This window comes from Arenibacterium sp. CAU 1754, assembly GCF_054482635.1.
On record NZ_JBTLRG010000005.1, the window covers coordinates 230,039 to 287,373 of the forward strand.

The window sequence follows — 57,335 nt, forward strand, 5'->3', positions numbered from 1 at the left end:
CGGGCGGTGATAAAGCCTGTAAAGCGACGAATGCATCCCGTGATGCGTCAAGGCTGGCGTTGGACGGAAAGGTATGATTGTTTCGGAACCACATGTGCAGTACCGGAAACCTTTGGAATGACCTTGAAAATCGCGTTTTTGGCCAGCGACGCGCCCGTGGCGCAGACTGCGCGCGCCGCGCTGATCGGACGCTATGGTAACTGCGCCGCTGAAGACGCTGACGTGATCGTGGCCCTTGGGGGCGACGGGTTCATGTTGCGAACGCTGCACGCCACACAGGATCTGCCCGCGCCGGTCTATGGGATGAATCGGGGCACCATCGGGTTCCTGATGAACACCTATAGTGAATCCGATCTTCTGGAGCGGCTCGAAGAGGCCGAGGAAGAGGTCATCAACCCGCTCTCCATGCGGGCGATGGACCAATCGGGAAAACTGCACAAGGCGCTGGCCATCAACGAGGTATCGCTGCTGCGCGCCGGTCCACAGGCGGCCAAACTGCGCATCACCGTGGACGGGCGCCTGCGCCTGGCTGAACTGGTCTGTGACGGGGCGTTGGTGGCGACCCCGGCGGGGTCGACCGCCTATAACTATTCCGCCCATGGCCCCATCCTGCCGATCGGTGCGGATGTTCTGGCCCTGACGGCGATTGCCGCGTTTCGTCCGCGTCGCTGGCGCGGGGCGCTGCTGCCCAAGACCGCACAGGTCCGGTTCGACGTGGTCGAACCTGAAAAACGCCCGGTGATGGCCGATGCGGATTCGATTTCGATCGACGATATCGCCTGGGTGGAAATCCAGTCCGAACCAAGTATCCAGCACCGAATCCTGTTCGATCCCGGCCACGGACTGGAAGAGCGTTTGATCTCGGAACAGTTCACCTGAGCCGGCCATTTTCCCACAAAAACTGGAAAATTCGGAGAAATTCGTGATTTCTTTACAGGTACTGTGAAGAAGTTCACTTACACCGCCACGTGCTTATCGCAGGCTTGGGGTGGCTGCATTTTCAGCCCTTCGGTAATTCGTGAGTGGTGCCGATGTGTAGTGAACGATTGGCCAAATTTGCTGTGGGCGCGGGATTCATTACCCGCGTCCACACCTTCTTTTCCCTTACGAAATCTGGCGGTCGCGCCCTTCCCAATAGGGTTTGCGCAATTCCGTTTTCAGGACCTTGTTCGCTCCCGACAGGGGGAAAGGCCCGGTGCGGAATTCGACACTTCGGGGGCATTTGTACCCGGCAATCAGCGTGTGACAATGCGCCTTGATCTCGTCTTCGGTCGCTTCGGCGCCGGGGTGCAGGATTACGATGGCATGCACGGCTTCGCCCCATTCGTCGCTGGGGATGCCGATCACGGCGCTTGTGGCCACGGCAGAGTGCTGGCCGATGGCATTCTCAACCTCGGCAGAATACACGTTTTCGCCGCCTGACACGACCATATCCTTGATCCGGTCCATCAGGAAAATGAACCCTTCCTCGTCCATGTATCCCGCATCGCCAGTATAGACCCAGCCGTCTTTCAGGGTGTCTGCGGTCACATCGGGCTTGTTCCAATAGCCCAGCATCGTGATCGGGCCCTTCACGGTGATATGCCCCACGGTTCCGTGCGGGACCTCTTTGCCCGCCTCATCGACGACCCGGATTTCAACAACCCGCGTTGCCCGCCCGGCCGAGCGCAGCTTGCCGGCCTTGGGCCCTTCCAGCACGTGGTAATCCGTGCCCAGAATCGTGGCAACCGGAGCCAGTTCCGTCTGACCAAAGGCTTGCAGGAATTGCACTTTGGGGAATCTGACAAAGGCGTCTTTCAGAACGGCCTCGGTGATCGGCGAGGCGCCATAGGCGATCATCTCAAGCGATGAAATATCCGTATCGGCCAGTTTCGGGCTGGTCAGCACCATCTGCAACATTACCGGCACCAGCAACAGATGCGAGGGGCGATGGGTTTCGACGGCTGCCAGCGTATCGTCGGGCGTGAACATCGGGATCACCACATGCGTACCCGCCACAAAGCTTACCGCCGTGAACCACAGCATATCGGCAATGTGAAACATCGGCGCGGCATGCAGATAGACGGACCCGTCGCGCAGCTCCAGTTCCTGCGCATTGGAAATGCCGCCCACATAGAAATTCTGGTGCGACAGCATCACCCCTTTGGGAAAGCCGGTCGTGCCGCCGGTATAGAAAATACCGGCCAGATCATCGCCGCCCCGCCCGGCATCCTCGACCGGTTCGGCCGAGTTCAGGATATCCTCATAGTTGACCATGCCCTCGGGCGTGTCGCCATCGCCGCAGAACACCAGCGTCCTGACCACAGGGGCCTGTTCCTGAATGACCTTCGCCGCCTCGGCAAAGGCTTCGTCCACAAGCAGGATCTCGGCCCCTGCATCGTTCAGCGCATAGGCACATTCCGCGGGGGACCAGCGGATATTCATCGGCATCATCGCCCCGCCGCCCCAGACGCTGGCAAAGAAATATTCGATATAGCGGTCGGAATTCAGCGACAGCAGCGCGACCCGATCACCGGGTTTCATGCCCAATTTCTGAAAGGCTCCGGCCAGATGCGCGACGCGGTCCATCAGCTGCAGCCAGTTGTGTTGCCGATCTTTGAAGATCGTTGCGGTGCCGGTTGGGTTGACTTGCGCCGCGCGGCGCAGAATGGCTGTAATCTGCATGGTAAAATGCGTCTCCCTGATATGTGTCTTGCTCCGGTTGGCGGTGCCCGGATGTTATGTCATGCGATCCCACAGCGCCTCGTGCATAAAGCCGACACGCGCCTGAACCGCGGCGCAGGCATCGACGATCAAATCCTCACGCCAGCGGCGTCCGACGATCTGTACGTTGATTGGCTGCGGACCGGCCGGTAGCTGCGCCAGCCGGGCCGGCACGTTGCCCGCAGGCAGGCCGATAAAGTTCATGGAATAGGAATAAAGCGCCGAGCCCAAAGCCTCGCGCACGCCATCGGCGCCTTCGGCATCGCGGTCCGGGCCAAAGAACGGCTGAGGGAGGAACGGGGTGAGGACCAGCGGATAGTCCTGCAGGAACAGCGACCATTCGCGCGCGTAATGGGTGCGCCGGGCCATCATGGCCAACAGGGCATCGCCCTCGAAAGGCGGGAACTGATCGAAATATTCGTCAAAGATCGCGTTGATGGTTTCTGACCCGGCCGCCCGGATATCGGGGCCCATCAGCGCCTGCACCTCGCCCAGCAGGGCGCGATAGCCATCCAGTGCGGTTTCGCGCAGAAGGGGCGGTTCGACCTCGTCCACCTGATACCCGGCATCGGTCAGCGCATCGCGCGCCGCGTCCAGTGCGAGCGACACCTCGGGGTGCATGTCAAATTCAAAGGTGGTCTTGGTAAAGGCCACCTTGATCGACCCCTCGATCGCCTCGCCGCGCCAGGGCAGGGGCACATGGAACGGATCGCGCGGATCGGGCGCGATGGCCGATGGCATCGACAGGTGAAGGTCCTCGGCCGTGCGGGTGATCAGACCCTGCACCGACATCGATTGCGCCAGCATGCCGCGTTCAGCGGTTTGCCCCGGGTTCCATGCCGCGACACGGCCCAGTCCGGGTTTGACGGTGACCGCACCGTTGGCGGCGGCAGGAAAGCGCAGCGATCCGCCGATGTCATTGCCATGGGCCAGGGACCCGATCCCGGCCATCACCGCAGATCCGGCCCCACCCGATGACCCGCCGGGCGAGATATGTTTGCCCCACGGGTTATGGGTGCGCCCGAACAACGGGTTGTCGGTGTCGGCACGAAACGAAAATTCGGGCGTGTTGGTGCGCCCGATCACGATGGCGCCGGCGTTATGCAGGCTGGCCACAATCGGCGCATCATCGGGTGCAATGAAATCCCTGAGCGCGGGAAGGCCATTGCTGGTGGCATGACCTTTCTGATCGACGTTGATCTTTATGGTGACCGGAACGCCGTGCAGCGGTCCGGTTTCAGCGCCCTGGGCGCGGGCCGTGTCCAGCGCGCGGGCGCGGTCCAGCGCCTCGCCGCTCAGATCCTCGACCACGGCATTCAAGCCCGGGTTGACCGCATTCATCCTGTTGATGGCCGATGTGACCGTGTCCTCGGCGGAAACATCGCCCGCGTGGGTCAAGGCGGCTGTTTCAGTGGCGCTGAGGCGCCACAGCGTATCCTGTGTCATGCAAATTCTCCCAAGCGTGACCCTAGGCGGCATGACAGGACATTGCCAAGAAAAATTGGCCGCCCCTCCTGTCCGAGGGGGCGGCCAATTCAAAGCGCGTATCGTGAAGGGCGATCAGGCCCCGGCGTAACCGACAGTTTTCAGCGCATCGCGGATTTCGTCCAGAATGGCCGGATCGTCGATGGTCGCAGGCATTTTGAAGTCCTGATTGTCGGCGATCTTGACCATGGTCGCGCGCAAAATCTTGCCCGACCGGGTCTTGGGCAGGCGATCGACCACCACGGCCAGCTTGAACGCCGCAACGGGCCCGATCTTTTCGCGCACCAGCTTGACGCATTCCGCGGTGATCTCTTCATGCGGACGGTTCACACCCGCGCTCAGGATCAGGAAACCGACGGGCATCTGCCCTTTCAACTGGTCGCTGACTCCGATCACGGCGCATTCGGCCACATCTGGATGGGCGGCCAGAACCTCTTCCATCGCGCCGGTAGACAGGCGGTGCCCAGCGACGTTGATCACGTCATCGGTACGCGCCATGATGTAAAGATACCCGTCCTCGTCGATCATGCCCGCATCGCCGGTTTCGTAATAGCCGGGAAAGGTGGTCAGGTAGGATTTGACGAACCGGTCCTCGGCGTTCCAGAGGTTGGGAAGAGTACCCGGCGGCAACGGCAGCTTGATCGCGATTGCCCCCAGTTCCCTAGTCTGCATCGGGCTGCCGCCCTCGTCGAGGATTTGCACGTCATAGCCCGGCATCGCGACCGAGGGCGAGCCGATCTTGACCGGCAGTTCCTCGATCCCCATCGGGTTGGCGGCAATGGCAAAACCGGTTTCGGTCTGCCACCAGTGGTCGATCACCGGAACGTTCAGGATTTTCTGCGCCCATTCGATGGTGTCCGGGTCGGCCCGCTCTCCGGCAAGGTACAGGGTGTTCAGGCTGGACAGGTCATATTTGCCGACATAGTCGCCTTTGGGATCGTCCCGTTTGACCGCCCGGATCGCGGTCGGGGCCGTGAAAAAGGATTTGACCTTATGATCGGCAATTACGCGCCAGAAGGTGCCCGGATCGGGCGTGCCGACCGGCTTGCCCTCGAACACGATGGTCGTGTTGCCGTGGATCAGCGGCCCATAGCAAATATAGGAATGGCCCACGACCCAACCTACATCGGACGCGGCCCAGAACACATCGCCCGGGTCGACGTTATAGATGTTCTTCATCGTCCAGTTCAGCGCCACAAGGTGACCGCCGGTGGCGCGGATCACGCCCTTGGGCGCGCCGGTGGTGCCGGACGTGTAAAGGATATAGGCCGGGTGTGACCCTTCGACGGGGACGCAATCGGCCGGTTCAACGCCAAACTGCATCGCGTGCCAGTCAAAATCGCGCCCCTCGATCAGCTTGGCAACCTCTTGTTCGCGCTGGAAAATGACCGTGAAGTCGGGTTTGTGCTCAGCGAGGTCAATCGCCCCGTCCAGCAGCGGTTTGTAATGCACGACGCGGCCCGGTTCGATCCCGCAGGAGGCGGCGATGATCGCCTTGGGCTTGCAGTCATCGATGCGCACGGCCAGTTCGTTGGCGGCAAACCCGCCAAACACGACCGAATGGATCGCACCGATCCGGGCACAGGCCAGCATCGCCTCAAGCGCTTCGGGGACCATGGGCATATAGATAATGACGCGGTCGCCTTTTTCGACGCCCTTCGCCTGCAGCGCGCCAGCCAGCGATGCAACGCGGTTCTTGAGTTCGGAATAGGTGATCTTGTGCACCACGCCCGTCACAGGGCTGTCGTGGATGATCGCAACCTGTGCGCCGCGGCCAGCCTCGACGTGGCGATCAACGGCGTTATAGCAGGTGTTCACCATGCCATCATCAAACCAGGTATAAAGCGGGGCCTTGTCCGAATTCAGCGCACGCGACGGTTTGCGGACCCAGTCGATTGCTTCGGCGGCCTGCATCCAAAAGGACTCCGGGTCGTTCTGCCAGCTTGCATAGACGTCCTTGTATGCCATGGTATTCCTCCTCCTGAGCGTTGATCCGGTGTTAAGGAGCCGAACCGCACCGGGCAAGCGGCATGAGAGCAGCAGCGACAGAGTATCGCAAAATCTTTGCAGATTTCGCATAGTTGATCTGCAAAAGTTTGCAAACTTGGCGAAACTGCATGAGTTTCCTGAAAACTATGCGGAGGGTTTGCAAACTCTGCGGGGTGTCCTGCGTGGACAGCACAGCAACTCACCGGGGTGAGTCGCCGCACCGCCAGGAAATTCAGCCGTATTGTGCCACCGGAGTCCCGGCAATCGCGGCCATGTTCAGCAGACCGCGCGCAGTGATTGATGGGGTCACGATATGCGCCTTATTACCCATGCCCATCAGGATCGGCCCAACCTCAAGGCCTCCGGCGCGCATTTTCAGAATGTTGCGCACTCCGCTGGCCGCATCCGCATGAGCAAAAAGCAGCACGTTGGCCGCCCCCTCAAGACGTGAGTTCGGGAAAATTCGGTGGCGCAACTCTGCATCCAGCGCGGCATCGACGTTCATCTCGCCCTCGTAGACAAAATCGCGGGGCATCGCGTCCAGGATCTCCAGCGCGCCGCGCAGCCGTTTGCCCGATCCTTCGGCCTGATTGCCGAATTGCGACTGCGAACACAGCGCCACCTTGGGGTCCAACCCGAACCGGCGCACATGGCGTGCCGCGCCGATGGCGATTTCGGCCAGATTTTCAGGGCTGGGGAGCTGATGCACATGCGTGTCGGCAATGAACAGCGGCCCGTCTTCCAGAATCATCAATGACAAAGCCCCGTGCGGGCGCAGTGTGCTGCTGCCCAGAACCTGCTGGACGTAATTCAGGTGCCAGCGGAATTCACCGAAAGTACCACAGATCATGCTGTCGGCTTCGCCCCGGTGGACCATGATCGCGCCAATCGCGGTGGTGTTAGTGCGCATGATCGCCTTGGCAAGATCGGGCGTAACACCGCACCGTTCCATCAATTCGTGGTAGCTGGTCCAGTAATCATAATATCGCGGGTCGTTTTCCGGGTTCACCAATTGCACGTCACGTCCGGGGCGGATGTGCAGGCCAAACCGCTCACACCGCTGTTCGATCACCTCGGGGCGGCCGATCAGGATAGGGGTTTCGGTGGTTTCCTCCAGAATGGCCTGCGCGGCGCGCAGCACGCGCTCGTCTTCGCCCTCGGTAAAGACGATGTTGCGCGATGCGGCGGCGGCGGCCTCGAAAACGGGGCGCATCAGCAAGGCCGATTTGAAAACGGTCTGGTTCAGGCTTTCCTTATAGGCCTCCAGATCCTCGATCGGGCGGGTCGCCACGCCGGTCTCCATCGCCGCCTTGGCGACCGAGGACGACACGACCCCGACCAGGCGCGGATCGAACGGTTTCGGGATCAGGTAGTCGGCCCCGAATGTCAGCTGCTCACCGGAATAGGCCGCAGCCGCCTCGGCGCTGGTGGTGGCCCGGGCCAGATCGGCAATACCGTCGATGCAGGCCAGTTGCATTTCATCGTTGATTTCCGTGGCCCCCACATCCAGAGCCCCGCGAAAGATGAACGGAAAACACAACACGTTGTTAACCTGATTGGGAAAATCGCTGCGCCCGGTTGCAATGATCGCATCCGGCGCAACCTCGCGCGCGAGGTCGGGCAGGATTTCGGGGGTCGGGTTGGCCAGCGCAAAGATGATCGGGCGTGTGGCCATCTTGCGCACCATGTCCTGGTTCAGAACCTCCGGCCCGCTGAGGCCCAGAAACATGTCGGCCCCGTCGATCACCTCGTCCAGCTTCCGTTTGTCCGAAGCCTGCGCAAAGGCGGCCTTTTGCGGGTTCATGTCCTGCTCACGGCCCTCGTAGACCAGCCCGTGAATGTCACACAGCCAGACGTTTTCCCGTTTGACGCCCATTTTCTGCAGCATGTTCAGACAGGCGATACCCGCCGCGCCGCCGCCCGTGGAAACGATCTTGATTTCCTCGAACGTCTTTCCCGCCACGTGCAATGCGTTTTTCGCCGCAGCCCCGACGACAATCGCAGTCCCATGCTGGTCATCATGGAACACCGGAATGTTCATCCGCTCGCGGCAGATCTTTTCCACGATGAAACAGTCGGGCGCCTTGATATCCTCAAGATTGATCGCGCCAAAGGTGGGGCCAAGGGAACAGACGATATCGGCCAACTTTTCCGGGTCGGATTCATCCACCTCAAGGTCAAAGCAATCGATATTGGCGAATTTCTTGAACAGGACGGCCTTGCCTTCCATCACCGGTTTGGATGCCAGCGCCCCGATATTACCCAGCCCCAGAACCGCAGTGCCGTTGCTGACCACCGCCACCAGGTTGGCCCGCGTCGTATAGCGCGCCGCATTTGCCGGATCGTCCCTGATCTCAAGGCAGGCCTCAGCCACGCCCGGTGAATAGGCGCGCGAAAGATCGCGGCCATTTGCCATCGGCTTGGTGGCCCGAATCTCAAGCTTTCCGGGTTTTGGATACTCGTGATAGAACAGCGCCGCCTGGCGTAGGCTTTGTTTTTCCGACACGATCGAGGCCCCTCCGTAAATTTAGTTTAGCGTTAAACTATTTTTCCAGTCGTTGGAACTGGTGATTTCGACCAAGGTTGCCGCAGCCACTCGCTTGCATAATTTGATTCCGCCGGTCAGTGTTTTTTCGCAAGGAAAAGAGACCGTATGACCGACACCATAGCCGAAATGCGCCTTCCCACGCAGGAATTGCGCGATGACATTCCGTTTTACACCAAAACGCTGGGGATGCGGCTGGATATGATCTATCCCGCGGACAATCCGCAAGTGGCGGTTTTCTCCGGTCATGGCCTGCGCCTGCGCATCGAGAACGGCGCACCGGAATCGCCCGGCACCCTGCGCATTCTGACCGATGATCCCGACGGGTTTGCCGAGGGCGCGCGGGTTCTGACCGCCCCCAATGGCACCCGCATCGAAATCGAAGAGCGTAATCCGCCCCTGATTCTGCCCGAAACGCAGCATTCCTTTGTGGTGCGCCGTTTGGCCGATCAGGCCCCCTGGATCATCGGGCGCGCGGGCATGCAGTACCGCGACCTGATCCCCGACCGTCTGGGCGGGTCAATCATTGCCAGCCATATTCGCATCCCCGATGGCGGGCCTGTGCCGGATATGGTGCATTATCACAAGGTCGGGTTTCAGCTGATCTTCTGTTATCGCGGCTGGGTCGATGTCGTTTACGAGGATCAGGGCGAACCGATGCGCCTGACCGCGGGCGACTGTTTCATTCAGCCCCCTGAAATCCGTCACCGCGTCCTGTTGGCCAGCGACAATGTCGAGGTGATCGAAATCGGCGTTCCGGCTGAACACGTGACCGAGATCGACCATGACATGGAACTGCCCACCCCGCACCTGCGCCCGGACCGGGAATGGCAGGGTCAGAAGTTTGTGTTCAATCAAGCCAAGAATGCCACGTGGGAGCCTTTCCGCCTGCCGGGGTTTCAATGCCGTGACACCACGATTGCCGAAAACACCAAGGGCGTTGCAGGGGTGCAGGTGGTCAAACGCGGCTCTGGCGGGACCAGGTGGGCAAGCCATGACGCCGACATCCTTTTCACCTTCGTGATGGAGGGAACCATAACGTTAGAGGGTGAGGAAAAAGACCCGTTCAAGCTGACCGCGGGGGATGCATTCGTCATCCCGCCGGGCATGAAAACCCGGCTTAGCAATCCCAGCGGTGATATTGAACTGCTTGAGGTTGCTCTGCCGGGATCCTTCAATACCGAAGTGGAGCCATCATGACCCTGAAAAACGCCGCAACCGCCGTGCGCCTGAACGCGCATGCGCCGTATTCCAACTTCAAGGTGGGCGCAGCCATCCGGGGCGCCTCGGGCACGGTTTATGTCGGCTGCAATGTCGAGAATGTCGCCTATCCCGAAGGCACCTGTGCCGAGGCCGGGGCCATCGCCGCCATGATCGCCGCCGGCGAAACCGAACTGACAGAGGTTTACGTGATCGCAGAGTCGCCCGTGCCGGTGTCGCCTTGTGGCGGGTGCCGTCAAAAACTGGCGGAATTCGGCGGCGGCGATGTGCCGGTGACGATGGCCACGACGGATGGCGTGGAACAGACGGCGACCATCGGTGCACTGCTTCCTGCCGCCTTTGACACCGATCACATGAATAAGGGCTGATCACATGGACGCCCGCGCGATCATTGCCAAGCTGCGCCGCCATGAGGTGCCGACCGCCGACGAATTGTCATGGTTTGCCCAGGGCTTGGCCGACAGCACCGTCAGCGATGCCCAGGCCGGTGCCTTTGCCATGGCGGTCTGCATGGGCAGTCTGGGCACCAAGGGGCGCGCCACGCTGACGCTGGCAATGCGCGACAGTGGTGATGTTCTGAAATGGGATCTGGACGGCCCCGTCATCGATAAACATTCTACCGGCGGCGTCGGCGATTGCGTGTCGCTTCTCCTTGCCCCGGCCTTGGCCGAATGCGGCGGTTACGTCCCGATGATCTCGGGCCGCGGGCTGGGCCACACGGGCGGTACGCTGGACAAGCTGGAGTCGATCCCCGGTGTCACCACCAATGTCTCCGAGGATCGTCTGGCTGATCTGGTCGCCAAGATCGGATGTGCCATCGTTGGGGCCACGGCGGAAATCGCCCCGGCGGATAAACGGCTTTATGCAATCCGCGATGTAACGGCGACGGTCGAGAGCCTTGATTTGATCACCGCGTCGATCCTGTCGAAAAAGCTGGCCGCCGCGCCCGATGCGCTGGTTCTGGACGTCAAGGTCGGCAGCGGCGCGTTCATGAAAACAATGGATGAGGCACGCGCGCTGGCCACCGCCCTGACCGAAACCGCCAATGCCGCCGGGTGCAAGACGACCGCCGTGATCAGTGACATGAACCAGCCGCTGGCCCCCGCGCTGGGCAATGCGCTTGAGGTGGCCGAGGTGATGAAGGTGCTGACCGGGCAGGTCGGCGGCCCGTTGCTGCAGCTGTCTGCCGCGCTGGGCGGCGTGTTGCTTGCCGATGCGGGGCTTGCGCAGGATGTTCAGGCCGGGGCGGACAAGATCGCTGCCACCCTGCGCGACGGGCGTGCGGCGGACCGATTCGCCCGGATGATTGCCGCCGTCGGTGGCCCGTTGCGTTTTGTCGAGGACTGGGCCCGCTTCCTGCCCGAGGCCAATGTTATGCGCGAGGTTCCTGCCCATGGTGAGGGGTATGTCACCGCCATTGATGGCGAGGCGCTTGGCCTTGCCGTGGTTGCACTGGGGGGCGGGCGGCAGGTCGAAAGCGATGTGGTCGACCCTTCGGTGGGCCTGTCGGGTATGATCCGTCTGGGTGACCGGGTGGATCGGGGGACGCCGCTGACCGTGATTCACGCCGGGCGTGAGGATGCCGCACACCGGGCCGAGGCCGCCGTGCGCAAGGCGATCACCATCGGCCCCGACGCCCCGGTCGTGCCTGACCTTATCCATGAAAGGGTTGGATGATGGCGCGGGCCTTTCTGATCGTGATGGATTCCGTGGGCATTGGCGGCGCGCCCGATGCAGCAGATTTCTTCAACGGCAAGTTGCCCGATACCGGGGCTAACACCCTGGGCCATATCGCACAGGCCTGTGCCGAAGGGCGCGCGAATGACGGGCGCAGCGGGGCGTTGCACATGCCCAACCTTGATGCCTTAGGTCTTGGCGCTTCGGTTCGTCTGGCTTCGGGCGTGGAAACACCTGGGCTGACCGCCACGCCGACCGGCGCATGGGGTGCTGCCAGTGAAGTCTCACCCGGCAAGGACACCCCGTCGGGCCACTGGGAACTGGCGGGTGTGCCGGTGCCGTGGGACTGGCATTACTTTCCCAACACCAAACCCGCCTTTCCGGCCGATCTGACCGACGCGGTGGCCCGGGCTGCGGGCACCAACGGCATCCTTGGCAATTGCCACGCTTCGGGCACCACCATCATCGCCGATCTCGGGGCCGAGCACATGCGCAGTGGCTGGCCGATCTGCTATACCTCGGCCGACAGCGTGTTCCAGATTGCCGCGCATGAGGAGACATTCGGTCTCGACCGGTTGCTAAACTTGTGTGAAACCATCGCCCCGATGCTGCACGACATGAAGGTCGGCCGCGTCATTGCCCGCCCGTTCCTCGGGGACCCCGAAACCGGGTTTCAGCGCACCCCACATAGGCGCGACTATGCCATCACGCCCCCCGCGCCGGTGCTCACCAACTGGGTACAGGACGCTGGACGGCGCGTTTACGGGATCGGCAAGATTGGCGATATCTTTTCCATGCAAGGCATAGACGAGGTCCGCAAAGGCACCGACGCGCAGTTGATGCAACACCTGTCCGATCTGGTGGACGAGGCCGAGGACGGCAGCCTGACCTTCGCCAATTTCGTCGAATTCGACAGCCTCTATGGCCATCGTCGCGACATCGCGGGATATGCCCGTGCGCTGGAATGGTTCGATGCGCAGATCGGCCCCATCCTGCGCCGCTTGCATGATGGGGACCTGATGCTGTTCACCGCCGACCACGGGAACGACCCCAGTTGGCCGGGCACCGATCACACCCGCGAACGGGTTCCCGTGGTGGCGGCAGGCGTAGGCCAGCGCGACCTGGGACTGGTGCAATTTGCCGATGTCGGCGCCAGCGTCGCGCATTACCTTGGTGTCGCAGGACAGGGGCCCGGGCGCAGCTTTTTCTGAACGATGGCTTGCGCGCGCCGCCGGTCTGACCGACAACATGGCAAACAGAGTTCGAAACCGGAGTCCAGATATGTCCCAGCACCTGACCGTCGTCGATCACCCTCTGGTTCAGCACAAGCTGACCCTGATGCGGGACAAGAATACGCCAACAGCGGTCTTCCGTCAGTTGCTGCGCGAAATCACCCAGCTTCTGGCCTATGAAATCACCCGCGAAATGCCGATGACCCATAAACCCGTCGAAACCCCGATGGAGGAAATGGAGGCCCCGACGCTGGCCGGAAAGAAACTGGCGCTGGTGTCGATCCTGCGCGCTGGCAACGGGATGCTGGATGGTGCGCTTGAACTGATCCCGTCCGCGCGGGTCGGCTTTGTCGGGCTGTACCGCGATGAAAAGACGCTCAAACCCGTGCAATATTACTTCAAGGTGCCCGAGGGGCTTGAGGATCGTCTGGTCATCACGGTCGATCCGATGCTGGCAACGGGCAATTCCTCGGTCGCGGCCATTGATCTGCTGAAAAAGGCCGGGGCCACCGACATTCGGTTCATGTGCCTTCTGGCCGCCCCCGAAGGTGTTGCCCGCATGCGCGAGGCACACCCGGACGTTCCCATTTTCACCGCCGCTGTGGACCGCGAGTTGAACGAAAAGGGGTATATCATGCCGGGTCTGGGCGACGCGGGCGACCGGATGTTCGGCACCAAGTAAGGTTCGGGTCCGCTTCGTGCAGCCCCGGACGCGGTTCTACCCGCCGCAAATATTCTGCAACAGTACCCAATCGCGGTCGCGCATGACAGGGTTCTGGGGTTTTCCGGCCATCGGGTCGGCCTCGATCAGGCCCAGAACGCTTTCGCCGGTGATGTCGCGCGCATAGGCGTAAGGGGTCGATGGCACCTGCACGCGGGCAAATTCCTCAAGCAAGAGGCGATCCGGCACGGCGGGCCGGTCGGCCAGCATGACCCGCTCGGCGTAGTGGTCCAGACTGGCCTGGTTGACCTCTCCGGTCGTCAGCAGGCGGAACGAGGCCGTTGGTCCGGCTTCGGCCAGCAATTCCTGCAACGGGTTCATCCGGGCGGCCCGCGCGCGTTCGGCTAGGATGTATCCGGCGGCCACGGCCGGGTCTTCGTGGTCTTCGATCAGCGCCTTGTTCAGCAACACGATCCCGCCGGGCAACAACAGGCTGTCGCGCACGCCGCCTTGCAGAACGACGAGCTTGCGCACCCCGGTCCGTTTGGCCAGCCGGTTCAGAACCGGTGTGGTATCCGCCGTGCGGCAGGCCCGACCGGAAACCCGTTCAACCCGGCCCAGCAACGCCTCGCCAATCGCCTCGCGCTTGATCTCGGGCACGACAGACAGCGTGTGGCGCAGCATCGCATCGGGCAGCCAGAACACCAGCAGCGCGGCCAGTGCGACCAGCGTCAGCACCACGCCGGCCAGACGCAGCCGCCCCGGGCGGGGGCGGGAACGCTCGATCGCCTGGCGTAACCGCTCGATCGCATCGACCATCATCGTTTCGCTTTCGGCCAGTTCCAGCGTTTCACCGGGGTCGCCATCAGGACCATAGATGGCGGGCCATTCGCCCGGATTGTGCCGGTCCAGCGCGGCCAGCGACCAATGGGTCAGCGCCTGATTGTTGAAATTCGAAATGGTCAGCGTGGCATCGCCAATGGAAACAACGACTTCGCGGCGCTGCTCCTCGGGCGTAGCGCGCCACAGGCCAGTGGCCTCAAGCCGTTCGAATTCCTTTAACGCCGTCATGATTACTGGGCCTGCCGTGCCTCGGTTTTAACCGGTCTTAGCATGGGGGCGGGCCATGCGGCAAACGTCATGACACAAGGTGAGGCGGTTAAATTTCGCGGGCGATCCTTCGCAGCTCGAATTTCTGGATCTTGCCGGTCGATGTCTTGGGCAATTCCTGAAACACCACATGCTTGGGTGTCTTGAATCCGGCCAGCGTCTTGCGTGAAAAGGCGATCAGATCGGCCGCATCGCCGGTGACACCGGGTTTCAATTCGACAAAGGCGCAGGGCACCTCGCCCCATTTCTCGTCCGGTTTGGCCACTACGGCGGCCAGCAGAACGTCCGGGTGCCCCATCAATACGCCTTCAACCTCGACCGAGCTGATGTTTTCCCCGCCCGAAATGATGATGTCCTTGGCGCGATCCGCGATCTGGATATAGCTGTCCGGGTGCTGAACGGCGATATCGCCGGAATGGAAATAGCCGCCCTTGAACGCCTCGGCGGTGGCCTCGGGGTTCTTGAAATACCCTTTCATCACACCGTTGCCGCGCATGATGATTTCCCCTTGGGTTTTTGAATCGCGCGGGATGTGCGTCATGGTTTCATCCATGACGGTGATCTCTTCGTAAATCGGCATCGGCACGCCCTGACGCGCCTTGATCGCGGCGCGTGCGTCCCCTTGCAGGTGATCCCATTTCTCACCCCAAGTGCATTCGGTCGCCGGGCCATAGGTTTCGGTCAGCCCGTAGACCTGCGTGACGTTGAACCCCATCGGCTCGATCTTGGCGAGTGTTGCTGGCGCCGGGGGCGCACCGGCGGTGAACACCTCGACCGTGTGATCAAAGCTGCGCCTTTCGCTTTCGGGCGCGTTGACCAGCATGTTCAGCACAATGGGCGCACCGCCGAAATGGGTCGCGCCTTCATCCGCGATGGCCGAGAAGATCGCTGGCGCGGTGATGTCGCGGCAACAGATGATCCGCCCGCCCACCATTGGCATCATCCAGGAGTGGCACCACCCGTTACAGTGAAACAGCGGTACGATGGTCAGATATTTTGGCCGTAGAACCATACGCCAACTCAGGATCTGGCCCATCGCGTTCAGATAGGCGCCGCGATGGTGGTAAACCACGCCCTTGGGCCGCCCGGTGGTGCCGGATGTGTAATTCAGCGCGATGCTTTCCCATTCGTCCTGTGGCATGATCCAATCGAACCCCGGATCGCCCTGCGCCAGCACCTGTTCGTAGGTCGGGTGCCGCCCGCTGGCCGGGAACCCGGCCTGATCGTCGGGCACCTCGATCAGAACGGGTTTTTCACCCTCCTGTCGGGCAATCGCTTCTTCCGCCAATTCCAGGAACTGGCTGTCGGCCAGAACAACGCGCGCCTCGCCGTGGCCAAGGATAAAGGTGACCGTATCCACATCCAGACGGGTGTTGATCGTGTTCAGAACCGCGCCACAGGCGGGCACGCCGAAATGCGCCTCGGCATGGGACGGCAGGTTGGGGATGAGGGTCGCCACCACCTCACCGGGTTTTACGCCCATGCCCGCAAGGGCCGAGGCCAGGCGCGTGCACCGCTCAACATACTCGGCATAGGTTTTGCGATGCGTGCCGTAGACCACGGCCAGTTCGTCTGAATATATCTCCGCCGCCCGGCGCAGGGTCGAAAGAGGCGTCAGCGGCACATAATTCGCCGCGTTCTTTTTCAGACCTGTTTCATCCGCCATCCAACCCATTGACTTCCTCCCCGTCATCAAGCGCCGTGTTTTGGTAGGCTGGGATACTGCGCCGCGCGGGCAGCAATGAAAAGTGCCCGGCGCAAAAATTTTGTCGCCGTACGCGGGGCGATCCGCGTTGCCCGGCCCGCGAAATCCACTAGGGTCAAACCCCATGATTATCAGCACCGGCCGATCCTTTGTTTTCGTACATATCCCCAAGACAGGGGGCACCTCGCTCGCCCTCGCGCTTGAGGGGCGGGCGATGCGCGATGACATCATGCTGGGGGATACGCCCAAGGCGCTGAAACGCCGCCGCCGGGTCAAGGATTCACAAACACATGGGCGGTTGTGGAAGCATGCGACACTGGCCGATATCGACGGTCTGCTGCCCCCCGGTCAGCTTAAGACGCTGTTCGCCTTCACCCTCGTGCGCAACCCGTGGGACCGTGCGGTCAGCTATTACCACTGGCTGCGCGAACAGGGTTTTGAGCACCCCGCCGTGACGCTTGCCCGCGATCTTGAGTTCGAGGCGTTCGTCACCCATCCCCAAACCATGGCGTCGTTCAGATCCAATCCGGCGTCCAGCTACATGCGCCGCGCGGATGGGCAGGAACAGTGCAACGCCTATATCCGTATCGAACACTTTGCCACGGACGCGAAACCGCTGCTCGATCATCTTGGGTTTGACCTGACCCTGACGCGGCAAAATGCATCCGACAGACGGGCGGACTATCGCAGTTATTATTCTGTTGAGTCCGCACAGGCCATCGCCGACAGCTGCGCCGAAGATATCGCGCGGTTCGGGTACAGTTTCGAACCGGCCGGCTAACCAAGGGGTCGCTTCGCGCCCCGGGGTGTAGCGGCAGCACGGGTCCGGCCGGGATGTACCGCTTGGCAAGCACCAGAAAAATTCTGCTTTATTAGGTGCCGGGCGCTCCGATAATCCGCAGCTAGATACAGGTCTTTGTTTCGGAAGGGGAAACGCTGTGTTTCAGTTCAGGAAAGCTCCAACTGTGGCAAAGATTTGTTTACTTTTTGTTCGAATTTGGGCAGACTTCTTGTGTTTTACTTTTACTTTTTGTGGAGAAAACCTATGAAACGTTTGTTTTTTTCTACGGCACTTGCATATGCGCTGACTTTGGGCAGCGCCGGTGCCGCGATTATCGATTTTGAAGAGTACGCCCAACCGTCTGGGGCCACCCCGTCCACCCAAGGCGATATCACATCGCAAGGGTTCTTGTTCGATTCATCGACAAATCACACCCACTTCGCAAACAACTATGGGGGCGGAGACAGCGGATCGACCTTTTTCGGGAGTGACGATTTCGCCGGCGCTTCATCGCTGAAGATGTCGTTGTCTGGCGGCGGTTCCTTCGACCTGATGAAGCTCGACCTCGGCAACTGGTTTGAAAAGTCGACGTCGCTGGAGATTGTCGGCAATCTGACCGGCGGGGGCACGACCAGCACAACGATCGCGCTGGGCTCCTTTACAACCTACGATCTCAACTGGTTCAACCTCGACAGTGTTGTGTTCAACTCTCTCGCGGGAGACGGCGATCAGTACTATGGCATGGACAACATTTATGCGAGTGCGGTCCCAATTCCTGCCGTGATCGTTCTGCTTGGCAGTGGCCTGGGTCTCCTTGGCTTTGTCGGCCGGCGCAGAAAAACCCCGACGGCCGCTTGACCGTCGTTAAAATCAGTGAATGCAGTCACGGCTTGGTCCTGGGCTGCATTCACATTGGTCTGCCCTGCGATGGGCAAGACAGTGCTTGTCGGCCGCTGTGACGGCTGGACAAGCGAAATGCAGGAACCGGAGCCTGCGCGCAAATATCAGCCCAAACCGTCAATCTAGGCTAGGCGTTTTCCCGACTGCGCCCTAAGATCGGCCGCACCGGGCAAACCGGCACGAAAATTTCCGGAAGTGACCTTATGACTAAGCTTTTTGTATCGCACTTGTTTGTGGTGGCGATTTTGATGACCGGCGGATGTGCTGAAAAACCGACTGTTGATCAAAGCAATATCGACAAGCTGGCGATAGAAATACAAAGTCTTGGGCCCGGCGTGGATCCGGCCGAGGCAAAACGGGCCGCCCACATTGCCTATTCCTATTCGCTCCAGCTTGCGCAGGAGTACCAGATCACCGACGCGCCGATCGTGCACAATGCCAAGGTCATCAACGGATATCGTGAGCGTGGACTGTGCAATCACTGGGCCGAAGATATCAACAAACGCCTGAAGCAGGAACAATTCCGCACCCTGAAGATGCACTGGGCCACGGCCCTTCCGACCACGTTCCGGATTATCCACCATTCGGCCGTTGTCACCAGGCGCGGGGACACGATCGACAATGGTATCGTGCTTGATCCCTGGCGTTACGGGGGCGTTCTGTTCTGGTCGCGCACCCGGGCCGACAAGCGATACAACTGGCGGCCCCGCATGGAAGTCCGGGAAGAATTGCTGCAAAAGCGCGAGGCTCGGAACGCGAGCTGATGCAAGTGTTCGACACGTCGGGGCACCGGAACCGTTCGCGGTAAATACAACCTTGGCGCCCCCCAAGACCTGGACAATCAGCCCCCTTGGTGCGGTCATGCTGAATGTCCACGGCATTTCCGCTTTGCGACGCTGCGCTTGGAAGAAACGAGGCAAACGACCGAACGGAGGTTCAAAGATCAAACGCAAGATGCTGCGCGATCCATCAATGTCTGAACTGAGCCCTTACCTGACCGATAATACTGCACCAGCGACCAAAGTCTGCTTTGGGGAACGCATTGGCTGCCGAAGGAGATCGGGTGTTTCTAGCGTCGCCGCTTATTGCATTACGAGATGTTAGCAAGCAGTCTCTCATTTGGAGGGTACGAGATGATTGATCACATCACTTTTGGCGTTACCGATTTTGATCGATCTACGGCTTTCTACGATCAGGCCTTTGCCCCTCTGGGTGTCCAGCGCTTGTTTGATGTTCCCAAAGAGCACTCTGATGGAGTTAAGGTGACCGGTTACGGTGATGATCGTCCTTGGTTCTGGCTGGCGGAAGAAAACGCCACCACTGGATTAATGCACATTGCTTTGCAGGCAAAAAGCAAAGCAGACGTGGATGCATTTCATGCTGCAGCTATCCGTGCAGGCGGAACGGACAATGGTTCGCCGGGTTTTCGCCTACATTATAACCCAGATTATTACGCTGCCTTCGTTCTTGATCCAGACGGACACAACATTGAAGCGGTTTGCCACACTCCAAAACCATGAAAGTCGCAAGCGTGTATCGAACTGGGGAAATGCTGACATTCAGGCTAGCTCCAGCGAACAATGAAACTTGAAAAAAAGGGCGCCCGAAGGCGCCCTTTTCCAAGTCATCTTTCAGAACAGGCTCAGGCGGCCTTTGCCTCGGGGGCGAAACGCTCATAGAAGGTCTCGCCCTTTTCGGCCATGTCGCGCAACAGGGCGGGGCAGGTGAACCGCTCGCCATACTTGGCGGTCAACTCATCACACCGCTGGGCGGCGTATTCGGCGCCGATGATGTCGAGCCAGCTGAACGGGCCACCGGACCAGGGGGCAAAGCCCCAGGCCAGAACTGCACCGACATCGCCTTCGCGGATGTCTTCCAGCACGCCTTCTTCCAGCGCGCGGACCGCTTCGAGCACCTGCGCGAACATCAGGCGTTCCTGCACCTCGATCACGTCTGGCTGGTCCTCGGCCAGTGGGTATTTATCGTGAATGCCCTGCCAGTAACCGGTGCGCTTGCCTTTGTCGTCATAGTCGAAATAGCCGGCCTTGGCCTTGCGGCCCAGACGCCCCTGTTCCTCCATCCAGAACACAAGGTTGTCCGCCTCGGAGGCGGGGTATTCGTTGCCCATCGCCTCTTTGGTGGCGCGGGTGATCTTGGCGGCCAAGTCGATGCTGGTTTCATCGCCCAGCTGGATCGGTCCGACAGGGAAGCCCAGCTGACGGGCGGCATTGTCGATCAGAACCGGTGCGACTCCTTCGGTGACCATGCGGGTCGCCTCGTTGCCATAAGGGATGATGCAGCGGTTGCAGTAGAAGAACCGCGCATCGTTGACCACGATCGGCGTCTTGCGGATTTGGCGGACGTAATCCAGTGCCTTGGCCACCGCGCGCGGGCTGGTTTCCTTGCCCTTGATGATCTCGACCAGCAGCATTTTCTCAACCGGTGAGAAGAAATGGATGCCGATGAACTGCTCAGGACGCTTGGACGCCTTGGCCAGCCCGGTGATCGGCAGGGTCGAGGTGTTGGAGGCAAAGATGCAATCCTCGGGGATCACTGCTTCGACCTTCTGGGTGATCTCGGCCTTGACCTTGGGGTCCTCGAACACGGCCTCGATGATCAGATCGCAGCCCTTGAGATGCTCCAGATCGGGGGTTGCGGTGATCAGGCCCAGCATCGCCTCTTTCTTTTCGGCCGTCACTTTCTTTCGTGAAATGCCCTTGTCGAGATAGGCCTCGGTATAGGCTTTGCCGCGGTCCGCACTTTCCTGGTCGCGGTCGATCAGGACCACTTCCATCCCCGCCTGGGCCGATACCAGCGCGATACCCGCACCCATCATGCCTGCGCCCAGAACGCCCAGTTTCTTGACCCGCTGATCTGGAATGCCCTTGGGGCGCACGGCACCCTTTTCCAGCGCTTCCTTGTTCAGGAAGAGCGAGCGGATCATCGCACCCGAACTGGGGTTCATCAGAACGTTGGTAAACCACCGTGCCTCGATCTTGAGAGCGGTATCAAACGGCACCAGCGCGCCTTCGTAAACTGCGCTCAGCAATGCCTTGGCGGCCGGGAAGGCGCCTTGCGTCTTGCCGTGCACCATCGCGTTGGCCCCGACAAAGGTCATGAAGCCTGCAGGGTGATAGGGCGTGCCGCCGGGCATCTTGTATCCCTTGGCATCCCAAGGCTTGACGATGTCGGCATCCTTGGCATTCAGCACCCAGTCGCGCGCGGCGGCAACCGGATCATCGGCCACCTCGTCGATCAGACCGGCGGCCTTGGCTTTCTTGGGGTCCACCATCTTGCCCTCCAGCAGGAAGGGCGAGGCACCCATGGCGCCCAGCTTACGCACGAGGCGCGTAGTGCCACCCGCGCCGGGGAAGATGCCGACCATGATTTCGGGCAGGCCGATGCGCGCCTTGGGGGTGTCGGCCACGAAAGTGCGATGAGTTGCCAGCGGCAGTTCCAGACCGATGCCCGCGGCGGTGCCGGGCAGGGCGGCTGCAATCGGTTTGCCGCCCTTGTTGGTCTTGGCGTCCATGCCTGCGCGCTCGATCTTGCGCAGCAGCCCGTGCATCTGCATCGTGCCTTCGAACAGGCCGCGTGCCGGATCGTCGCCTGCGTCCTCTTTCATCTTGGCCAGCAGGTTTAAATCCATGCCCCCGGCAAAGGAACCTTCCTTGCCCGATGTGATGACGATGCCTTTGACGGCCTCGTCGGCCAGCGCATCGTCGATGCAGGCATCAAGTTCGCTCAGCCCTTCGATGGACATCACGTTCATGGTCTTGCCCGGGCAGTCCCAGGTGATGGTTGCAACGCCCTCGGCGTCTTTGGTCATTGTAAAGTCGGTCATGTCTTACGTCTCCCTTCGGAGTGAATATCAGGACTGGCCCGGATAGGGCGTGCCGTCCTTGCGGGTATATTGAAAACTGTCGCCATCGACGCGGACCATCAGGTCAATATCGGAATAGGTGGCCTCTTCGGTCGGGGTGCGTGTCCCCACGACCAGAAATCGGGCCTCCTCTTGCGAGCGATTGATCAGACAGTGACCATCGGGATCGCCCGCCGGAAAGGCGGCGCAATCACCGGGGCCCATCGGGTGTTCACCATCATCCAGATGCAGCATTAGCTGCCCTGACAGAACCATGACGAATTCGTCCTGGGTCTTGTGCCAGTGGCGCAGTGAACTTTGCGAACCGGGTTGCAGGATGATGATATTGGTCCCGAACTGGGTCAGGCCACCGGCCTCGGACAGGCGCAGCGAAGACCGCCCCTCGACCGCCCCTGCGAATTCCGCAGGATAGGACGAGCCTGTCCGTTCTTCCAGTTGATCCAGGTCGATGATCGGCATCAGACGCGCTCGATGATGGTGGCCGCGCCCATGCCCGATGCGATGCACAGGGTGGCAAGACCGGTTTCCTTGTCGGTGCGCTCCAACTCGTCCAGAAGGGTGCCGATGATGATCGCACCGGTCGCACCCAGCGGGTGGCCCATGGCGATCGAGCCGCCATTGACGTTGATCAGGTCGGGATCGACGTCAAACGCCTGCTGGAACCGCAGAACCACCGAGGCGAACGCCTCGTTCACCTCGAAAAGATCGATGTCCTTGATGTCCATGCCATGGTCGGCCAGGATTTTCTGCGTCACCGGAACCGGCCCGGTCAGCATGATGGTCGGGTCGGTGCCGATCTTGGCAGTCGCCTTGATGCGCGCGCGCGGTTTCAGGCCGTATTTCTCGCCAAATTCCTTGTTGCCGATCAGAACGGCTGCCGCACCGTCCACGATGCCGGACGAGTTGCCCGCGTGGTGGATGTGGTTGATCCGCTCAAGATGCGGGTATTTCATCATGGCGATCTTGTCGAACCCGGGCATGACTTCGCCCATCTGCTGAAAGCTGGGGTTCAGCGCGCCAAGGCTCTGCATGTCGGTCTGCGGGCGCATGTATTCGTCGCGGTCCAGAATGGTCAGCCCGTTCTGATCCTTGACCGTGATCACCGACTTGGCGAACCGGTTATCATCCCATGCCGCCTTGGCGCGGCGCTGGGATTCAACGGCCAGCGCATCGGCCTGATCGCGGGTGAACCCGTATTCGGTGGCGATGATATCGGCCGAAATGCCCTGGGGGACGAAATAACTGTCCATCGCAACGCTCGGGTCCACGGCAATGGCCGCGCCATCGCTGCCCATGGCCACGCGGCCCATCATTTCGACACCGCCCGCGATATAGGCATCCCCTGCGCCGCCCTTGACCTGGTTGGCCGCCAGGTTCACCGCTTCCATGCCGCTGGCACAGAACCGGTTGATCGCCAGTCCCGGAATGCTCTCATCCAGATCCGAGGCGAGTACGGCCGAGCGCGCCAGACAGCCGCCCTGTTCCATCACCTGGGTCACGTTGCCCCAGATCACGTCCTCGACGGCATGACCGTCCAGATTATTGCGCTCCTTGACCGCGTTCAGGGTCAGGGCGGACAGCCGCAACGAGGTCACCTCGTGCAGGCTGCCGTCCTTGCGGCCCTTGCCGCGCGGAGTGCGCAGCGCGTCATAGATATAGGCTTCGGTCATAAGACACGTCCTTTGCTGTCGTTAAGATTGGTGTTCGTTGTTCGTTTAGCTGCAGGGGCTGCAGTCGCAGCCACCGCCATCGCATGGGTTGAGATCGCAGCCGCCCCCGCCGGTGGTGCCTGAACGGCTCGGTCCGGGGCAGCAAAGCCCGAGATCGAGGCACGCATTGTCATACCACCGGTTCTTCCTGCGGCGCTGGTCGCCCTCGTTTTTTTTGTCGCGGCGCGCGTCGCACATTGCATCATAGGCGGCCCGGCAATCGCGAAACCTGCCCCGGATGATTGGCATCGCCGCCCAGAGGCCGTGTTCACGGATCGCGCCTTTGGCAAATCCCGAACATCCCGTGCCGCCATGCGCCACTGAATAGGCGCAGCGATATCCTTTGCGCGGCGAAATCCACCGCTGATAGAGGGCGATCGAATAGAGCGCTGCGCGGGACAACATGAAAGGCTCCTCACCATTCCAAGGGTGGCTCGAGGCTGGACCGCCCCGGAATCTATATCAACACGAAACGTCACGTCGCCCGCCCTTCGCCCTAAGCCCGGTCAGCCGGGCTGCCCGGCATCAGGTCATACGGGTGTTTCCAGCCCGGGGTGTTTTCGATGTTTGACAGCCAGCGGTCGATATTCGGCCACTTGGCGCGATCAAACCCGAAAGGCTCGGGATAGAACAGATACCCGCAGCAGGACAGATCGGCATTGGTCATGCCATCCCCCACAATCCAGTTACGTCCCTCCAGATGCGCATTCAGCGTGGCATAGGCTCCTTTGAGCCGACCCAGCGAAAAGTCGATCACAGCCTGATCGCGGTGCTTCTCCGGCAGGAAATTCATCAGGAACCGGGTCATGCCAGCCTGGCTCGAGAGCTTGTGATTGTCCCACAGCACCCAGCGCAGAACCTCGTATTTTTCCGCCTGCGAGGTGCCGCCGAACTTGCCCGACTTGTCGGTCACATACTGCTGGATCGCGCCCGACTGACTGAGCCGGAAATCGCCATCTTCCAGAATGGGCGCCTCGGCCATCACGTTCTGTTCGCGAAACTCGGGGCTACGGGCAATGCCCGAAAAGAAATCGACAAACACCGGCTCCCAATCCAGGCCGGACAGCTCCAATGCGAGGGCCGCTTTGTAGGAATTCCCGCTTTCGCCGAAACAATGCAACTTGATGGTCATGATCTCAGTGCCCTCCCAAGGCGCTTGTTGTCAGGTTGGTCCGTGGGGGTTTCACACCCCCACACCCCCGTGGAGTTTATTTGGAAAGATGAAGAAGGGTCGTTTCTCTTTGCCTGCCATTAGCCGCAATGATGCCACTCTGGCCCTGCTTTGCAGGCTGGAGAGCTGAGCAAAGTGTAAGGTGAAGCCCCGTTTTTCCGGCCTTGGCAATGTGCCGCGCCGTGAAAACGGGGTGCAGTCTTTGTCTTCACCTTGCCAGGAAAACTCCGGCCGGAGGCACCCGTACCAATCAAATTTCCGTGCCGGTCCAGCCATTCAGAGCGACCTCGAAATCAGTTCTTTCATGATCTCGTTGGTGCCGCCGTAGATGCGCTGAACGCGGGCATCGGCCCACATTTCGCCCACGGCGTATTCCATCATGAATCCGTATCCGCCGTGGAGTTGCAGGCATTCATCGAGAACCTCGCCCTGCGTGTCGGTGCTCCAGTATTTGATCATCGCGGCTTTCTCGACCGTGAGTGCGCCGCGCAGGTGCTCTTCCATACATTCGTTCAGAAAGGCGCGCGCGACCGTGGTCTTGGTCTTGCATTCGGCCAGTTTGAACCGGGTGTTCTGGAACTGGGTCAGCGGCCCGCCAAAGGCCTCACGTTCCTTGCAATAGGCGATGGTGCGTTCCACCGCGCCTTCCATTGCGCCCACCGCGGTGCAGGCGATGGTCAGGCGTTCCTGCGGCAATTGCTGCATCATCTGGTAGAAGCCTTTGCCCTCTTCGCCGCCAAGGACGTTTTCGGGCGGGATTTCGACATTGTCGAAGAACAGCTCGGACGTGTCGGCCGCATGTAGCCCGACCTTTTCCAGGTTGCGCCCCCTCTGAAACCCGTCGGCCTTGTCGGTTTCCACAACCACCAGGGACACGCCCTTGGACCCTTTGGTCGGGTCCGTCTTGGCCGCGACAATGATCAGGTTGGCCATCTGCCCGTTGGAGATAAAGGTTTTCTGCCCCGACAGGCGATAAGCATTGCCGTCGCGGATCGCCTTGGTCTTGATGTTCTGGACGTCCGACCCGGTCGACGGTTCCGTCATCGCCAGCGCGCCGACCAGTTCACCCGTGACCATGCGCGGCAGCCAGCGTTGTTTCTGCTCCTCGCTGCCATAAGCAAGAATATAGTGGGCCACGATAGGGCCATGGATCGCTGTGCCCCAGCTGGCCAGGTTGGCGCGCGCGGCCTCGATCAGGATGGCGGCCTCATGTCCGAAGTCGCCACCCGCGCCGCCGTATTCTTCGGGGATCGACGGGCACAACAGCCCCAGTTTGCCGGCCTGTTGCCATGTCTCGGGGTCCATCTGCCCCTGCTTGCGCCATTTTTCAAACTTGGGTGCCCATTCATTGGTGATGAACTGGGCCGCCATATCCGACAGCATCCTGTGCTCGTCGGTCATCCAGCCGGATGATGCGGCAAATTCGTCTTTCATTGTTTCCCCCCGATATCTGACTCAGCGTTTGCGGTCTTCAAGTTCCGAATTGAACAGGCGCAAACGGTGGCCAAGGTTTTCTTCGTTGATGACGCTGTTGAAGTTTTCGAACAGAAACGACAGCGCTTCGCCCTCGTCCAATCCCGCCTCGGCCGCGAATTTTCGCAGCTTGCGGTATCCGTCCTCGGTCATTGCAACCGGAAAGCGGCGGGTCAGTCGAAAGCGTTTTGGCATGGGTCAACCTCTGTTGTGTGTGTCGCGCGCAGCCTCAGGTGTACCCGGGCTGCGCGCGATGAGCATCAGAAATTTGCCGCTTCAAGGGCCATGACCGTATCCGCACCACTTTGAATGCGCGACAGGTGCATGCCGGTCGCGGACAGACGGCGCGCCATATAGTACCGGCCGGTGGCAATCTTGGTTTCATGGAACGCCGTGTCGGTGGTGCCCGATTTCAGCGCCTCGCTCGACGCCTTGGCCATCTGCGCCCACATCAGACCCAAGCAAACATGTCCGAACATGTGCATGAAGTCATAGGACCCGGCCAGCGCGTTGTTGGGGTTCTTCATGCCTTCGGCCATGAAATACATGCCGGCGGTCTGAAGGTCCTTGGAGGCGGCTTTCAGCGGCTCAAGAAACTCCTTGTCGAATGCATCATCCTGACCTTGGTTGTCCTTGATGTAGGTCTTGACCAGATCAAAGAAGGCCATGACGTATTTGCCGCCATTCTGGGCCAGCTTGCGACCCACCAGGTCCAGCGCCTGAACGCCGTTGGCGCCTTCATAGATCATCGCGATGCGGGCATCGCGGGTGAACTGCGACATGCCCCATTCCTCGATATAGCCATGCCCGCCATAGACCTGCTGGGCCTGAACGGTCATGTCGTATCCCTCGTCGGTCAGGAAACCCTTGATGACCGGGGTCAGCAGCGACACCAGACCATCGGCATCCTCGTCCTTCGCGCGGTGGGCGCGGTCGATCATCATCGCGCCCCAGAGAACAAAGGCGCGCGCGCCTTCGGCAAAGGATTTCTGATCCATCAGGTTGCGGCGGATGTCCGGGTGCACGATCAGCGGATCGGCCGGGCCATCGGGGTTTTTTACGCCGGTCACGTCGCGGCCCTGCAGGCGGTCCTTGGCGTATTCCAGCGCGTTCTGATAGGCGGCATCGGCCTGTGCCAGACCCTGCATGCCGACACCCAGACGAGCCTCGTTCATCATGGTGAACATGGCGCGCATGCCTTTGTGCTCTTCGCCCAGAAGGTATCCGGTCGCCTCGTCATAGTTCATCACACAGGTCGAGTTGCCGTGGATGCCCATTTTCTCTTCGATCTTGCCGCAGGATACGCCGTTGCGCGCGCCGACGCTGCCGTCTTCGTTCACGATGAACTTGGGCACGATAAACAGCGAAACACCCTTGATTCCCTCGGGGCCACCGGGGATCTTGGCCAAAACCAGGTGGATGATGTTGTCGGACATGTCGTGCTCACCGGCCGAGATGAAAATTTTCTGACCCGTCACCTTGTAACTGCCGTTGCCCTGCGGTTCGGCCTTGGTGCGCATCAGGCCCAGGTCGGTGCCGCAATGCGGTTCGGTCAGGTTCATCGTGCCGGTCCATTCACACGACACCATTTTTGGCAGGTACGTATCTTTTTGAGCATCCGTCCCATGCGCCAGAATGGCCGACGCGGCCCCGTGGGTCAGACCCTGATACATGGTAAACGCCTGGTTTGACGCCGAGAACATCTCACCCACGGCGGTGCCCAGAACGTAAGGCATATTCTGCCCGCCATATTCTTCGGGCATGTCGAGACCGGTCCAACCGCCTTCTTTCACCTGCTCGAACGCGTCCTTGAACCCGGTCGGGGTACGCACCACGCCATTTTCCAGAACGCAACCTTCGACGTCGCCAACGGTGTTCAGCGGCGCCAGAACTTCGGAGCTGATCTTGCCGGCCTCTTCAAGGATGGCATTGGTGAAATCCGGTTCCAGCTCGTCATAACCCGGGACATCGGTTTCGGTGATCTTCAGCACGTCGTGCAGGATAAACTGCATGTCCTTGGTCGGTGCGGTATAGCTTGGCATTGAAAAGCTCCCTGACTTTCAGATGGGGTGGTTCGGTGTGTGTCTTGTCCGCACGCTTATTCGGCGGACTTTTTTTCCATGTGGGACGAGGCGATCATCTTGGCGCCCCATTCCAGTTGCTCTTTCAGTTCGGCGATGGCCGCGTTCATTTCGTCGCGCTGCTGTTCCATGTCGGCCAGACGGTTCCGGGCAATCTCATAGGTGCGCTCTAGCTGGGTGTTCTGCTGATCGCCCATGTCATAGAGGTCCAGAAGCTGGCGGATTTCCTCGAGGCTGAAACCAAAGCGCTTGCCGCGCAGGATCAGTTTCAGCCGGGCGCGGTCGCGTTTGGTGAACAGGCGCTTTTGCCCCTCACGAATGGGAAACAACAGTTCTTTGGACTCGTAAAATCGCAAGGTTCGTGCAGTGACGTTAAAGGTGTCGCACATCTCGCGGATAGTCATTACCGTGTCGATCATCGTTTCAACTCATGTTTGTTTGAACCGCACTTACGTGAGGGTCCACGGGGTCAAATACAACGATAGTTGACGTTCACGTAAGCCGAACGTGACGTCATAAGTGAGTTGACGTAACTGTAGGTCACGTCAACGTAGCGTCACGAAATATTTTACGTCGCTCTGGGCAGAAGGCAGGGAGAGGAAACCAGCTAATCAGATGGCCGATGGGCGGTAGCCCTGCGCGCTTTGCAGGGATTCGACGGTTATTCGATCCCTTTGGCTGCGACATCGCGCAGCTGAATCAGGCTTTCCATGGCCTCGTCCAGCTGATCCCGCTGGGCGCGCAATTCGTCAAGCTGGCGATCCGCAAATTCGATGAAGGTTTTCATCTGCGCGACGTTGCCTTCGTTTTCATACATCAACAGCCACTGGCGGATGTCTTCCAACTGAAAGCCGAACTTGCGTCCCCGCATGATCAGCTTCATCCGGGCAATTTCCCGAGGGCCGTAGAAACGCGAACGTCCCTCCCGGTCGGGCTGCAATAGTTCAATATACTCGTAATAGCGCAGGGTACGCGGCGTGACGTCGAATTCCGCGCACATTTCTTTGAATGACAGGCGTGGGTCAGTCATGGGCATCTCTTCATCGTTGACCTGACGGTAAGGCGTTGTTTGACCAAGCGCAACAGCCGGGCTTGCCCTTTGCATGGCGGACTGCTCTTTAGTCGGCAAGGAAAATGCAGGAGCATCACCCAAATGGTGGATAAGGCAAAAATGGCCCAGCAGTTTATTGACGCGCTCCCTTATGCGCGCGAACTGGGTCTGGAGATAACCCTTGTCGAAAACGGGCATGCGGTGATGCATATGCCGTATGACGAACGTTTGATCGGTGACCCCAAGACCGGAGTCATTCATGGCGGTGCCGTTTCCAGCGTCATGGACACCTGCTGTGGCACCGCGGTGATGAGCCATCCAAAGGCCCGCGGCACCACCGCCACCATTGATTTGCGAATCGATTACATGCGCGCGGCCACGCCGGGGCAGACCATCGTGGCCGAAGCCACCTGTTACCACATCACCCGCAACGTGGCCTTTGTGCGGGCCAAGGCCATGGACGACGACACCGAACACCCCGTCGCCACGGCCACGGGGTCGTTCACGGTGGGGGCCGCGTGATGAAACGACCCCGCCCGGAACCCATTCAGGTGATCAAGCAACGCCGCGACGGGGCGCTGAACGCGCTGGTCGAGGGTGTGCCCTATATCCGCTTTCTGAACATCACCTTTGACCGCCGCGGCGATGAGCTGACCGGGATCCTCAACTTCAATGACAAGCTGATCGGTAACCCGATGCTGCCCGCCATCCACGGTGGCGTGACAGCAGCCTTTCTTGAGGTGACCGCCAACATCACATTGAATTGGACGGTCCTGTGGCCCGCAATGGAAAGCGGTGAACTGGATCCGACCGAACTTACCGTCGACCATCTGCCGCGCCCGCCCAAGACCATCGATTTCACGGTCGATTACCTGCGGTCGGGCCTGCCGCGTGACGCATATGCGCGCGCCACGGTGAACCGGTCTGGCCGGCGCTATGCCTCGGTCCGGGTCGAGGCCTGGCAGGACAATCGGGACAAGCTGTTTGCAACCGCAACCGGGCATTTCCTGATGCCTCAGCCCAAGGCCTGATCCCGTGGCCGAGGCCCAGCTGGACCTGACGCACAGGCGCGTGCTGCACATCGCGCTGCCGATTGTTCTGTCCAACGCCACCGTCCCGATCCTCAGCGCCGTCGATGTCGGCGTTGTCGGTCAGATGGGGCAGGCGGCCCCGATTGGCGCCGTGGCCATGGGCGGCATCATCCTGTCCACGCTTTATTGGTTCTTCGGCTTTCTGCGCATGGGTACCGTTGGCCTAGTCGGTCAGGCCGAAGGCGCCGGCGACAGCGCCGAGGTATCGGCCCTTCTGACCCGCGCCTTGCTGATCGCCGGGGCAGGGGGCGCGGTTCTGATCCTGCTGCAATCTCTGCTGTTCTGGGGCGCTTTCGCCCTCTCGCCTGCAACGCCCGAGGTGGAAAGCCTGGCGCGCTCCTACCTGAGTATCCGCATCTGGTCGGCTCCCGCGGCCATTGCCGTTTACGCGCTGACCGGTTGGCTTGTCGCAATGGAGCGCACATCGGGCGTATTCTGGGTTCAGTTGGTGATGAACGGGCTCAACATCCTGCTGGATCTGTGGTTCGTCCTCGGTCTGGGCTGGGGGGTCGAGGGCGTCGCCATCGCCACCGTCATCGCCGAAATCGCGGGCGCGGCGCTGGGGCTCTACCTCTGCCGCTCGGCGTTCGAGCGCCCCGACTGGCGCGACTGGGTGCGCGTTTTCGACCGCGACCGCCTGATCCACATGGCGCTGGTCAATACCGATATCTTGCTGCGCTCGGCCATGCTGATGGCGATCTTCACCTCGTTCGTTTTCCTGAGCGCCGGGTTCGGTGACGTGACACTCGCGGCGAACGAGGTGCTGATGCAGTTCATGTATATCACCGCCTATGCGATGGACGGGTTCGCCTTTGCCGCCGAAACCCTGATTGCGCGCGCCATCGGGCGGCGCGACCCGTCGCGCCTGCGTCGCTCGGTCGTGCTGACCTCGGGCTGGGGGGCGGTGATCTGCGTCGTCACGTCCCTCGCCTTTGCCGTCTTCGGCCCCTGGCTGATCGATGTCATGGCCAAGGATACCGCCGTTCAGGCCGAGGCGCGTATCTACCTGCCCTGGATGGTCGCCGCCCCGCTGGTGGGCGTTGCCGCGTGGATGCTGGACGGGATATTCATCGGCGCCACGCGCAGCCGCGACATGCGCAACATGATGGCGATCAGTTTCGTGATCTACTGCGCCGCCGCTGCCATTCTGCTGCCGCTGATGGACAATCACGGCCTGTGGCTGGCCCTGCTGATTTCTTTCATCGTGCGCGGTATCACGCTGGCCCTGCGGTACCCCGCTCTTGAGGCACAGGCGCACACGGCCTGAGCCCTAGAGAATATCCAAAAGGTTTTCCGGAGGGCGCCCGATGGCGGCGCGCGCACCGTTGATCGCAATGGGCCGTTCGATCAGAATCGGGTTTTCCGCCATCGCCGCGAGCAAGGTGGCATCATCGTCGAATTTGCTCAGCCCCAGTTCCTTGAACCGTGCCTCGCCCGCGCGCATCATCTCCGCAACCGGCGGTTTGCCCAACGCCTCCCAAACGGCGGTCAGTTGCTTTGGCGTCGGCGCATCCTCAAGGTATTTGCGCACCTTCAACTCCGCGCCCTTTTCTTCCAGCAGGGCCAGACCCTGACGGGATTTCGAACATCTCGGGTTGTGCCAATATTCGATCATAACCAGTCCTCACGTTTGCTGCCCACGGCTTCGGCCACATTGGCAAACCCGTCGCGTTCCAGCAACCGGTCCAGTCCTGTGGCGATCTCCTCGACCAGCGACAGGCCCTGATAGATCAGCGCTGAATATATCTGCACCGCCGAGGCCCCCGCGCAAATCTTGGCATAGGCATCTTCGGCCGATGAAATTCCGCCGACGCCGATCAGGGGGATGTCGCCATTTGTCATCTCGCTCAGCCGCGCCAGAACGCGGGTCGATTTTTCGAACAGCGGCACGCCGGACAGGCCACCGGCCTCATCCTTGTCTTTGCTGCGCAGACCGTCGCGCGACAGGGTGGTGTTGGTTGCAATCACCGCATCCACGCCGGTTTCACGCGCCACATCGGCAATGTCCTGAATTTCGGCCATGTTCAGATCTGGCGCGATCTTCAGAAACACCGGGATCGGCCGCGCCATGCCCGCGCGAGTTTCCATCACCCGGTTCAGCAACGCGGCCAGCGCCTCTTTACCCTGCAGATCGCGCAGCTTTTCGGTATTGGGCGAGGACACGTTGACGGTGGCGAAATCGATGAAGGGTCCGCAATGGGCGAGAACGCGGCAATAATCCTCGGCGCGGTCATCGCTGTCCTTGTTGGCGCCGAGGTTGAGACCGATGGGGATGCCCGCAGGTTTTTCGCGAAGGCGGTTCGCGGCGACCTCCATCCCCGGGTTGTTAAAGCCAAAGCGGTTGATGATCGCGCGATCCTGTTTCAGCCGGAAAAGCCGTGGCTTGGGGTTGCCGGGCTGGCGCCGGGGTGTCACAGCACCGACCTCTAGAAACCCAAAGCCGACGCGCGACAGCGGGTCCGTCAGCGTGGCGTTCTTGTCGAACCCGGCAGCAAGGCCAACGGGATTTGGCAGAGAAAGCGAGGCCAGTTCGGTACGCAGGCGCGGCGAGCTTACGGGCCCGCCCTGGGGGCCGAAATTGGCCAGAAGCGCAATATGCGCAAGGCCATGGGCACGCTCGGGGTCCATCCGGTGCATGATGGTAAGGGCGAGGCGTTCCAGAAACGTCATTCCAATCCCTCCGGAAACTGGTGGACGCCATCCACAAGGGGCATGTCGCGCGACCAAAGCACATCCTCCATGCGCAGCACGCGATAGAGATGGGGGAACAACGCCCCGCCGCGTGACGGCTCCCATTTCAGTGCCGCGCCCAGGTTGTCGGCCTCCAGCGCGAGCAACATCAAACCGTCCTCGCCGGCAAAATGCTTTGCGGCGGTTTCAGCCGCCTGGGCCGCGGTGGAAAAATGCACGAACCCATCGGCCAGGTCGACCGGCGCGCCACGGGTTTCGCCGTTTTCTTGCAGTTCGGCCCATTCGTCCGAGCGGAAAATCTTGTATATCAGCATGGCGCGGTGATGCCTTGCACAAGGTTTGGACGCAAGCCAAAACCTGCCGCAACGGCAAGTCGAGAGTCTTTGACAAGAACGCGGAAACCGGCGCACCATCCGGCAGTTTTTCAATCCGGAGTACTGCCATGTTGACCCGATTCCTGACCACGGTTGCGGCCCTCGGCCTGACTGCTGGCGTCGCCTCAGCCGACTATACGCTGACCATTCTGCATACCAACGACTTTCACGCCCGGTTCGAACCGATCAGCAAATATGACAGCGGCTGCAAACCCGAAGACAATACCGAAGGCAAATGTTTCGGCGGTTCCGCCCGCCTTGTAACGGCCATTACTGAGGCCCGGACCCGCACCAACAACGCCATCCTCGTCGATGGCGGCGATCAGTTTCAGGGCACCCTGTTCTATACCTACTACAAAGGCAAACTTGCCGCCGAGATGATGAACAAGATGGGCTATGACGCGATGACCGTGGGCAACCACGAATTCGACGACGGCCCCGAGGTTCTGCGCGGGTTCATGGACGCCGTGAATTTTCCGGTGCTGATGTCCAATGCGGATGTCAGCGGCGAGGAACTTCTTGCCGGGAAACTGGCAAAATCCACCGTCATTGAACGCGGCGGCGAAAAGCTGGGCCTGATCGGCCTGACCCCACCGGACACCGACGAACTGGCCAGCCCCGGGCCCAACGTCATCTTTACCGATCCGGTTCAGGCCGTGCAGGGCGAGGTGGACAAGCTGACTGAAATGGGTGTGAACAAGATCATCGTTCTGTCCCACTCGGGGTATCGCGTCGATCAGCGAGTCGCAGCCGAAACCACGGGCGTTGACGTGATCGTCGGTGGGCATTCCAATACCTACCTGTCCAACACGGCGGAAAATGCCGTCGGCCCTTATCCCACCATGGTGGGCAAAACGGCGATTGTTCAGGCCTATGCCTATGGCAAGTTTCTGGGCGAACTGAACGTCACCTTCGATGACGCAGGCACCCTGACCGAGGCCAAGGGCGAGCCGATCATCATGGACGCTGCCGTGACCGAGGACGACGCCACCGTCGCCCGCATCACCGAGGCCGCCAAACCGCTGGATGAAATCCGCAACACCGTGGTCGCCAAAACCGATCAGCCGATTGGCGGAGATCGCGAGGTCTGCCGCTCGCAGGAATGCACCATGGGGAACCTGATTGCCGATGCCATGCTGGCTCGGGTCAGCGATCAGGGCATTGAAATCGCGATCCAGAACGGCGGCGGCATCCGCGCCTCGATCGACGCGGGGGATGTGACCATGGGCGAGGTTCTAACCGTGCTGCCGTTCCAGAACACGCTGTCGACGTTCCAGGTCACCGGCGCGGTTCTGAAAGAGGCGCTTGAAAACGGGGTAAGCCAGGTCGAAGAGGGCGCAGGCCGCTTCCCTCAGGTCGCCGGGATGAGCTTTGTGTTTGACGCGTCTGCCGAACCGGGCAACCGGATCACCGAAATCATGGTCGGCGGCGCGCCGTTGGATATGGACAAGACCTACGGCGTCGTTTCCAACAATTACGTGCGCAACGGCGGCGACGGGTACAAGATGTTCCGCGATGCGCAAAACGCTTATGACTTTGGCCCCGATCTGGCCGATGTGACGGCGGAATACCTCGCCGAACACGCGCCCTATCAACCCTATACCGACGGGCGCATCGCGCGGAAATAAGTCAGGCTGGAAAACGACAAAAAGGGCCGGGTGATCAGATGCGATCACTCGGCCTTTTTCCATGGCGCGGACACTTTATGGCCATCGACACGCACCTCGTCCGCCTCGTTGTCGAGTACGACCGGGGTATCAAACAGGGTCAGCGTCGGGCGCACGCCAAACCGGCCTTCCATCCAGTTGGCCCAGTCTTCGTTGAACCAGGCTTCGGCGTCTTTGCGGGTGGCAAACTCGTAAACGCCGCCGCCGCCCGCCTCGCAGTTGAGATAGTATTTGCGGCGCAGACCTTTCACCTTGTGAAAAATCTTCGTCGACTCCAGCGATTGTGCGATGACGTCTTCATGCGGACGCTTTGGCCCGTCCAGCGGTATTTGCACTAATGCGATGATCATGGTCTGCGCCTTCCCTGTTTTTGTCGTCATGTCCCAAGGCTATGACAAATCGATGCCGCCCGTCACCCGTTCGCTTTGGCCGCCCCGGACCGGCGCAATTCGTCTGAGGGTCGCTGGCAATCCGACCGTGGAGTTTTGCGCCCGATATCATTAGCGTGGCCCATATGTGTGGACGTTTCGCCGTTACCCTGCCGCCCGATGCGATGGCCCAGTTGTTTGCCGCCCAGCCGTCAAACGAGTTGCCCCACGTGCCCAACTACAATGTCTGCCCGACCAATCAGGTCCATGTGGTGCGACAGGGGGAAACCGGGCGCCGTCTGGTCGGGATGCGGTGGGGGTTCATTCCCCATTGGTACAAAGAGGAAAACGGCGGCCCGCTCCTGATCAACGCCCGCGCCGAAACTCTGGCCGAAAAACCCGCTTTCAAATCCGCTTGCCGCGACCGGCGCGGCCTTGTTGTTGCCGACGGGTTCTATGAATGGACCAAAACCGACGACGGCAAACGCCTGCCGTGGTATTTCCGCCGCCGTGATGGCGCGCCCATTGCCTTTGCCGCCATCTGGCAAAGCTGGGGCACGGAAAATCCCATTGACACCTGTGCCATTATCACCACCGCCGCCAACGCCGCGGCCGCTGCGGTGCATCACCGCATGCCCCTGATCCTTGAACCCGATGACTGGGCGCTGTGGCTGGGTGAGCAGGGCAAAGGGGCCGCGCGGCTGATGCAGCCGGGGGCCGAGGGAATCCTCGAATGGATTCGCGTCGATCCGGCGGTGAATTCCAATCGCGCCAGCGGCGCACAGCTGATCGAGCCGGTTGACGCCGCTTAGCCGCGCCGCTTCAGCGGGGCGCGGCTGCGTTCGTTCGCGGCCATCGTGGCCTTGTCGAGCAGACGCACCAATGTGTCGCGCTCGTCCTCATCCAGACCGGCCAGCATTTCGGATTGGATTGCCTGCACATGGGGCAGGGCGTTTTCATAGAGACCAATGCCCGCGTCCGTCAGGGTGAGCACTTTTGCCCGCCGGTCCGATTGCGAGGTGGACCGCCGCACTAGGCCGCGGGATTCCAACCGGTCGATCACCTTGCCCAAGGTTGCGCGGTCATAGGCCACCAGTCCGGCCACGGTGGCCTGATCGATGTCCGGATTTTCCCGCAAAGCGGCAAGGGCCGCAAATTGTACCGGCGTAAGGGTCAGCCCGGCCTCGCCCATGCGCTCCATGAACAGGGCGGTGGAAATCTGGTTCAGCCGGCGGATCAAATGGCCGGGCATAGCGTAAATTTCCATTGGCAAGCCTGACCTCCCGTCCCGGTAATGTGACACCCTCACCATCCTGAGCAAAATGGGCTCAATTGACAAGTACACTTATGATCTGTGCGCTTATCGGACCATTCGTCTTTCGCTTGCCGATCCGGCGCGCTAGAGGGGGCACATGACACGCGCGTTCACATCGCTGGCCGATCTGTTCGATCACGGGTTTGACACCGTGATCGACGTGCGCAGCCCTGCCGAATTTGCCGAGGACCACATTCCGGGGGCGATCAACCTGCCGGTTCTGGACAATGATCAGCGCGCCGAGGTCGGCACGATCTATGTCCAGCAGAGCCCGTTCCTCGCCCGCAAGATCGGCGCCGCGCTGGTGTTCCGCAATGCCGCCGAACATATCGAAAAACACCTGACCCACCATGATGGCGGCTGGCGTCCTCTGGTCTATTGCTGGCGTGGCGGGCAACGGTCCGGGTCATTTGCGTGGATACTGGGCCAGATCGGATGGCGGGCCGAGACGATCGAAGGCGGGTATCAGACTTATCGCCGCCTTGTGAAACGGATGCTCTACGACGATCCGCTGCCGCACCGGCTGATCGCGCTGGATGGCTACACCGGCACGGCCAAGACCGAACTTCTGCACATGGCCGAGGCGCGCGGCATCCAGATGCTCGACCTTGAGGGGGGCGCGGGGCACCGCGGCTCGCTTTTGGGCAACATGCCGGGCGGACAACCCAGCCAGAAAATGTTCGAATCCCGCCTTGCCGCACGTCTTTGCGCGCTTGATCCCGCCCGCCCGGTTCTGATCGAGGCTGAATCCAGCAAGATCGGCGAGCGCATTCTGCCGCCCAGCCTGTGGGCGGCCCTGAAAAAAGCCCCGCGCATCCAGATCAGCGCCCCGATTTCGGCCCGCGCAGATTACCTTGTGCGCGCCTATGACGATGTGCTGTCGGACACCAAAACCCTTACCCAGAAACTTGGCTATCTGCGCGAATTTCGTGGCCATGCGGTGGTTGATGCCTGGAGCGAGATGATCGCGGTGGGCGACAAGCGCGGGCTGACGCAGGCCCTGATGGAGCAACATTACGACCCGGCCTATGAAAAATCACGCAAGGCGGTTGGCGCCGATGTGGTGGCGCAGGTCGATGTTGACGACCTGGGGGCGGGCGGACTGGAAAAAGCCGCTGATCAAATCGCCGGTCTGGTCGCTCAGATGGGGTCAGCGCCTGCCACGGTAACGTAGGGGACGCCCTCTGTCAGGTCCCCGATCCGTGCCGCCGGATACCCTGCTGCGTGCAATGCCTCGATCAGCCCATCCGCCTCATCCGCCGGGACCGCCGCCAGCAACCCGCCTGCCGTCTGTGGATCAAACAACAGCTTTGTCCGCGCGGTTTCGGAAACCCCCGGGGCCAGGGCGCGGTTTTCGGGATAAAGCGATGACTGCACCCCGGCGTCGGACAGGGCAACCGCCCCCTCCATGACGGGAACGTCGTTCAGGTTCAGTGTCGCGCCCAGGCCCGAGGCCTCACACAGGCCGGTCAAATGCCCAATCAAGCCAAACCCGGTCACATCCGTCATCGCATGCGCTCCGGCCAGAATTCCTGCGGCCGCGCCCTGCGATGTCGTCATCTGCTCATACGCGGCCGCGACATACGCACCATCCGCCTGCGCCTGCATTTCGGCGGCCATCAGCACGCCGCTGCCAATCGGTTTGGTCAGGATCAGCGCATCGCCCGCCTGTCCCCCGGCCAGCGTGATCGGCGCGCTGTCGCAGAGACCTGTCAGCGTGAAGCCGATGGTCAGTTCATCCCCGATTGACGTATGCCCGCCCACGATGTCGGCCCCGGCCTCGCGCATGACGGCGCGTGCGGTCTCCATGATCTCGCTCAGCATGCGGTGCTGTACCCGCTCGGACATGCGCGGCAGGATCAGCGAAACGGTCGCGGCCTGCGGCGCGGCGCCCATGGCCCAGATGTCACCCAACGCATGGTGGGCCGCGATCCGTGTCATCAGCACCGGGTCCAGCGTCAGCGCGCGGAGGTGGTCGGTCGTGATCACCTGCCGCACACCGCCTGTCTGCAACAGCGCTGCGTCGTCGCCGGGCAGGGGTGTTATGTCATCGCGCATCGTCTGTTCGGACACGGCCAGCGCGCCGCGCAAGGCATCGCGCCCGACCTTTGCCCCGCACCCGCCGCACAGGGGTTTGTCGCCCATCGCCGCGTCCAATTCCCGCGTGCGCAGCGCGGGCAGATCGGGTTGCTCCATCGCGGGAAGGTCCCGAAACAGGTTCATGAATTTCTGGTCGATGTGATCCTTCCAACGCCACATCAACGGCCCGCTCAGCGCCAGACCGAACCGTTCCGCCAAGGCGTTTTTGCGCCCGAGCGACACCAGTTTCAGGTAATCCTTTTGCGGCTGATACGCCCGCATGCGCGCCCCGGTCAGGGCGGCGATCAGGTTCTCGTAGAGAAATGGCGCCTCGCGCACCGCATAGACCCCGGCCTTGGGGCGGGGCGCATGGCTCAGATGCGCACAATCGCCCACGGCGAAGACCGCCTTGTCGCTGCTGCGCAGGGTTTCATCGATGGTAATGTACCCGTCTGTCAGATCCAGCCCGGTTTCGGCGATCCAGTCATGGGGCCGTGCGCCTGCCGCCCCGGTCACGAAATCCACGGCGATGTCACCGCCCTCCGCCAGCCGGATTTTGCCCTGTTCCAACGCCGCGATTGCCGTGTTTTCGCGCAGCGTGATACCCAGGCTTTCCATCTGTGCCAGAATACGCTTGCGGCTGGCCTCTCCGGTGGCCGACAGGGCGGTTGCATTGTCGATCAGCGTCACCGCGTCGAAACGCCCCCGTTCGCGCAGGGCATGGGCCATCGCCATGGCCAGTTCGGCCCCTGCCACGCCCGCGCCGATCACCGCGACACGCGCCGGGCCGCTGCCGTCCAGAAAGCTGCGCCAGGCCTGCGCAAAGGCGCCCAGCGGCTTGGCCGGAACGCCGAATTCGGCAAACCCGGGCAGCGAGGGCATTTGCGATGTAATCCCCACATCAACCGAACACAGGTCAAACCCGATCGGCGGGCGCCCCGGTACATGCACCTGCCGCGCGTTCAAATCGATGCCATCCGCCGCGCCAAGGATCACACGCGCCCCGGCAAACCGCGCCAGGCGCACCAGATCGATATCCAGATCGGACCGCCCGTAATGGCCGGCCACATGGCCGGGCAACATCCCCGAATAGGGCGCTGTGGGACCCGGGTTGATGACGGTCAACCGCGCACCGGGCACCGGCGCCATCCCCCATTTGCGCAGCACAAGGGCATGGGTATGCCCGCCGCCAATCAGCACGATATCGTCAGTCAGGGGGTATGAGGCGTTTTTCATAACCGTTTTTTATGTGGTTTTGCGCCCGGCGCAAGGCGCTGCACCACAATGTGACCGCGACAAACACGCTGGTCCAGACGCGCCCCATGCTGATAACAGGAACTGGGGGGCTCTGCGGGCGGTCCTGTGTGACGACCAAAAGGCCAGATGACATGATCTCCAAACTGCTGATTGCCAACCGCGGCGAAATTGCAATCCGGGTGGCGCGTAGCGCGGCGGCCCTGGGGATCGAAACACACGCGATTTTTTCCGGCGATGATGCACCCTCGCTCCATGTGTCCGGTGCGGACGGGGCGACGCAGTTGCCGCTGACGGGGGCGGCGGCCTATCTGGACATTCCCTCGATCATCCGGATTGCGCGCGATGCGGGCTGTGACGCGGTGCACCCCGGATATGGGTTCCTCAGCGAAAATGCCGACTTTGCGGCTGCTTGTGGTGAGGCTGGACTGATCTTCGTTGGCCCCGCGCCCGAAACGTTGCGCGCGCTGGGCGACAAGGTGGCCGCGCGCGATCTTGCGCGCCAGGCCGGTGTGCCGGTGATCGGCGGCTCGGGGCCGCTGGATTCGGCCACGGTGGCGCAGGCCTTTCTTGAGGCCCAGAATGGTGCGCCGATCCTGATCAAGGCGGTGAACGGCGGCGGCGGACGCGGCATGCGCGTCGTGCACAGCGGGGACGATATCGCCAGCGCCCTGGCCCAGGCCCGGGCCGAGGCGCAGGCCGCCTTTGGCGACGGCGCGGTCTATGGCGAACGCTACCTCGACCCGGTACGGCATATCGAGGTGCAGATCATCGGCGACGGCGAAAACGTCACCCACCTGTGGGACCGCGATTGCACCCTGCAGCGGCGCCACCAGAAGATCGTGGAGATCGCGCCTGCGCCCTTTCTCAGCGAAACACTCCGCGCCGCCCTGCTGGACGCGGCAGTGGCGCTGGGCAAGGCTGCCAGGTATCGCGGTCTTGGAACCGTCGAATTTCTTGTTGAGGCAAACGGTGCGTCAGACAGTTTTCATTTCATCGAAATGAACCCGCGCATCCAGGTCGAACACACAATTACCGAGGAAATCACAGGCCTCGATCTTGTTGCTCTGCAACTGAACCTGGCCGGTGGGGCCACGTTGGCCGATCTAGGGTTGGAGAGCACCCCGGCTGCGCCCCAGGGCATCGCCATTCAAGCGCGTATCAATGCCGAAACCATCGGCCCCGACGGTCAGGTCTTGCCCGGCGGCGGCACGCTGAACGCGTTCCAGCAACCCGGCGGGCCGGGGGTGCGCGTCGATACCTATGGCTACCCGGGTTACACCACCAACCCCGGCTTTGACTCGCTTCTGGCAAAGCTCATCGTGCATGACCGCTCGGGCGATCTGTCCGGCGTGCTGGCCCGAACAGTACGCGCCCTGTCCGAATTCCAGATCACCGGAACACCGACCAATACGGACTATCTGCGGGCCCTGCTGGGCCGTCCCGAACTGGCCACGTGGGCGGTTGATGTTACCTCGGTCGATCGCGGCCTTGTCGGGGCCAAGGACATCGCCGCCCTGCCGCCGGCCCGGATCGCGGCCACCCCGGCCGCTGCGCCCGCACCATCGGCCAGCGCCGCCTTGACCCTGCCGCAGGGGGCCGAGGCCCTGTGCGCCCCGATGCAGGGGATGATACATGCCATCAATGCGCAGCCGGGCGACCGGTTTGCCGCGGGGGATGAACTGGTCATCCTCGAGGCGATGAAGATGCAGCACGTGGTGACCGCCCCTGCCGCCGGTACCGTGATCGACGTGCTGAACGCACCGGGCACCGTGGTCAGCGCCGCTGCCCCGTTGCTCAGCTTTGAACCTGATCACACGGCACAAGACAGCGGGGCTGACACCGCACAGCGTGACCTTGACGAAATCCGCCCCGATTTGCAGGCGCTTCAGGATCGTCTGGCCTTTACCCTTGATGAAAACCGCCCCGATGCGGTGGCGCGCCGCCGGTCGCGCGGTCAGCGCACGGCCCGCGAAAACGTCAATGACCTGTGCCGGGGCGGGACCTTTCACGAATATGGCCAACTGGTCGTGGCCGCCCAACGCCGCCGCCGCGACCGCGAGGACCTGATCAAACAATCCCCCGCCGATGGCATCATCACCGGCCTGGGCGAGGTCAACGCCGGTCTGGTGCCGCGCGCCACGGCACAGGTGGCGGTGCTGGCCTATGACGCCAGCGTCATGGCCGGAACCCAGGGCATGTTCGGCCACATGAAAACCGACCGCCTGTTCGAGGTGGCCGAACGCCAGCACCTGCCGATGATCTTCTTTACCGAAGGCGGTGGCGGGCGGCCGGGCGATGTGGATTTCGCAGACATCAAACGCGCGGCGCTCGATATCACCACCTTTCATGCTTTTGCGCGCATGAAGGGGCGCGGGCCGCGCATCACCGTGAATTCGGGGTACTGTTTTGCCGGAAACGCGGCGATTTTCGGGGCGGGCGATATCAAGATCGCCACCCGCAAGTCGTGGATCGGCCTTGGCGGCCCCGCCATGATCGAGGCGGGCGGCCTTGGCACCTTTGATCCCAAGGAGATCGGCCCCGCCCCGGAACAGGCCGAAATCGGCCTTGTCGATATCCTGGTCGAGGACGAGGAACAGGCGACCGAGGCTGCGCGCAAGGCGATGTCTTATTTCCAGGGCAATCTGGTTGACTGGTCCGCCGCAGATCAGCGCGCACTGCGCCATGTAATCCCGGGAAACCGCCTGCGCGCCTATGATGTGCGCAGCGTGATCGGCCTGCTGGCCGACACCGGCAGCTTTCTGGAGCTGGGCCGCGCCCATGCCCCGGGCATCGTCGCGGGGTTCCTCCGGATCGAAGGCCGCCCCATGGGCCTGATCGCCAACAACCCCCATCACCTGGGTGGCGCGCTGGATGCGCCCGCCTCGGCCAAGGCGGCGCGCTTTATCCGTCTGTGTAACCGGTTTTCGCTGCCGGTCCTGTCGCTGTGCGATACGCCCGGCTTCATGGTTGGCCCCGACAGCGAACGCGCGGGCGGGGTGCAGGCGGCCTGTGATCTGCTGGCCGCAGGGGCCGAGATGGAACAGCCGTTATTCTTTGTCTGCCTGCGCAAGGGGTACGGCATCGGCGCGCAGGGCATGGCCGGGGGCAGCTTTGTCGCGCCCGCCTTTACCCTGTCGTGGCCCACCGGCGAATTTGGCCCCATGGGTCTGGAAGGCGCGGTGACACTCGGCTTTAAACGCGAACTTGACGCGGAAACCGACCCGGCGAAACGCCAGGCCCTGTTCGATGATCTGGTCGCCCAATCCTATCGCGAAGGCAGTGCGCTCAACGTTGCCTCGCTGCAGGAGATCGACGCGGTCATCGACCCTATGGACACCCGCGACTGGATTATCAAAGGGCTCGACATCCGGCCCGAACCGACCCGGTAACGACAAGGTTAATACCGCGTGTGCGGATCAGTGGCATAGAGTCAGGCAAGCGCACCCGCGTGTTTGCCAAGGGAGGATGCCGGTGAAACCATTCCTGCTGCTGCTTGCCTTGTTCTGGACCTTGCCGGGCGGTCCTGTCCTTGCCGACCAACTGGCCGCGCGCGACGGCTGGGTCGTGATCCCGACCACCAAAACCCATGGCGATCTGATCGATGCGGTCATCTCCGCGACCCGGGCCAACAAGATGGGCGTCGTGACACAGGCCGGGCCAACGCAGTCGGCCGCAAATCGCGGCATCACCATCCCCGGCAACCGGGTCATAGGCGTGTTCAACAACGATTTCGCGGTGAAAATCCTGAACCTGTCCCCCGCTGCCATGATCGAGGCCCCGGTGCGCCTCTATGTCACCGAAAACCCGGACGGCACCGCCACCCTGTCCTATAAAACGCCCAGCTTTGTCTTTGCCCCCTACACGGACGAAGGCGGCGACGCACTGATGGCGCTTGCCGCGCAGCTTGATGACCGTTTCGCCGCCATTGCACATGCGGCGGTGAACTAGTCACACTCGCGTGACAGCCCTTGCATAGTGGCGAGCAACCCGCTTTGCAGGGACAAACATCTCAGTGAGTGATCCATGCCCGACACCACCCTGCGCGCCGCCGACATTCTGGCCCAACGCCTGTACGAGTCAGGCTGCCGTCACGCCTTTGGCATGCCCGGGGGCGAGGTTCTGACCATCGTCGATGCACTGGAAAAGGCGGGGATCGCATTCATCCTGGCCAAACATGAAAACGCCGCCGGGTTCATGGCCGAAGGGGTGCACCACCGCACCGGAGCGCCTGCCATTCTGGTGGCGACCCTTGGTCCCGGCGCGCTGAACGGGGTGAACGTGGTGGCAAACGCCCATCAGGACCGGGTGCCGATGATCGTGCTCACGGGCTGTGTCGACGCGGACGAGGCGCTGACCTACACCCATCAGGTGCTGGAACATCAGGCCGTGTTCCGCCCGATCACCAAGGACAGCTTTCTCCTGACGTCCCAAGGTGCGGACATCATCGCCGAGCGTGCCGTGACCACGGCGACCGACCCGCGCCCCGGTCCGGTGCATATCGACGTGCCCATATCCGTGGCCGATACACAGGTCCCGGTTCCGCCCGACCGCCGCCGACCCGCGGCCAGTCCAACCGCCCCGCAGGGGGCCGATCTGGCACAGGCGCGCGATTGGCTGGGACAGGCGCAAAAGCCGATCGCCATCATCGGGCTGGACATGCTGTCGGACAGGTCCGGCTGTGTGCTTGAGGCCTTTGTCGAACTCTTCAGCATCCCCTTCATCACAACCTACAAGGCCAAGGGTATCCTGCCCGAAACGCACCCCTTGTGCTTGGGGGCTGCGGGCCTGTCGCCCCTGGCCGACAGCCATTTGCTGCCACTGGTGAAACAGGCCGACCTGATCCTGACCATCGGCTATGATCCCATTGAGATGCGTCCCGGATGGCGCGACGTCTGGGACCCGGCCACCCAGAACGTCATCGACATTTCAACCGTGGCCAATGACCATTACATGCACCAGGCAGGGCTGAACTTTGTCGCGCATGTCGGCACCACGCTCGAGGCGCTGGCCCAGGGCGGGACCGAGCGCCGGACATGGGCGAACGGCGCGCCCTGGGCGACGCAACAGGCGCTGGCGGGCGCCTTTCCGAGCGACGACACATGGGGTCCGGCCGCCGTGATCGCCGAATGCCGCGCCACGCTGCCGGACAACACGCTGGCCAGCGCCGACAGCGGCGCACATCGCATCCTGCTGTCCCAGATGTGGACCTGTGCCCAGCCGCGCGACCTCGTTCAATCCTCGGGCCTGTGCACCATGGGCTGCGCCGTGCCGCTGGCCATCGGGATGAAACTGGCCGAGCCCGACCGCCCGGTGGTCAGCTTTTCGGGTGATGCGGGGTTCCTGATGGTTGCCGGTGAGCTGGCCACAGCCGCCGAACTGGAAACGCCTGTCATTTTCGTGGTCTTTGTCGATTCCAGCCTTGCCCTGATCGAGCTGAAACAACGCCAGCGCCAGATGCCCAACACCGGCGTCGATTTCGCCCGCCATGACTTTGCCGCCATCGGACGGGCCTTTGGCGGGGCCGGGGTGACTGTAACAAACCGCGACGCACTGCGCGCGGCGCTGATCGACGCCCAAAAATGTAACACTTTCACCGTGATTGCCGCCGAAATAGACCGCGGCGGGTATGATGGACGCATCTGAACGCGCCAAATCGGCGGAAACGCGCGCCTGATCTGTCCAGGGCGGCGGATGTACCGCCTGTTTGCCCCGAAATCCGTAACATTCATCCCGTGTCTGCACACGGGTTCTCACCAATGCGTTAGCAGTGTCGATAGTTTTATTTCACGCCGTTAGTCTTTGTTATTGCTCGATGAGCGAACCCCATTTGACACAGATTGGACCCCGGTATGAAGCATGACGTTTTCGGACAGCCCGTCAGCCTGAATTCGGATCAAAGCCTGCAGGACTGGAACGCGGCGCAGCTGGGGTTCCTTGCGCATGCCGCCACAACACCTGGCCATCTCGGTGCAGTGCTTCAGGCCGAACCCGGCTTTGCCATGGGCCATGCGGTCAAGGGGCTGTTTTACCTGCTTCTGGGCCGGCGCGAATTGCTGCAAACCGCCATCGACGCACTGGCCGCGGCGCAAACCGCGCTGACGCAGTCGGGCGCAAGCGAGCGGGAAATTCGCTATGTCAAAGCGCTTGAAGGCTGGCTTGCCGGGCGACCCGGCATTGCCATTGCCGAGATGGAACAGGTACTTGCGATCTGTCCCTGCGATGCTTTGGCGATGAAACTTGGCCATGCGATCCGCTTTGTGCTGGGCGATGCGGCGGGCATGCGCGACTCCATCGAACGGGTGTTGCCCGCCTATGCGCCGGACCATGCCGCGCGCGGTTATCTTCTGGGGTGTCACGCCTTCGCGCTTGAGGAAACGGGCGAATATCATCGCGCTGAAATTGCCGGGCGGCAGGCATTGTGGATGGCGCCCAATGACGCATGGGGCCTGCATGCGGTGGCCCATGTGCATGACATGACGGGCCGTGCCGATCAGGGCCTTGAATGGCTGACGGGCCGCGAGGCGGCCTGGGCCCATTGCAACAACTTTCGCTATCACGTCTGGTGGCACAAGGCGCTGATGCACCTGGATCAGGGCCAGATCGACACGGTGTTCGACCTCTATGATACCCAGATCCGGGCCAACAAGACCGACGATTGCCGCGATATCTCGAACGCCACCTCGCTTTTGACCCGGCTGGAACTTGATGGCATCGATGTGGGCCCCCGGTGGGAGGAACTGGCCGATCTGTCTGCTGCACGGACCGAGGACGGCAGCCTGATCTTTGCCGATCTGCATTACCTTCTGGCGCTGACAGCGGACAACCGGGCCGATGAAACCCGCAAGATGCTGCAACGCATCCACGCCGATGCGCTGCGCAACGCCTCTGAGTCCGACGAACGCATGGCGCGTCCGGGCGTGGATGCCGCCGAAGGGCTGCAGGCCTTTGGCGAGGCGCGCTATGACGTGGCGTTCCGGCATCTCGTCCGGGCCCGGGCCACCCTGCAGCGGGCCGGGGGCAGCCACGCCCAGAGGGATGTGTTTGAACGCCTGACCATCGATGCGGGCATCCGCGCCGGGTGCCTCGATCAGGCCGAGCGCATCCTGACCGAACGCCAGTCGCACCGGGGTGGCTCTGAGGATCGATATACCGCTGTGCGCCGCGATCTGATCGACGCCGGGCGCGGCCTGACCAGCGCCCACAGCGTTCCGGCGCAATAAGAAACAAGGCTGAAAAGACCATGGCGACCATTTCGCCCAGTTCCGATTTTGCCGCCGTTGCGGCCACCGCGCAGGTCCCCGCCACCACGCGCGATCCGCGGCTTGATTTCTATCGTGGCATCGCGATGTTCATCATCCTGATCGCCCATATCCCCAACAATATCTGGGCCAACTGGATCCCGGCGCGGTTCGGGTTTTCCGATGCGACCGAAATCTTCGTGTTCTGTTCGGGCATGGCCTCGGCCATCGCCTTTGGCGGCGCCTTTGCGCGCAAGGGGTGGCTGATGGGCACGGCGCGCGTCGCATTCCGCATCTGGCAGGTCTACTGGGCCCATATCGGACTGTTCTTCTTTACCGCTATGATGATGGCCGCGCTGGACACCTATGGCGATTTCGGCCGCAGCTATGTGAACGGGTTGAACCTGCAGCATTTCTTCGACGATCCCATACCGCAGATCGTCGGGCTGTTCACTCTGACATACGTGCCCAACTATTTCGACATCCTGCCGATGTACCTAGTCGTGCTGGCCCTGATGCCGCTGTATGTCGCCCTGTCGCGACTGGGGTTTGCCGCCGTTGCCGCCGCCAGCATCGCCATCTGGTTCGCTGCCAACCTCGGCTATCTCAGCCCCCCGGCCGAACCCTGGTCAGACCGGTCGTGGTTCTTCAATCCCTTTGGCTGGCAACTGCTGTTCTTTACCGGCTTCGCCTTCATGCGCGGCTGGATTCCGGTCCCGCCGATTTCACGCACGCTCGTCTGGGTTTGCGCAACATTCCTGATCTTTTCGGCGCCGTTCGGTTCGTGGAAGGTGTTTCTGTGGATTGAGGCGCTGAACGCCGATCTGGCGGAAGAAATCCGCAAGGTCTGGACCGGTTTCCGCCTGTTCGCCGAAAATACCGGGTTCGATTTCCGGACGAAAACCGATTTCTCGATCCTGCGATACGTGCATTTCCTTGCGCTGGCCTATCTCGCTTGGGTCATTGCCGGCGAAAACGGCCGCAACCTGCGCGCCACGGGCACCGGCGCCGGCGCGCAGCTTTGGCAAGTGGCCCTGACCGTGATTACCAAGGTCGGTCAGCAATCCCTGGCGGTCTTTGTCTTCTCCATGGCCATCGCACGCCTTCTTGGCTTTGCACTGGATGAGATCGGGCGCAGCTTCGGCACCTTTGCGCTTATCAATTTGATCGGCTTTGCCCTGATCATCTGCGTGGCCTACATCGCAGGGTGGTTCAAATCGCATCCCTGGCGGAGCAAACGCGCATGATCCTCTCCCGTCGGACCTTTCTCGCCTCCACCTCGGCCGCCGCGCTGCTTGCGGCGACGCCCGGCGCAGCCTCGGCGCAGGCGTTTTCCCACGACACGGTGGTCGAACAGGCCAGACGCCGCGCCGCCGACCTTTATCAGCCGCGACCCGAGGTTCCGCAGGCTTGGCGCGACCTCACCTATGAGCAATACAAGTCCATCTGGTTCCGCCATGACGCGGCCCTGTGGCGTGGCAGTGACACCCCTTACGAGGTCGATTTTTTCCACCCCGGCCTATATTTCCCGCGCGCCATCCACGTGAACACCGTGCAAGAAGGTATGGCCCAGCCGGTGCCCTTCGACCTTGCCGATTTCGACAGGACCGACAAGGTGCCCGCGCTGCCCGTCGATGACACGCTTGGCTTTTCCGGGCTGCGTCTGCGCACCGAACTGACCGAACCGGGCCGCAAAAACGAATTCTGCGTCTTTCAGGGCGCCTCCTATTTCCGCGCCATCGGGTTCGATCAGATCTATGGCCTGTCGGCCCGTGGCCTTGCCCTGAAAACCGCTGATCCCATGGGCGAGGAATTTCCCGAGTTCACCGATTTCTGGCTTGAAACGCCGCGCCCCGGTCAGCGCAACCTGGTGCTGCATGCGCTGCTCGACAGCCCGAGCGTAACGGGCGCATACCGGTTTGACATCACGCCCGGCCCGGCATGCGTGATTGAGGTTCAGGCCACCCTGTTTCCCCGGGTCGACCTGACCCACGTGGGCCTTGGCCCTTTGACCAGCATGTTTCTCTTTGACGAAACCAACCGCACGCGGTTCGATGACTTCCGGCCGGCGGTGCATGACAATGACGGGCTGATGATCCTCAATGGCGCGGGCGAGGTTTTGTGGCGTCCGCTGGCCAACCCGAAACAGCTTCAGGTGTCGTCCTTCGTTGATACATCCCCGCGTGGGTTCGGCCTGATGCAACGCGCCCGCCACATTGGCGATTTTGCCGATCTCGAGGCGCTCTATCACAAACGCCCCGGCGTCTGGGTAGAACCACATGGCGATTGGGGGCAGGGGGCCGTGACCCTGGTCGAAATCCCCGCGGATCAGGAAATCTATGACAATATCGTCGCCTACTGGCGGCCCCAAACCCCGCTGGCAACAGGTCAGCGCCATGACATCGCTTATCGCCTGACGTGGGGCGCCCAGGCCCCCGTCGAGACCGGCCTGCCGCGTGTCATCAACACCCGCACCGGCGCTCGCCTCAAAGGCGGGCGCATCGTCACAATCGATTTTGAATCCGATCCGGCCTTTGACGCCGGGCCTGACGCGATCACCGCGCATATCTCCTCGCCCCATGTGGAAACCAGCGCCGGTGTCTTGCAGCGCAACCCCGAAACGGGCGGATTGCGGTTGGCGTTTTCCTTCGATCCGGGGGATCGCCCCCTGGTCGAACTGCGCGCCCAATTGCGCCGCGATGGCACCCCCGCCAGCGAAGTCTGGCTCTACCGGTGGACCGCATGAACACCGATCTCCATATCATGCCGCCCGAAACGCCGCGCCCCATGCCGGTGCAGGATTTCAGCGCGCCCTATCACGATGCAACCGCCCCGGGAGCGGCGCCGGAACGCGGCGTTTCCCTGTGGCGGGTCCTGGCCTTCAGCCCCGCCATGACCGCAACGGCGGCCCTGCTCTGGGTCATGCATGGCTGGTTTTCCGATATGGGGATCAGCTGGATCGAAGGCACGCTTCTCGCCCTGATCTCGTTCAATTTCTTCTGGATCAGCTTCACCGTCAGCACCGTTTTGCTGGGCCTTGTCTCGCTCAGCCGGGCCGCCCCGCGCAGATCGGCACGCAAGGCACCGCCGCTCAGTATGGCGCTGCTCATGCCGATCCATAACGAGGTGCCCTGGTACGTGCTTGGCAATGCCCGGTCCATGCTCGAAGAACTACGGACGCGGGGCGGCGGGCACCGATTTGCCATGTTTGTCCTGTCCGACACCCGCGACGATACCATCGCGGCACAGGAACAGGCCAGCGTTCAGGCCCTGCAATCGACGCTCAGCCCCGGGTGCGAGCTTTATTACCGCCGCCGGGTGCTGAACACTGACCGCAAGGTCGGAAATATTGCCGATTGGGTCGCGCGCTGGGGCGGGGGGTATGATGCGATGCTTGTCCTGGATGCGGACAGCCTGATGACCGGCCGCGCCATCACCCGGCTGGCCGATGCCCTTGCCGCCGACCCCGGCGCCGGCCTGATCCAGAGCTTTCCGCACCTGATCGGCGCACAGTCCGTTTTTGCCCGGATGCAGCAATTTGCAAACGGCGTCTATGGCGCCGCCCTGGCCGAGGGCATGGCCCGGTGGTGCGGGCAGGAAGGCAACTACTGGGGCCACAACGCCATCATCCGTACGGCGGCCTTTGCCGCCTGTGCGGGCCTGCCGCACCTGCGCGGTCTCACCGGGCGCGAACGCCTGATCATGAGCCATGATTTCGTCGAGGCGAGCCTGCTGCGCCGCGCCGGGTGGGGCGTGCGGTTCCTGCCGCGCATTCGCGGCAGTTACGAGGAAACGCCGCAGACCCTGATCGATCACGTCCTGCGCGACCGGCGCTGGTGCCAGGGCAACCTGCAACACCTTGGCCTGCTGGGTGCGCGCGGGTTCCGGTCGATGTCGCGGTTCCACCTGTTCCATGGGGCCATCGGATACCTGCTGTCGCCGATCTGGTTCGCGCTGCTGGTGATGTGGGCGCTGATCGGGCAGGGCGAGGACGCCAGCGTTCTGACCTATTTCAGCGAGGCAAATCCCCTGATGCCCACATGGCCCGAAATGACCGAAGGGCGCCACGTGCTGATCATCGTGCTGATGTACGCCATGCTGCTTGCGCCCAAGCTGATGGGCATTGCCGCGCTGCCGCTGACTGGCGGACGCTTTGCCGATTACGGCGGGCCGCTGCGGTTTTTGCTGTCCTTCCTGTCGGAAATCCTGCTGTCGATCCTTTATGCGCCGATCCTGATGGTGCAACAGATGATCGCCGTGTCCCGTACCGTTCTGGGCCTGCAACGGGGTTGGTCCCCGCAACTGCGCGACGGCGGGCGCTATGGTCTGCGCACGGTGGTGCTGTGCCACGCGCTCGAAACACTCAGCGGCGCGGCGCTTTTTTCTGGGATGGCTGCAGGCATGGTGTCGCTCTGGCTTTTGCCGATCGCGGTCAGCCTGGTTTTCGCGGTACCGCTTTCTATGCTGAGCGGCATGGCACTGCCGGCCCGCGCGAGACGTTGGATGGGCACACGTGAAATGTACCGGGAACCTGAAATCACCAAGGCCGCGCGCCATTATCGCGCCGAATTGCGCAGCATGCTGGAGGGGGCGCGGGGCGTGACCCCGGCGGAGTGATCAGCGCCCGGTGACCGTTTCGAACCAGTCGATGACCATCTCGGACCACCCCTTGGGCACCGCATGGCCGCCGGGAAACAGCGCGAACTCCAGCGCGCTGCCCGGTGCGCATTTGCTCCAAACGCGCCGCATGAAATCGCCGGTTTGCGCATACCCGTCGGGGCTTTGATCGGGGCAGGCGTTCGCCTGACGCCAAATCTCAAGCCCGGCAAAAATGTCGCCCTGCTGAAACCGTCCGTTGCCCAGATACCGCCCTTCCATCGGCACGGTGGTATCGCGCCAGCCATGGGTGTGGAACAATTTGACAGGCCCTTTGCACGCGGTCGGATGGGGCCGCCAGAATCCGCCCGACACCGGCGCATAGGCGGCAAAAGTCTCGGGCGCGGCGCAGGCCAGGTAATGCACCATGAAGCCCCCGGCGGAAAACCCGGCCAGCAAGACCCGCCCCCGGTCGATGTCAAACCGCTGTGTTGCATCCTGAATGACCGATTTCAGAAAGGCGGTCTCGTCCCGCCCCTCCCAGCCGGGGTAAAATACCCAAAGCCGACCCTTGCCTCCGCGAAACTGCCGCGCGCCAGTCGGGGCCAGAACCGCGTACCCGCGTGCCAGCGCCGCGTCGACCATCGTCCGGTTGCGCATTACGTTTTGCCCGTTGCCACCCGCACCGTGGAGGAACATCAAAACCGGCGGTTTCTCCGCCTCGGCTCCGGGCAATTCCAAATGATACTCTCCGCCCGCAATCGGGCAGGCGTCGGGCGAGGGGCCGCATCCGGCCGCGGCTGTCGATGCCGCAAACGCCAGACCCAGCGCAGAACCCAATCGCATACCCCAGCGTCGCATCACCCGGCATCCCCGTGATACCGGCGCACCGGCAGACCCGAGCGAAGCCAGCCCGGCCCGGCCGAGGAGCCCAGCATCCCCTCGGGCACATCCACGATATTGTCATACCCGGCGGCGATCAGCGCCTTGCCAAACCGGGCCGAGCGCACCCCGCGCGCGCAGATCAGGGCAACCGGCCGATCCGGGTCGGCCTGAACGACGCGGCGCAAGACCCGGGTGAAATCCTTGCGGCGCATGTCGATGGGATGGGCGCCTTCGCCGATTCCCGTGCGCCGCCATTCATCGGGGCGACGGATGTCGATCAGCCAGATATCGCCTCGTCCCGCCTGCGCATGGGCCTCGGCCACGCTCAGTTGGGCACCGTCAAAGGCAGGGCGGCGCAGGCTCAGCCGCCAGGCCGCCACAGCGACTGCCGCCGCAGCAAGTGCCAGCCCCAGAAATTTGCGCCGGCTTGGCCCGCGCGCCGGTTTTTCGCCCGCTCTTGATCCTGTTTTCACTGTCTCGTTTGGCATGGTCGCTCACTTTCCAACCCGGTCATACCACAGACCCGCAGGGGGCGCGTCAACAACCGGGCCCGCCGCGTTCAAGTTCTCGTCAAATGCGCGGGAGGCCGGAAAACCCGGCATCCCGTCACAGGTCAAGATGAAACAATCCGCCGCAATGGCCAACAAGAACGCGGTCAAGGGCTGGACAGTTCGAAAAATTTCACTAGGCACATAGGGACCTTTTGGAACCGATCCGACGGAGAATATCTGGTGTCCCTGTTCCTGATCGCGGCTTTGCCCTTTCTCGGTGCGGTGTTTCCCGCGCTGCTGTTTCGCGCCGGGCGCAATGCCTCGTCCTCTGCTGCGGGGGCAGTCACGCTGCTGACCCTGATCGGCGTGATGCTGCATGCGCCAGCCGTTCTGCGGGGCGAGGTGATCACCGCACAGGCCAACTGGCTTCCGGCTATCGGGCTGAATGCCAATTTCTATCTTGATGGTCTGGGGTTGCTCTTTGCAGGTCTGATCCTGGGAATCGGTCTGCTGATCATCATCTATGCGCGCTACTACCTGTCGCGCGAGGACCCGATGGGCCAGTTTTACGCTTATCTGCTGCTGTTTCAGGGGGCGATGATCGGCATTGTCATGTCCGACAACATCCTGCTTCTGGTGGTGTTCTGGGAACTGACCTCGCTGTCGTCCTTTCTGCTGATCGGATACTGGCGCCACCTTCCCGAGGGGCGGCAGGGCGCGCGCATGGCGCTGGCCGTGACCGGCGCCGGTGGTCTTGCCCTGATCGGGGGCATGATGATCCTAGGCAATATCGCAGGGAGCTATGACCTGCAGGTGATCCTGCAGAACAAGGAGCTGATTCAATCCTCGCCGCTCTATCTGACCGCGCTGATCCTGATCCTTCTGGGCTGTTTCACCAAGTCGGCCCAGTTCCCGTTCCATTTCTGGCTGCCCCATGCGATGGCGGCGCCGACACCTGTGTCGGCCTATCTGCATTCGGCGACGATGGTTAAGGCCGGTCTGTTCCTGATGGCGCGGCTGTGGCCTGTTTTGGCGGGAACCGAGGCCTGGTTCTACATCGTGGCAACCACGGGTCTGGTCACCATGGTCCTTGGTGCCGTGATTGCCCTGTTCAAGGATGATCTCAAGTCGCTGCTGGCCTTTTCCACGGTCAGCCACCTTGGCCTGATCACCATGCTTTTGGGCTTTGGCACCAAGATGGCCGCCGTCGCGGCCGTGTTCCACATCATGAACCACGCCACGTTCAAGGCCGCGCTGTTCATGAGCGCCGGGATCATCGATCACGAGGCGCATACACGCGACATCAAACGCCTTGGTGGGTTGCGCAAACTGATGCCTGTGACCTTTGTTCTGGCCAGCCTTGCGGCGCTGTCGATGGCGGGCATCCCTCCGCTCAACGGGTTCCTGTCCAAGGAAATGATGCTTGAGGAAACCGCTCATACGGTCTGGCAGCATTCCCATTATTTCGTACCGGTTCTGGCGACCCTCGGGGCGCTGTTCTCGGCGGCCTATTCGTTCCGCTATATCGCCCATGTGTTCCTGGGCCCCGTGCGTGGCGATTATCCGGCCACGCCCCACGATCCGGGCGTCGGCATGTGGCTGTCCCCGGCGGTTCTGGTTGCGCTGGTCATCCTGATCGGCCTGTTCCCGGCACTGATCGCGGGCGACATTCTGGCGGCCGCCGCCGGGGCCGTGATTGGTGGCGATCTGCCCTATTACAAGCTCAAACTTTGGCATGGTGTGACACCGGCGCTTTACATGTCGGGGATCGCGGTTGTCGGCGGTCTGATCCTGCTGGCGCTGCACCGGGTGCTCAATGGCGCATGGCTGGCCCTGCCGCGCCCCGAGGCCAAGGCGATTTTCGACGCGTTATTTGCCGGTTTGACCCGTCTCAGCCGGGGGATCACGGATGTCCTGCACGACGGCAACTTTGGCCGCTATGCGGCGATCTTCGTCGTCTTCACGCTGGCGATGGCGGGCTATGCCTATCAGACCGGCGTCCTGTCCCCGGTTACGCGCACCATGCTGGACATCACCCCATTGGCCGCCATCGGCTGGTTCTGCCTTGTCGGCTCGACCCTGTGTATCGTGGCCTTTCACCGCAACCGCCTTTTGGCGCTGGTGCTGATAGGGGTTGTCGGGTTGATGGTCTCGTTTGGCTTCAACTATTTCTCGGCACCCGATCTGGCCCTGACCCAGCTTTCGGTTGAGGTGGTCACCATCATCCTGATGTTGCTGGCCCTGAACCTGATGCCCAATTTTTCGCCCAAGGAAAGCACCGCTGCCCGCCGCCTGCGCGATGCGGTCCTGTCCATCGGCGCGGGTTTGGGGGTTGGCGGACTGACTTGGGCCATAATGGCGCGCGATTTTGCCCAGACCTCGATTTCCGAGTTCCATCTCGAGAACTCCTATACCGGCGGGGGCGGTACCAATGTGGTCAACGTCATCCTGGTCGATTTCCGGGGTTTTGATACCTTTGGTGAAATCATCGTTCTGGGGATCGCGGCCATCGTGATCTATGCCCTGACCGAGGCGATCTTGAATTCACCTGTGCGCGCCCGCCTGCTGAACCGCGAGCCGGATCAGCCCATCGCCGGGGACGTGCACCCGATGATGATGGTGGTCGTGACCCGCGTCATGATGCCGATCGCCCTGATGGTGGCAGCCTATATCTTTTTCCGCGGTCACAACCAGCCGGGCGGCGGGTTCATCGCCGGGCTGATCGCGGCGATCGCGATCATCATGCAATACATGGCTTCGGGCTTTGGCTGGGCGTCGGCGCGCCAGCATTTCCCCTATCACGGGATCATCGGATCGGGCGTTCTGATCGCGGCCGTGACCGGCCTGGGCGCATGGTTCAACGATCTTCCGTTCCTGACCAGCGCGTTTGGCTATGTCCACCTGCCGGGGCTTGAGAAATTCGAATTGGCCACGGCGGCGCTCTTCGATCTCGGCGTGTTCCTCGCCGTCGTGGGAGCGGTGCTTCTGGCGCTGGAAAGCCTGTCGCGATACGCATGGCGGCCCAATACCGACAGCCCCTATGCCATGGACATCAACCCCGAGCGGGACGATCCTCCGCTCCCACCGTCGAGGGAGGGCTGAACATGGAGCTTCTTCTTGCCAGTGCCGTTGGCATCCTGACCGCATCCGGCGTTTACCTGATGCTGCGCCAGCGCACTTTTCCGGTGATCGTCGGGCTGTCGCTGCTGTCTTATGCGGTGAACATCTTTCTGTTCTCGACCGGGCGTCTGGCGGTAAACATGCCGCCGATCCTGCGCAAGGGCGTTACCGATTATACCGATCCGTTGCCACAGGCGCTGGTTCTGACGGCCATCGTGATCTCGTTCGGGATGACGGCGGTCATCGTGATCCTCGCGCTCAGCGCCTATCTCTCGGACCAGGACGACCGTGTTGACCTGATCGACACCCCACAGGCGGAAGACGACGCATGAGCCACTGGATCATCCTTCCTATCGTTCTGCCGGCGCTGCTTGCGCCGTTCATGATCATGGTAATCCGCCATCATCTTGATCTGCAGCGCATCTTTTCCGTGGCCGGGACCATTGTCCTTGTCGGTATCAGCCTTGGCCTGATGGCACAGGCCAGCACCGGCGAGATCGTGGTTTACGACCTGGGCGACTGGCCCGCGCCCTTTGGCATCGTTCTGGTGCTGGATCGGTTGTCGGCGCTGATGACGGTGCTCACCACGGTGCTGGCTCTGGCGGTGATCCTATATGCCATCTGGTCCGGTTGGGACACACGCGGGCGGCATTTCCACCCCTTGTTCCAGTTCCAGCTGATGGGCATTCTGGGCGCGTTTCTCACGGGCGACGCGTTCAACCTGTTCGTATTCTTCGAGGTTCTGCTGATTGCTTCGTATGGGCTGATGATCCACGGCGGCGGCAC

50 protein-coding genes (1 of these 50 cut by a window edge) are annotated in these 57,335 nt (G+C 61.9%); 26 read left to right on the forward strand and 24 right to left on the reverse strand.

The features are described from left to right. The first annotated feature begins 30 nt into the window (after positions 1 to 30). Positions 31 to 879, forward strand: a complete 849-nt coding sequence (locus ACXYMO_RS17700; RefSeq protein ID WP_458880068.1) for an NAD kinase — start codon at positions 31 to 33, stop codon at positions 877 to 879. 225 nt (positions 880 to 1,104) lie between these two features. On the opposite strand, the gene ACXYMO_RS17705 is transcribed toward ACXYMO_RS17700, so the two are convergent. The 4 genes from ACXYMO_RS17705 to ACXYMO_RS17720 all read right to left on the reverse strand — a co-directional run bounded on the left by ACXYMO_RS17705 (position 1,105) and on the right by ACXYMO_RS17720 (position 8,683). After that, entirely contained in the window at positions 1,105 to 2,664 is a 1,560-nt protein-coding gene (locus ACXYMO_RS17705; RefSeq protein ID WP_458880069.1) for a long-chain-fatty-acid--CoA ligase, read from the reverse strand. A 54-nt stretch (positions 2,665 to 2,718) separates the two neighbouring features. Then, positions 2,719 to 4,149 (reverse strand): amidase family protein, encoded by a 1,431-nt coding sequence (locus tag ACXYMO_RS17710; RefSeq protein ID WP_458880070.1) that lies wholly within the window; start codon positions 4,147 to 4,149, stop codon positions 2,719 to 2,721. 114 nt (positions 4,150 to 4,263) lie between these two features. Continuing rightward, entirely contained in the window at positions 4,264 to 6,156 is a 1,893-nt protein-coding gene (prpE, locus tag ACXYMO_RS17715; protein WP_458880071.1) for a propionate-CoA ligase PrpE, read from the reverse strand. 253 nt (positions 6,157 to 6,409) lie between these two features. Next, a complete protein-coding gene (locus tag ACXYMO_RS17720; protein WP_458880072.1) occupies positions 6,410 to 8,683 on the reverse strand; it encodes an NADP-dependent malic enzyme in 2,274 nt (757 codons plus the stop codon). Between the two features lie 147 nt (positions 8,684 to 8,830). Here ACXYMO_RS17720 and ACXYMO_RS17725 point away from each other — a divergent pair, with 147 nt between their 5' ends. The 5 genes from ACXYMO_RS17725 to upp all read left to right on the forward strand — a co-directional run bounded on the left by ACXYMO_RS17725 (position 8,831) and on the right by upp (position 13,534). Then, positions 8,831 to 9,922, forward strand: a complete 1,092-nt coding sequence (locus ACXYMO_RS17725; RefSeq protein WP_458880073.1) for a cupin domain-containing protein — start codon at positions 8,831 to 8,833, stop codon at positions 9,920 to 9,922. Beyond that, positions 9,919 to 10,311: a cytidine deaminase gene (locus tag ACXYMO_RS17730; protein WP_458880074.1), complete on the forward strand. Its 393-nt coding sequence runs from the start codon at positions 9,919 to 9,921 to the stop codon at positions 10,309 to 10,311. Before ACXYMO_RS17725 ends, ACXYMO_RS17730 begins: the two co-directional genes overlap by 4 nt. Before the next feature lie 4 nt (positions 10,312 to 10,315). Further along, positions 10,316 to 11,620, forward strand: coding sequence for a thymidine phosphorylase (locus ACXYMO_RS17735; protein ID WP_458880075.1), 1,305 nt, complete (start codon positions 10,316 to 10,318; stop codon positions 11,618 to 11,620). After that, a complete protein-coding gene (locus ACXYMO_RS17740; protein ID WP_458880076.1) occupies positions 11,620 to 12,831 on the forward strand; it encodes a phosphopentomutase in 1,212 nt (403 codons plus the stop codon). The genes ACXYMO_RS17735 and ACXYMO_RS17740 overlap by 1 nt, the downstream gene beginning before the upstream one ends. 70 nt (positions 12,832 to 12,901) lie before the next feature. Beyond that, positions 12,902 to 13,534, forward strand: coding sequence for a uracil phosphoribosyltransferase (gene upp, locus ACXYMO_RS17745; protein ID WP_458880077.1), 633 nt, complete (start codon positions 12,902 to 12,904; stop codon positions 13,532 to 13,534). A gap of 36 nt (positions 13,535 to 13,570) precedes the next feature. Here upp and ACXYMO_RS17750 read toward each other — a convergent pair whose 3' ends face one another. Then, positions 13,571 to 14,584 carry a hypothetical protein gene (locus ACXYMO_RS17750; protein ID WP_458880078.1) on the reverse strand — a complete coding sequence of 338 codons (1,014 nt, stop codon included), beginning with the start codon at positions 14,582 to 14,584 and terminating at the stop codon, positions 13,571 to 13,573. 88 nt (positions 14,585 to 14,672) lie between these two features. Beyond that, entirely contained in the window at positions 14,673 to 16,298 is a 1,626-nt protein-coding gene (locus ACXYMO_RS17755; RefSeq protein WP_458880079.1) for an AMP-binding protein, read from the reverse strand. 154 nt (positions 16,299 to 16,452) lie between these two features. Between ACXYMO_RS17755 and ACXYMO_RS17760 the strand changes: the two genes are divergently transcribed. The 4 genes from ACXYMO_RS17760 (at position 16,453) to ACXYMO_RS17775 (ending at position 19,529) form a co-directional block, all read left to right on the forward strand. Beyond that, on the forward strand, positions 16,453 to 17,109 hold the full coding sequence (locus tag ACXYMO_RS17760) for a sulfotransferase family 2 domain-containing protein (RefSeq protein WP_458880080.1): 657 nt from the start codon (positions 16,453 to 16,455) through the stop codon (positions 17,107 to 17,109). A 264-nt stretch (positions 17,110 to 17,373) separates the two neighbouring features. Then, entirely contained in the window at positions 17,374 to 17,967 is a 594-nt protein-coding gene (locus tag ACXYMO_RS17765; protein ID WP_458880081.1) for a hypothetical protein, read from the forward strand. Between the two features lie 245 nt (positions 17,968 to 18,212). Continuing rightward, the gene (locus tag ACXYMO_RS17770; RefSeq protein WP_458880082.1) at positions 18,213 to 18,773 is read left to right on the forward strand and encodes a hypothetical protein; all 561 of its coding nucleotides are present in this window, start codon (positions 18,213 to 18,215) and stop codon (positions 18,771 to 18,773) included. 369 nt (positions 18,774 to 19,142) lie between these two features. Then, a complete protein-coding gene (locus ACXYMO_RS17775; RefSeq protein WP_458880083.1) occupies positions 19,143 to 19,529 on the forward strand; it encodes a VOC family protein in 387 nt (128 codons plus the stop codon). A gap of 122 nt (positions 19,530 to 19,651) precedes the next feature. Here ACXYMO_RS17775 and ACXYMO_RS17780 read toward each other — a convergent pair whose 3' ends face one another. The 10 genes from ACXYMO_RS17780 to ACXYMO_RS17825 form a co-directional block, all read right to left on the reverse strand. Further along, a complete protein-coding gene (locus ACXYMO_RS17780; protein WP_458880084.1) occupies positions 19,652 to 21,853 on the reverse strand; it encodes a 3-hydroxyacyl-CoA dehydrogenase NAD-binding domain-containing protein in 2,202 nt (733 codons plus the stop codon). A 27-nt stretch (positions 21,854 to 21,880) separates the two neighbouring features. Next, positions 21,881 to 22,351, reverse strand: a complete 471-nt coding sequence (locus ACXYMO_RS17785; RefSeq protein WP_458880085.1) for a cupin domain-containing protein — start codon at positions 22,349 to 22,351, stop codon at positions 21,881 to 21,883. Beyond that, on the reverse strand, positions 22,351 to 23,562 hold the full coding sequence (locus ACXYMO_RS17790) for an acetyl-CoA C-acetyltransferase (RefSeq protein ID WP_458880086.1): 1,212 nt from the start codon (positions 23,560 to 23,562) through the stop codon (positions 22,351 to 22,353). Before ACXYMO_RS17790 ends, ACXYMO_RS17785 begins: the two co-directional genes overlap by 1 nt. 45 nt (positions 23,563 to 23,607) lie before the next feature. Next, a complete protein-coding gene (gene yidD / locus ACXYMO_RS17795) occupies positions 23,608 to 24,006 on the reverse strand; it encodes a membrane protein insertion efficiency factor YidD (RefSeq protein ID WP_458880087.1) in 399 nt (132 codons plus the stop codon). 91 nt (positions 24,007 to 24,097) lie between these two features. After that, positions 24,098 to 24,733, reverse strand: a complete 636-nt coding sequence (locus ACXYMO_RS17800; RefSeq protein WP_458880088.1) for a glutathione S-transferase family protein — start codon at positions 24,731 to 24,733, stop codon at positions 24,098 to 24,100. A gap of 315 nt (positions 24,734 to 25,048) precedes the next feature. Continuing rightward, a complete protein-coding gene (locus ACXYMO_RS17805) occupies positions 25,049 to 26,206 on the reverse strand; it encodes an acyl-CoA dehydrogenase family protein (protein ID WP_458880089.1) in 1,158 nt (385 codons plus the stop codon). A gap of 21 nt (positions 26,207 to 26,227) precedes the next feature. Then, positions 26,228 to 26,440: a hypothetical protein gene (locus ACXYMO_RS17810; protein ID WP_458880090.1), complete on the reverse strand. Its 213-nt coding sequence runs from the start codon at positions 26,438 to 26,440 to the stop codon at positions 26,228 to 26,230. A 65-nt stretch (positions 26,441 to 26,505) separates the two neighbouring features. Continuing rightward, entirely contained in the window at positions 26,506 to 28,287 is a 1,782-nt protein-coding gene (locus ACXYMO_RS17815) for an acyl-CoA dehydrogenase C-terminal domain-containing protein (protein ID WP_458880091.1), read from the reverse strand. Between the two features lie 56 nt (positions 28,288 to 28,343). Further along, positions 28,344 to 28,745 (reverse strand): MerR family transcriptional regulator, encoded by a 402-nt coding sequence (locus ACXYMO_RS17820; RefSeq protein ID WP_458880092.1) that lies wholly within the window; start codon positions 28,743 to 28,745, stop codon positions 28,344 to 28,346. A 242-nt stretch (positions 28,746 to 28,987) separates the two neighbouring features. Beyond that, positions 28,988 to 29,356: a MerR family transcriptional regulator gene (locus ACXYMO_RS17825; protein ID WP_458880093.1), complete on the reverse strand. Its 369-nt coding sequence runs from the start codon at positions 29,354 to 29,356 to the stop codon at positions 28,988 to 28,990. Positions 29,357 to 29,479: 123 nt separating this feature from the next. Between ACXYMO_RS17825 and ACXYMO_RS17830 the strand changes: the two genes are divergently transcribed. From ACXYMO_RS17830 to ACXYMO_RS17840, 3 genes are read left to right on the forward strand one after another with little or no spacing between them, the layout of a single operon-like run. Then, a complete protein-coding gene (locus ACXYMO_RS17830; protein WP_458880095.1) occupies positions 29,480 to 29,899 on the forward strand; it encodes a PaaI family thioesterase in 420 nt (139 codons plus the stop codon). Continuing rightward, entirely contained in the window at positions 29,899 to 30,408 is a 510-nt protein-coding gene (locus tag ACXYMO_RS17835; protein WP_458880096.1) for a PaaI family thioesterase, read from the forward strand. Before ACXYMO_RS17830 ends, ACXYMO_RS17835 begins: the two co-directional genes overlap by 1 nt. A gap of 4 nt (positions 30,409 to 30,412) precedes the next feature. After that, positions 30,413 to 31,735 carry an MATE family efflux transporter gene (locus ACXYMO_RS17840; protein ID WP_458880097.1) on the forward strand — a complete coding sequence of 441 codons (1,323 nt, stop codon included), beginning with the start codon at positions 30,413 to 30,415 and terminating at the stop codon, positions 31,733 to 31,735. A 3-nt stretch (positions 31,736 to 31,738) separates the two neighbouring features. On the opposite strand, the gene arsC is transcribed toward ACXYMO_RS17840, so the two are convergent. Genes arsC through ACXYMO_RS17855 form a run of 3 tightly spaced genes read right to left on the reverse strand, consistent with a single transcriptional unit; the run spans position 31,739 to position 33,473 of the window. Continuing rightward, positions 31,739 to 32,083, reverse strand: a complete 345-nt coding sequence (gene arsC / locus ACXYMO_RS17845) for an arsenate reductase (glutaredoxin) (RefSeq protein WP_458880098.1) — start codon at positions 32,081 to 32,083, stop codon at positions 31,739 to 31,741. Next, a complete protein-coding gene (locus ACXYMO_RS17850) occupies positions 32,080 to 33,138 on the reverse strand; it encodes a quinone-dependent dihydroorotate dehydrogenase (protein ID WP_458880099.1) in 1,059 nt (352 codons plus the stop codon). Before ACXYMO_RS17850 ends, arsC begins: the two co-directional genes overlap by 4 nt. Next, the gene (locus ACXYMO_RS17855; RefSeq protein ID WP_458880100.1) at positions 33,135 to 33,473 is read right to left on the reverse strand and encodes a DUF952 domain-containing protein; all 339 of its coding nucleotides are present in this window, start codon (positions 33,471 to 33,473) and stop codon (positions 33,135 to 33,137) included. Before ACXYMO_RS17855 ends, ACXYMO_RS17850 begins: the two co-directional genes overlap by 4 nt. 128 nt (positions 33,474 to 33,601) lie before the next feature. On the opposite strand from ACXYMO_RS17855, the gene ACXYMO_RS17860 reads away from it, so the two are divergent. Then, on the forward strand, positions 33,602 to 35,161 hold the full coding sequence (locus ACXYMO_RS17860; RefSeq protein WP_458880101.1) for a bifunctional metallophosphatase/5'-nucleotidase: 1,560 nt from the start codon (positions 33,602 to 33,604) through the stop codon (positions 35,159 to 35,161). Between the two features lie 44 nt (positions 35,162 to 35,205). Here the strand turns inward: ACXYMO_RS17860 and ACXYMO_RS17865 are convergent, their stop codons facing one another. Continuing rightward, on the reverse strand, positions 35,206 to 35,550 hold the full coding sequence (locus ACXYMO_RS17865) for a hypothetical protein (RefSeq protein ID WP_458880102.1): 345 nt from the start codon (positions 35,548 to 35,550) through the stop codon (positions 35,206 to 35,208). 164 nt (positions 35,551 to 35,714) lie between these two features. On the opposite strand from ACXYMO_RS17865, the gene ACXYMO_RS17870 reads away from it, so the two are divergent. Then, entirely contained in the window at positions 35,715 to 36,380 is a 666-nt protein-coding gene (locus ACXYMO_RS17870) for an SOS response-associated peptidase (RefSeq protein ID WP_458880103.1), read from the forward strand. On the opposite strand, the gene ACXYMO_RS17875 is transcribed toward ACXYMO_RS17870, so the two are convergent. Further along, a complete protein-coding gene (locus ACXYMO_RS17875; RefSeq protein WP_458880104.1) occupies positions 36,377 to 36,835 on the reverse strand; it encodes a MarR family winged helix-turn-helix transcriptional regulator in 459 nt (152 codons plus the stop codon). The two genes, ACXYMO_RS17870 and ACXYMO_RS17875, sit on opposite strands and share 4 nt — an antisense overlap. Before the next feature lie 145 nt (positions 36,836 to 36,980). Between ACXYMO_RS17875 and mnmH the strand changes: the two genes are divergently transcribed. After that, on the forward strand, positions 36,981 to 38,057 hold the full coding sequence (mnmH, locus tag ACXYMO_RS17880) for a tRNA 2-selenouridine(34) synthase MnmH (protein ID WP_458880105.1): 1,077 nt from the start codon (positions 36,981 to 36,983) through the stop codon (positions 38,055 to 38,057). Here the strand turns inward: mnmH and selD are convergent. Next, positions 38,024 to 40,198, reverse strand: coding sequence for a selenide, water dikinase SelD (gene selD / locus ACXYMO_RS17885; RefSeq protein ID WP_458880106.1), 2,175 nt, complete (start codon positions 40,196 to 40,198; stop codon positions 38,024 to 38,026). The genes mnmH and selD overlap by 34 nt on opposite strands. Positions 40,199 to 40,350: 152 nt before the next feature. On the opposite strand from selD, the gene ACXYMO_RS17890 reads away from it, so the two are divergent. The 7 genes from ACXYMO_RS17890 (at position 40,351) to mdoH (ending at position 52,074) form a co-directional block, all read left to right on the forward strand. Further along, complete coding sequence (locus ACXYMO_RS17890) at positions 40,351 to 43,608, forward strand: acetyl-CoA carboxylase family protein (RefSeq protein WP_458880107.1); 3,258 nt, start codon at positions 40,351 to 40,353, stop codon at positions 43,606 to 43,608. 76 nt (positions 43,609 to 43,684) lie between these two features. Continuing rightward, positions 43,685 to 44,167 (forward strand): DUF302 domain-containing protein, encoded by a 483-nt coding sequence (locus ACXYMO_RS17895; protein ID WP_458880108.1) that lies wholly within the window; start codon positions 43,685 to 43,687, stop codon positions 44,165 to 44,167. Between the two features lie 75 nt (positions 44,168 to 44,242). Beyond that, positions 44,243 to 45,862: a thiamine pyrophosphate-binding protein gene (locus ACXYMO_RS17900; RefSeq protein ID WP_458880109.1), complete on the forward strand. Its 1,620-nt coding sequence runs from the start codon at positions 44,243 to 44,245 to the stop codon at positions 45,860 to 45,862. A 206-nt stretch (positions 45,863 to 46,068) separates the two neighbouring features. Continuing rightward, entirely contained in the window at positions 46,069 to 47,439 is a 1,371-nt protein-coding gene (locus ACXYMO_RS17905; RefSeq protein WP_458880110.1) for a tetratricopeptide repeat protein, read from the forward strand. 20 nt (positions 47,440 to 47,459) lie between these two features. After that, positions 47,460 to 48,704: an OpgC family protein gene (locus ACXYMO_RS17910; protein ID WP_458880111.1), complete on the forward strand. Its 1,245-nt coding sequence runs from the start codon at positions 47,460 to 47,462 to the stop codon at positions 48,702 to 48,704. After that, positions 48,701 to 50,203: an OpgD/OpgG family glucan biosynthesis protein gene (locus tag ACXYMO_RS17915; protein ID WP_458880112.1), complete on the forward strand. Its 1,503-nt coding sequence runs from the start codon at positions 48,701 to 48,703 to the stop codon at positions 50,201 to 50,203. The genes ACXYMO_RS17910 and ACXYMO_RS17915 overlap by 4 nt, the downstream gene beginning before the upstream one ends. Continuing rightward, a complete protein-coding gene (gene mdoH, locus ACXYMO_RS17920) occupies positions 50,200 to 52,074 on the forward strand; it encodes a glucans biosynthesis glucosyltransferase MdoH (RefSeq protein WP_458880113.1) in 1,875 nt (624 codons plus the stop codon). The genes ACXYMO_RS17915 and mdoH overlap by 4 nt, the downstream gene beginning before the upstream one ends. On the opposite strand, the gene ACXYMO_RS17925 is transcribed toward mdoH, so the two are convergent. Both ACXYMO_RS17925 and ACXYMO_RS17930 read right to left on the reverse strand, forming a co-directional pair. After that, positions 52,075 to 52,899, reverse strand: a complete 825-nt coding sequence (locus ACXYMO_RS17925; protein WP_458880114.1) for a CE1 family esterase — start codon at positions 52,897 to 52,899, stop codon at positions 52,075 to 52,077. It lies immediately after the preceding gene. A 14-nt stretch (positions 52,900 to 52,913) separates the two neighbouring features. Further along, complete coding sequence (locus ACXYMO_RS17930; RefSeq protein WP_458880115.1) at positions 52,914 to 53,426, reverse strand: rhodanese-like domain-containing protein; 513 nt, start codon at positions 53,424 to 53,426, stop codon at positions 52,914 to 52,916. A gap of 243 nt (positions 53,427 to 53,669) precedes the next feature. Here ACXYMO_RS17930 and ACXYMO_RS17935 point away from each other — a divergent pair, with 243 nt between their 5' ends. The 3 genes in view from ACXYMO_RS17935 to ACXYMO_RS17945 are tightly spaced (at most 2 nt apart) and all read left to right on the forward strand, a layout consistent with a single transcriptional unit that may run on beyond the window. Further along, positions 53,670 to 56,531 carry a monovalent cation/H+ antiporter subunit A gene (locus ACXYMO_RS17935; RefSeq protein WP_458880116.1) on the forward strand — a complete coding sequence of 954 codons (2,862 nt, stop codon included), beginning with the start codon at positions 53,670 to 53,672 and terminating at the stop codon, positions 56,529 to 56,531. A gap of 2 nt (positions 56,532 to 56,533) precedes the next feature. Next, entirely contained in the window at positions 56,534 to 56,881 is a 348-nt protein-coding gene (locus ACXYMO_RS17940; RefSeq protein WP_458880117.1) for a Na+/H+ antiporter subunit C, read from the forward strand. Then, positions 56,878 to 57,335, forward strand: the beginning of a protein-coding gene (locus tag ACXYMO_RS17945; RefSeq protein ID WP_458880118.1) for a monovalent cation/H+ antiporter subunit D. The gene runs 1,099 nt beyond the window's last position; only the first 458 of its 1,557 coding nucleotides appear in the window; it begins with the start codon at positions 56,878 to 56,880; its stop codon lies beyond the right edge, outside the window. The genes ACXYMO_RS17940 and ACXYMO_RS17945 overlap by 4 nt, the downstream gene beginning before the upstream one ends.

Excerpts from the sequence above, each read along its gene's own strand:
- ACXYMO_RS17820 (WP_458880092.1), bottom strand. The coding sequence starts at position 28,745 with ATGATCGACACGGTAATGACTATCCGCGAGATGTGCGACACCTTTAAC.
- ACXYMO_RS17910 (WP_458880111.1), top strand. The coding sequence starts at position 47,460 with ATGGCGACCATTTCGCCCAGTTCCGATTTTGCCGCCGTTGCGGCCACC.
- ACXYMO_RS17800 (WP_458880088.1), bottom strand. The coding sequence starts at position 24,733 with ATGACCATCAAGTTGCATTGTTTCGGCGAAAGCGGGAATTCCTACAAA.
- ACXYMO_RS17835 (WP_458880096.1), top strand. The coding sequence starts at position 29,899 with ATGAAACGACCCCGCCCGGAACCCATTCAGGTGATCAAGCAACGCCGC.
- ACXYMO_RS17785 (WP_458880085.1), bottom strand. The coding sequence starts at position 22,351 with ATGCCGATCATCGACCTGGATCAACTGGAAGAACGGACAGGCTCGTCC.
- ACXYMO_RS17875 (WP_458880104.1), bottom strand. The coding sequence starts at position 36,835 with ATGGAAATTTACGCTATGCCCGGCCATTTGATCCGCCGGCTGAACCAG.
- ACXYMO_RS17755 (WP_458880079.1), bottom strand. The coding sequence starts at position 16,298 with ATGGGTTGGATGGCGGATGAAACAGGTCTGAAAAAGAACGCGGCGAAT.
- ACXYMO_RS17865 (WP_458880102.1), bottom strand. The coding sequence starts at position 35,550 with ATGATCATCGCATTAGTGCAAATACCGCTGGACGGGCCAAAGCGTCCG.
- ACXYMO_RS17780 (WP_458880084.1), bottom strand. The coding sequence starts at position 21,853 with ATGACCGACTTTACAATGACCAAAGACGCCGAGGGCGTTGCAACCATC.
- yidD (WP_458880087.1), bottom strand. The coding sequence starts at position 24,006 with ATGTTGTCCCGCGCAGCGCTCTATTCGATCGCCCTCTATCAGCGGTGG.
- ACXYMO_RS17830 (WP_458880095.1), top strand. The coding sequence starts at position 29,480 with ATGGTGGATAAGGCAAAAATGGCCCAGCAGTTTATTGACGCGCTCCCT.
- ACXYMO_RS17850 (WP_458880099.1), bottom strand. The coding sequence starts at position 33,138 with ATGACGTTTCTGGAACGCCTCGCCCTTACCATCATGCACCGGATGGAC.
- mnmH (WP_458880105.1), top strand. The coding sequence starts at position 36,981 with ATGACACGCGCGTTCACATCGCTGGCCGATCTGTTCGATCACGGGTTT.
- ACXYMO_RS17765 (WP_458880081.1), top strand. The coding sequence starts at position 17,374 with ATGAAACGTTTGTTTTTTTCTACGGCACTTGCATATGCGCTGACTTTG.
- ACXYMO_RS17825 (WP_458880093.1), bottom strand. The coding sequence starts at position 29,356 with ATGACTGACCCACGCCTGTCATTCAAAGAAATGTGCGCGGAATTCGAC.
- ACXYMO_RS17770 (WP_458880082.1), top strand. The coding sequence starts at position 18,213 with ATGACTAAGCTTTTTGTATCGCACTTGTTTGTGGTGGCGATTTTGATG.
- ACXYMO_RS17775 (WP_458880083.1), top strand. The coding sequence starts at position 19,143 with ATGATTGATCACATCACTTTTGGCGTTACCGATTTTGATCGATCTACG.
- ACXYMO_RS17900 (WP_458880109.1), top strand. The coding sequence starts at position 44,243 with ATGCCCGACACCACCCTGCGCGCCGCCGACATTCTGGCCCAACGCCTG.
- selD (WP_458880106.1), bottom strand. The coding sequence starts at position 40,198 with ATGAAAAACGCCTCATACCCCCTGACTGACGATATCGTGCTGATTGGC.
- ACXYMO_RS17810 (WP_458880090.1), bottom strand. The coding sequence starts at position 26,440 with ATGCCAAAACGCTTTCGACTGACCCGCCGCTTTCCGGTTGCAATGACC.
- prpE (WP_458880071.1), bottom strand. The coding sequence starts at position 6,156 with ATGGCATACAAGGACGTCTATGCAAGCTGGCAGAACGACCCGGAGTCC.
- ACXYMO_RS17710 (WP_458880070.1), bottom strand. The coding sequence starts at position 4,149 with ATGACACAGGATACGCTGTGGCGCCTCAGCGCCACTGAAACAGCCGCC.
- ACXYMO_RS17815 (WP_458880091.1), bottom strand. The coding sequence starts at position 28,287 with ATGCCAAGCTATACCGCACCGACCAAGGACATGCAGTTTATCCTGCAC.
- ACXYMO_RS17700 (WP_458880068.1), top strand. The coding sequence starts at position 31 with ATGCATCCCGTGATGCGTCAAGGCTGGCGTTGGACGGAAAGGTATGAT.
- ACXYMO_RS17740 (WP_458880076.1), top strand. The coding sequence starts at position 11,620 with ATGGCGCGGGCCTTTCTGATCGTGATGGATTCCGTGGGCATTGGCGGC.
- ACXYMO_RS17930 (WP_458880115.1), bottom strand. The coding sequence starts at position 53,426 with ATGCCAAACGAGACAGTGAAAACAGGATCAAGAGCGGGCGAAAAACCG.
- ACXYMO_RS17870 (WP_458880103.1), top strand. The coding sequence starts at position 35,715 with ATGTGTGGACGTTTCGCCGTTACCCTGCCGCCCGATGCGATGGCCCAG.
- arsC (WP_458880098.1), bottom strand. The coding sequence starts at position 32,083 with ATGATCGAATATTGGCACAACCCGAGATGTTCGAAATCCCGTCAGGGT.
- ACXYMO_RS17940 (WP_458880117.1), top strand. The coding sequence starts at position 56,534 with ATGGAGCTTCTTCTTGCCAGTGCCGTTGGCATCCTGACCGCATCCGGC.
- ACXYMO_RS17705 (WP_458880069.1), bottom strand. The coding sequence starts at position 2,664 with ATGCAGATTACAGCCATTCTGCGCCGCGCGGCGCAAGTCAACCCAACC.
- ACXYMO_RS17855 (WP_458880100.1), bottom strand. The coding sequence starts at position 33,473 with ATGCTGATATACAAGATTTTCCGCTCGGACGAATGGGCCGAACTGCAA.
- ACXYMO_RS17890 (WP_458880107.1), top strand. The coding sequence starts at position 40,351 with ATGATCTCCAAACTGCTGATTGCCAACCGCGGCGAAATTGCAATCCGG.
- ACXYMO_RS17735 (WP_458880075.1), top strand. The coding sequence starts at position 10,316 with ATGGACGCCCGCGCGATCATTGCCAAGCTGCGCCGCCATGAGGTGCCG.
- ACXYMO_RS17915 (WP_458880112.1), top strand. The coding sequence starts at position 48,701 with ATGATCCTCTCCCGTCGGACCTTTCTCGCCTCCACCTCGGCCGCCGCG.
- ACXYMO_RS17805 (WP_458880089.1), bottom strand. The coding sequence starts at position 26,206 with ATGAAAGACGAATTTGCCGCATCATCCGGCTGGATGACCGACGAGCAC.
- ACXYMO_RS17760 (WP_458880080.1), top strand. The coding sequence starts at position 16,453 with ATGATTATCAGCACCGGCCGATCCTTTGTTTTCGTACATATCCCCAAG.
- ACXYMO_RS17750 (WP_458880078.1), bottom strand. The coding sequence starts at position 14,584 with ATGACGGCGTTAAAGGAATTCGAACGGCTTGAGGCCACTGGCCTGTGG.
- ACXYMO_RS17925 (WP_458880114.1), bottom strand. The coding sequence starts at position 52,899 with ATGCGATTGGGTTCTGCGCTGGGTCTGGCGTTTGCGGCATCGACAGCC.
- ACXYMO_RS17790 (WP_458880086.1), bottom strand. The coding sequence starts at position 23,562 with ATGACCGAAGCCTATATCTATGACGCGCTGCGCACTCCGCGCGGCAAG.
- ACXYMO_RS17725 (WP_458880073.1), top strand. The coding sequence starts at position 8,831 with ATGACCGACACCATAGCCGAAATGCGCCTTCCCACGCAGGAATTGCGC.
- mdoH (WP_458880113.1), top strand. The coding sequence starts at position 50,200 with ATGAACACCGATCTCCATATCATGCCGCCCGAAACGCCGCGCCCCATG.
- ACXYMO_RS17730 (WP_458880074.1), top strand. The coding sequence starts at position 9,919 with ATGACCCTGAAAAACGCCGCAACCGCCGTGCGCCTGAACGCGCATGCG.
- ACXYMO_RS17895 (WP_458880108.1), top strand. The coding sequence starts at position 43,685 with ATGCCGGTGAAACCATTCCTGCTGCTGCTTGCCTTGTTCTGGACCTTG.
- ACXYMO_RS17905 (WP_458880110.1), top strand. The coding sequence starts at position 46,069 with ATGAAGCATGACGTTTTCGGACAGCCCGTCAGCCTGAATTCGGATCAA.
- ACXYMO_RS17860 (WP_458880101.1), top strand. The coding sequence starts at position 33,602 with ATGTTGACCCGATTCCTGACCACGGTTGCGGCCCTCGGCCTGACTGCT.
- upp (WP_458880077.1), top strand. The coding sequence starts at position 12,902 with ATGTCCCAGCACCTGACCGTCGTCGATCACCCTCTGGTTCAGCACAAG.